51 protein-coding genes and 1 rRNA gene are annotated in these 57,671 nt (G+C 39.3%); 49 read left to right on the top strand and 3 right to left on the bottom strand.

The window, feature by feature from the left end; translation table 11 throughout:
- Positions 1 to 31 precede the first annotated feature (31 nt).
- The 8 genes from rrf (at position 32) to ACMKPP_RS00040 (ending at position 10,646) form a co-directional block, all read left to right on the top strand.
- Positions 32 to 148: ribosomal RNA gene (rrf, locus tag ACMKPP_RS00005) — 5S ribosomal RNA — on the top strand.
- A 769-nt stretch (positions 149 to 917) separates the two neighbouring features.
- Positions 918 to 1,778, top strand: a complete 861-nt coding sequence (locus ACMKPP_RS00010) for a polysaccharide deacetylase family protein (protein WP_418369116.1) — start codon at positions 918 to 920, stop codon at positions 1,776 to 1,778.
- A gap of 8 nt (positions 1,779 to 1,786) precedes the next feature.
- Entirely contained in the window at positions 1,787 to 2,281 is a 495-nt protein-coding gene (locus ACMKPP_RS00015) for a MogA/MoaB family molybdenum cofactor biosynthesis protein (protein ID WP_004698458.1), read from the top strand.
- A 219-nt stretch (positions 2,282 to 2,500) separates the two neighbouring features.
- Positions 2,501 to 2,932, top strand: coding sequence for an RrF2 family transcriptional regulator (locus ACMKPP_RS00020; RefSeq protein WP_215676134.1), 432 nt, complete (start codon positions 2,501 to 2,503; stop codon positions 2,930 to 2,932).
- 85 nt (positions 2,933 to 3,017) lie between these two features.
- A complete protein-coding gene (locus ACMKPP_RS00025) occupies positions 3,018 to 4,406 on the top strand; it encodes a cytochrome ubiquinol oxidase subunit I (protein ID WP_004698499.1) in 1,389 nt (462 codons plus the stop codon).
- The gene (gene cydB, locus ACMKPP_RS00030) at positions 4,397 to 5,416 is read left to right on the top strand and encodes a cytochrome d ubiquinol oxidase subunit II (RefSeq protein ID WP_418369117.1); all 1,020 of its coding nucleotides are present in this window, start codon (positions 4,397 to 4,399) and stop codon (positions 5,414 to 5,416) included. The genes ACMKPP_RS00025 and cydB overlap by 10 nt, the downstream gene beginning before the upstream one ends.
- A gap of 200 nt (positions 5,417 to 5,616) precedes the next feature.
- Positions 5,617 to 9,204, top strand: coding sequence for a thiol reductant ABC exporter subunit CydD (gene cydD / locus ACMKPP_RS00035; RefSeq protein ID WP_418369118.1), 3,588 nt, complete (start codon positions 5,617 to 5,619; stop codon positions 9,202 to 9,204).
- Between the two features lie 272 nt (positions 9,205 to 9,476).
- Entirely contained in the window at positions 9,477 to 10,646 is a 1,170-nt protein-coding gene (locus ACMKPP_RS00040; protein ID WP_004695368.1) for a hypothetical protein, read from the top strand.
- 129 nt (positions 10,647 to 10,775) lie between these two features.
- Here ACMKPP_RS00040 and ACMKPP_RS00045 read toward each other — a convergent pair whose 3' ends face one another.
- Positions 10,776 to 11,360: a DUF805 domain-containing protein gene (locus tag ACMKPP_RS00045; RefSeq protein ID WP_004695370.1), complete on the bottom strand. Its 585-nt coding sequence runs from the start codon at positions 11,358 to 11,360 to the stop codon at positions 10,776 to 10,778.
- Between the two features lie 21 nt (positions 11,361 to 11,381).
- Complete coding sequence (locus ACMKPP_RS00050; RefSeq protein ID WP_418369119.1) at positions 11,382 to 12,215, bottom strand: pyridoxamine kinase; 834 nt, start codon at positions 12,213 to 12,215, stop codon at positions 11,382 to 11,384.
- Positions 12,216 to 12,350: 135 nt separating this feature from the next.
- Here ACMKPP_RS00050 and ACMKPP_RS00055 point away from each other — a divergent pair, with 135 nt between their 5' ends.
- The 21 genes from ACMKPP_RS00055 to ftsH all read left to right on the top strand — a co-directional run bounded on the left by ACMKPP_RS00055 (position 12,351) and on the right by ftsH (position 32,384).
- Positions 12,351 to 13,283 carry an ABC transporter permease gene (locus ACMKPP_RS00055; protein ID WP_418369120.1) on the top strand — a complete coding sequence of 311 codons (933 nt, stop codon included), beginning with the start codon at positions 12,351 to 12,353 and terminating at the stop codon, positions 13,281 to 13,283.
- Positions 13,276 to 14,175 carry an ABC transporter permease gene (locus ACMKPP_RS00060; protein WP_418369121.1) on the top strand — a complete coding sequence of 300 codons (900 nt, stop codon included), beginning with the start codon at positions 13,276 to 13,278 and terminating at the stop codon, positions 14,173 to 14,175. The genes ACMKPP_RS00055 and ACMKPP_RS00060 overlap by 8 nt, the downstream gene beginning before the upstream one ends.
- Positions 14,175 to 15,155, top strand: a complete 981-nt coding sequence (locus ACMKPP_RS00065; protein WP_295815436.1) for an ABC transporter ATP-binding protein — start codon at positions 14,175 to 14,177, stop codon at positions 15,153 to 15,155. Before ACMKPP_RS00060 ends, ACMKPP_RS00065 begins: the two co-directional genes overlap by 1 nt.
- A complete protein-coding gene (locus ACMKPP_RS00070; RefSeq protein WP_308521222.1) occupies positions 15,155 to 16,102 on the top strand; it encodes an ABC transporter ATP-binding protein in 948 nt (315 codons plus the stop codon). Before ACMKPP_RS00065 ends, ACMKPP_RS00070 begins: the two co-directional genes overlap by 1 nt.
- A gap of 12 nt (positions 16,103 to 16,114) precedes the next feature.
- On the top strand, positions 16,115 to 16,933 hold the full coding sequence (locus ACMKPP_RS00075) for a serine hydrolase (protein WP_077708233.1): 819 nt from the start codon (positions 16,115 to 16,117) through the stop codon (positions 16,931 to 16,933).
- The gene (locus ACMKPP_RS00080) at positions 16,930 to 18,531 is read left to right on the top strand and encodes a peptide ABC transporter substrate-binding protein (RefSeq protein ID WP_418369122.1); all 1,602 of its coding nucleotides are present in this window, start codon (positions 16,930 to 16,932) and stop codon (positions 18,529 to 18,531) included. Before ACMKPP_RS00075 ends, ACMKPP_RS00080 begins: the two co-directional genes overlap by 4 nt.
- Before the next feature lie 218 nt (positions 18,532 to 18,749).
- Positions 18,750 to 19,688 (top strand): S66 peptidase family protein, encoded by a 939-nt coding sequence (locus tag ACMKPP_RS00085; protein ID WP_418369123.1) that lies wholly within the window; start codon positions 18,750 to 18,752, stop codon positions 19,686 to 19,688.
- 165 nt (positions 19,689 to 19,853) lie between these two features.
- Entirely contained in the window at positions 19,854 to 20,999 is a 1,146-nt protein-coding gene (locus ACMKPP_RS00090; RefSeq protein WP_418369124.1) for an amidohydrolase, read from the top strand.
- Positions 21,000 to 21,103: 104 nt separating this feature from the next.
- Complete coding sequence (locus ACMKPP_RS00095) at positions 21,104 to 22,660, top strand: ABC-F family ATP-binding cassette domain-containing protein (RefSeq protein WP_418369125.1); 1,557 nt, start codon at positions 21,104 to 21,106, stop codon at positions 22,658 to 22,660.
- Between the two features lie 8 nt (positions 22,661 to 22,668).
- Positions 22,669 to 23,238, top strand: coding sequence for a GTP cyclohydrolase I (gene folE, locus ACMKPP_RS00100; protein WP_004698508.1), 570 nt, complete (start codon positions 22,669 to 22,671; stop codon positions 23,236 to 23,238).
- Entirely contained in the window at positions 23,231 to 24,064 is an 834-nt protein-coding gene (folP, locus tag ACMKPP_RS00105) for a dihydropteroate synthase (RefSeq protein ID WP_418369126.1), read from the top strand. Before folE ends, folP begins: the two co-directional genes overlap by 8 nt.
- On the top strand, positions 24,064 to 24,426 hold the full coding sequence (gene folB, locus ACMKPP_RS00110) for a dihydroneopterin aldolase (RefSeq protein ID WP_316691857.1): 363 nt from the start codon (positions 24,064 to 24,066) through the stop codon (positions 24,424 to 24,426). The genes folP and folB overlap by 1 nt, the downstream gene beginning before the upstream one ends.
- Entirely contained in the window at positions 24,426 to 24,896 is a 471-nt protein-coding gene (gene folK / locus ACMKPP_RS00115; protein WP_012864035.1) for a 2-amino-4-hydroxy-6-hydroxymethyldihydropteridine diphosphokinase, read from the top strand. Before folB ends, folK begins: the two co-directional genes overlap by 1 nt.
- Before the next feature lie 101 nt (positions 24,897 to 24,997).
- Positions 24,998 to 25,813, top strand: a complete 816-nt coding sequence (locus ACMKPP_RS00120) for a hypothetical protein (protein WP_278457764.1) — start codon at positions 24,998 to 25,000, stop codon at positions 25,811 to 25,813.
- A gap of 94 nt (positions 25,814 to 25,907) precedes the next feature.
- Positions 25,908 to 26,855, top strand: coding sequence for an L-lactate dehydrogenase (locus ACMKPP_RS00125; protein ID WP_418369127.1), 948 nt, complete (start codon positions 25,908 to 25,910; stop codon positions 26,853 to 26,855).
- Positions 26,856 to 27,032: 177 nt separating this feature from the next.
- Positions 27,033 to 27,365 (top strand): FtsB family cell division protein, encoded by a 333-nt coding sequence (locus tag ACMKPP_RS00130; RefSeq protein ID WP_156696957.1) that lies wholly within the window; start codon positions 27,033 to 27,035, stop codon positions 27,363 to 27,365.
- Between the two features lie 70 nt (positions 27,366 to 27,435).
- On the top strand, positions 27,436 to 27,837 hold the full coding sequence (locus ACMKPP_RS00135; protein ID WP_418369128.1) for a S1 RNA-binding domain-containing protein: 402 nt from the start codon (positions 27,436 to 27,438) through the stop codon (positions 27,835 to 27,837).
- 97 nt (positions 27,838 to 27,934) lie between these two features.
- Entirely contained in the window at positions 27,935 to 28,831 is an 897-nt protein-coding gene (locus ACMKPP_RS00140) for a Ppx/GppA phosphatase family protein (RefSeq protein WP_418369129.1), read from the top strand.
- Positions 28,800 to 29,798, top strand: coding sequence for a tRNA lysidine(34) synthetase TilS (tilS, locus tag ACMKPP_RS00145; RefSeq protein WP_004695413.1), 999 nt, complete (start codon positions 28,800 to 28,802; stop codon positions 29,796 to 29,798). The genes ACMKPP_RS00140 and tilS overlap by 32 nt, the downstream gene beginning before the upstream one ends.
- 23 nt (positions 29,799 to 29,821) lie before the next feature.
- A complete protein-coding gene (hpt, locus tag ACMKPP_RS00150; protein ID WP_004695416.1) occupies positions 29,822 to 30,367 on the top strand; it encodes a hypoxanthine phosphoribosyltransferase in 546 nt (181 codons plus the stop codon).
- 88 nt (positions 30,368 to 30,455) lie between these two features.
- Positions 30,456 to 32,384, top strand: coding sequence for an ATP-dependent zinc metalloprotease FtsH (ftsH, locus tag ACMKPP_RS00155; RefSeq protein WP_004695418.1), 1,929 nt, complete (start codon positions 30,456 to 30,458; stop codon positions 32,382 to 32,384).
- 53 nt (positions 32,385 to 32,437) lie between these two features.
- Here ftsH and ACMKPP_RS00160 read toward each other — a convergent pair whose 3' ends face one another.
- Complete coding sequence (locus tag ACMKPP_RS00160) at positions 32,438 to 33,781, bottom strand: threonine/serine exporter family protein (RefSeq protein ID WP_004695419.1); 1,344 nt, start codon at positions 33,779 to 33,781, stop codon at positions 32,438 to 32,440.
- Between the two features lie 171 nt (positions 33,782 to 33,952).
- Here ACMKPP_RS00160 and ACMKPP_RS00165 point away from each other — a divergent pair, with 171 nt between their 5' ends.
- The 20 genes from ACMKPP_RS00165 (at position 33,953) to ACMKPP_RS00260 (ending at position 57,629) form a co-directional block, all read left to right on the top strand.
- Positions 33,953 to 34,927, top strand: a complete 975-nt coding sequence (locus tag ACMKPP_RS00165; protein ID WP_004695422.1) for a biotin--[acetyl-CoA-carboxylase] ligase — start codon at positions 33,953 to 33,955, stop codon at positions 34,925 to 34,927.
- 9 nt (positions 34,928 to 34,936) lie between these two features.
- Entirely contained in the window at positions 34,937 to 35,704 is a 768-nt protein-coding gene (locus ACMKPP_RS00170) for a type III pantothenate kinase (RefSeq protein ID WP_123138497.1), read from the top strand.
- Positions 35,705 to 35,798: 94 nt separating this feature from the next.
- Complete coding sequence (gene dusB, locus ACMKPP_RS00175) at positions 35,799 to 36,785, top strand: tRNA dihydrouridine synthase DusB (RefSeq protein WP_270279376.1); 987 nt, start codon at positions 35,799 to 35,801, stop codon at positions 36,783 to 36,785.
- 123 nt (positions 36,786 to 36,908) lie between these two features.
- Positions 36,909 to 37,382, top strand: coding sequence for a transcription elongation factor GreA (greA, locus tag ACMKPP_RS00180; RefSeq protein ID WP_004695428.1), 474 nt, complete (start codon positions 36,909 to 36,911; stop codon positions 37,380 to 37,382).
- Positions 37,383 to 37,411: 29 nt separating this feature from the next.
- Positions 37,412 to 38,929 (top strand): lysine--tRNA ligase, encoded by a 1,518-nt coding sequence (gene lysS, locus ACMKPP_RS00185; protein WP_008715811.1) that lies wholly within the window; start codon positions 37,412 to 37,414, stop codon positions 38,927 to 38,929.
- 590 nt (positions 38,930 to 39,519) lie between these two features.
- Complete coding sequence (locus tag ACMKPP_RS00190; RefSeq protein WP_060919854.1) at positions 39,520 to 40,863, top strand: NCS2 family permease; 1,344 nt, start codon at positions 39,520 to 39,522, stop codon at positions 40,861 to 40,863.
- A gap of 101 nt (positions 40,864 to 40,964) precedes the next feature.
- Positions 40,965 to 42,245 carry a guanine deaminase gene (gene guaD / locus ACMKPP_RS00195; RefSeq protein WP_119562106.1) on the top strand — a complete coding sequence of 427 codons (1,281 nt, stop codon included), beginning with the start codon at positions 40,965 to 40,967 and terminating at the stop codon, positions 42,243 to 42,245.
- Positions 42,246 to 42,487: 242 nt separating this feature from the next.
- A complete protein-coding gene (locus ACMKPP_RS00200; protein WP_119562103.1) occupies positions 42,488 to 43,441 on the top strand; it encodes a cation diffusion facilitator family transporter in 954 nt (317 codons plus the stop codon).
- Between the two features lie 125 nt (positions 43,442 to 43,566).
- A complete protein-coding gene (serS, locus tag ACMKPP_RS00205; protein WP_270279375.1) occupies positions 43,567 to 44,847 on the top strand; it encodes a serine--tRNA ligase in 1,281 nt (426 codons plus the stop codon).
- Positions 44,848 to 44,860: 13 nt separating this feature from the next.
- A complete protein-coding gene (gene fsa / locus ACMKPP_RS00210) occupies positions 44,861 to 45,505 on the top strand; it encodes a fructose-6-phosphate aldolase (RefSeq protein ID WP_060919858.1) in 645 nt (214 codons plus the stop codon).
- Positions 45,506 to 45,564: 59 nt separating this feature from the next.
- Positions 45,565 to 46,527, top strand: coding sequence for a class II fructose-bisphosphatase (glpX, locus tag ACMKPP_RS00215; RefSeq protein ID WP_004695442.1), 963 nt, complete (start codon positions 45,565 to 45,567; stop codon positions 46,525 to 46,527).
- 200 nt (positions 46,528 to 46,727) lie between these two features.
- Positions 46,728 to 47,993, top strand: a complete 1,266-nt coding sequence (gene murA / locus ACMKPP_RS00220; protein ID WP_004695444.1) for a UDP-N-acetylglucosamine 1-carboxyvinyltransferase — start codon at positions 46,728 to 46,730, stop codon at positions 47,991 to 47,993.
- The gene (gene mreB, locus ACMKPP_RS00225; protein WP_119562099.1) at positions 47,974 to 49,359 is read left to right on the top strand and encodes a rod shape-determining protein; all 1,386 of its coding nucleotides are present in this window, start codon (positions 47,974 to 47,976) and stop codon (positions 49,357 to 49,359) included. Before murA ends, mreB begins: the two co-directional genes overlap by 20 nt.
- 227 nt (positions 49,360 to 49,586) lie before the next feature.
- Positions 49,587 to 50,927, top strand: a complete 1,341-nt coding sequence (locus ACMKPP_RS00230) for a phosphodiester glycosidase family protein (protein WP_123138501.1) — start codon at positions 49,587 to 49,589, stop codon at positions 50,925 to 50,927.
- An 88-nt stretch (positions 50,928 to 51,015) separates the two neighbouring features.
- On the top strand, positions 51,016 to 51,300 hold the full coding sequence (locus tag ACMKPP_RS00235) for a biotin/lipoyl-containing protein (protein ID WP_004695449.1): 285 nt from the start codon (positions 51,016 to 51,018) through the stop codon (positions 51,298 to 51,300).
- A 12-nt stretch (positions 51,301 to 51,312) separates the two neighbouring features.
- Positions 51,313 to 53,295, top strand: a complete 1,983-nt coding sequence (locus ACMKPP_RS00240) for a SpoIVB peptidase S55 domain-containing protein (RefSeq protein ID WP_004695451.1) — start codon at positions 51,313 to 51,315, stop codon at positions 53,293 to 53,295.
- Positions 53,296 to 53,325: 30 nt separating this feature from the next.
- Positions 53,326 to 54,087, top strand: coding sequence for an MlaE family ABC transporter permease (locus tag ACMKPP_RS00245; protein ID WP_004695453.1), 762 nt, complete (start codon positions 53,326 to 53,328; stop codon positions 54,085 to 54,087).
- 21 nt (positions 54,088 to 54,108) lie between these two features.
- Positions 54,109 to 54,867, top strand: a complete 759-nt coding sequence (locus tag ACMKPP_RS00250) for an ABC transporter ATP-binding protein (protein ID WP_004695454.1) — start codon at positions 54,109 to 54,111, stop codon at positions 54,865 to 54,867.
- Positions 54,867 to 56,126: an MlaD family protein gene (locus tag ACMKPP_RS00255; protein ID WP_024061015.1), complete on the top strand. Its 1,260-nt coding sequence runs from the start codon at positions 54,867 to 54,869 to the stop codon at positions 56,124 to 56,126. The genes ACMKPP_RS00250 and ACMKPP_RS00255 overlap by 1 nt, the downstream gene beginning before the upstream one ends.
- Positions 56,127 to 56,168: 42 nt before the next feature.
- The gene (locus tag ACMKPP_RS00260) at positions 56,169 to 57,629 is read left to right on the top strand and encodes a TolC family protein (protein WP_038125910.1); all 1,461 of its coding nucleotides are present in this window, start codon (positions 56,169 to 56,171) and stop codon (positions 57,627 to 57,629) included.
- The last annotated feature ends 42 nt before the right edge of the window (positions 57,630 to 57,671 follow it).

The raw sequence follows: 57,671 nt of genomic DNA on the forward strand, positions 1-57,671 counted from the left end.
ATGTGGTTTTCAGAGTACAAACTCTGACAGATTCAGTGGCGATGGCTATGAGGATCCACCTGTTCCCATCTCGAACACAGTAGTTAAGCTCATAAACGCCGAAAGTACTTGGCTGGAGACGGCCTGGGAGGATAGGAAGCCGCTGATTAATTAAAGGCACACCTGAGGGTGTGTCTTTTTTTTGTATGGCTTCCTATCCTCCCAGGGGACCTGGTAAGCAGGGCAGTAGAAGATGGAGGAGTGAAACGACGACAGATTCACTGCATCGCTTAGTTCGGAGCGTAAGATGGATATGTAGCGCAGCTACATAGGTCCTTCCACAGCGACGAACACCCCGTATCCTGGAGCAAAGAACCGTACATAAGAACTCGCTGATTAACGAAATAGAGGGTCAACCCTATAAAGGGTTGGCCCTCTATTTTTGTGCTCTAACGAGCACATTCTAATTCCTTCTAGAGCCGTTTTCAGCCAAGGTTGTAGAAGTATTGTCTATGTGTATTGATCAATAGAGACGGCGTGGGAAAAGTAGGGCAGTAGAAGATGGAGGAACAACGTGACGACAGATTCACTGCATCACTTTCTTCCGAACGTAAGATTTACCAAACTGCGAAGCAGAGAAGGGAAACCCACAGTGAGGAAGCAAGTAGGGCAAGCGAAAAGTAATTAGGATTAAACGACGTATGGGGCCCACACATCACCTTTTTCCGAACGTAAGATTTACCAAACTGCGAAGCGGTAAAGGGAAATCCACAGTGAGGAAGCAAGTAGGGCAAGTTAAAGGTAATAAGAATTAAGCGACGACAGATTCATTGCATCAACAGTTTTTATATTAATCTTGTGAGGGATTTTCTTGATAATAGCCACTTATATGTGGTATTCTCATTATGTATGTAAGTCGATGGGAGTGATTATTTTATATGTATAAATATGGCAAGAGCTGTATTAAAAAGTTGTTATATTGTATTGCAATATGTATTGCAATTTTAGCGGTTTCTATTGGAGTTATGTGGGGACTGTCTTCAAATTATAAGTTATATGGTGTACCGGTACTTAATTATCATCAAATAAATGATGAGAAACACTCTGCTTTAACATTGCATGTGGATCAGTTTAAGGAGCAGATGGAATACCTCCATAATCATGGATATCATACGATATCATTGGATCAATTGTATGAGTATTTGCAAAATGGTACGGAGTTACCAGAGAAGCCTATAGTAATAACATTTGATGATGGTTATGTGGATAATTATGAACATGCACTGCCTATATTAAAAGAATATAATATGAAAGCTACTTTGTTCATGATTAGTGACGCTGCCAATACGCCTGGTTTTGTAAATACTGCACAAATGCACCAAATGGAGTCTGCTGGTTTTGACATTCAAGGGCATACAAATCATCATAAGATACTAACTCATATGGATCCTACGGAATTGCCTGATGCCATTCTCGGTGGTAAAACATCTATGGAAGGTATCTTAGGAGAACCTATTAGTTACTTGGCCTATCCTGGTGGTTTTAATGATATGCTCGTTCAATATGTTACTAAACAGTCTGGGTATAAAATGGCTTTCACTGTCCAACCAGGGACAGTAAAGCCAGGGGATAATTTATATGCTCTAAATCGACTAGCTGTATTCCAAGGAGATACACCGTATTTATCTTTTTGGTTGCGCCTACATTGTGCACCGCTTATTAAGTATACATGGGCATTGCGTGATACATTACGCGACAATGGATGGCCGATATTAGCGTCTATTATGCCTTTATTTTAGGAGGAATTATGTCTTACGAAGTTGTAGCAAGACCATTACGTGTTGCAGTATTAACTGTATCTGATACTCGTACATTAGAAACTGATAAAGGAGGCAACAAAGTTCAAGAATTTTTGGAAGCAGCAAATCATATTGTAGCAGATCGCAAAATTGTAATTGATGATTGTGAGTCTATAATAAATGCTATGACTCCATGGTGTAATGATGAGTCTATTGATGTCATTATATCTACTGGGGGAACTGGTATTGCTATGAGAGATGTTACCATCGAGGCTGTAAATAGCTTATATGAAAAGCATATTCCAGGTTTTGGTGAAATCTTTAGATATTTATCCTATACGGAGGATATTGGAACAAAAGCAATGGCATCTCGTGCAGAAGCTGGTGTTAAGAATAACACTTTGATGTTTTCTATTCCTGGCTCTGTTGGGGCCGTCACCTTAGCGATGAGCAAACTCATCATTCCTGAAATGGGCCATTTGGTGCGAGAAATTACAAAATAATATATATGGAGACTGTTCTTTTGAGAGCAGTCTTTTTATATATGATGACAATCAATATTTGATGGATATAAAAGTAGGTAATTGATCCAAAGAATATGAGCATGAGAAGTAAGTGAATTAATTTATCTTGTTTAAAACAATACCATTGCAGTATTGTTTTATTTCATTTATACTAGATTTAGTAATACGTTTGTCCGAGTGCACGAGAAAGGAGACTTTATGAAGTTAAATCAGGCCACGGATTATGCATTTCGCATGGTCTTGCATATGGCGCTATTACCTTCGGGATCGAAGATAACTGGTGCTGTATTGGCTGAGCATGAGTTGATTCCAGAACGCTTTTTGCTCAAGATTATGCGTAGTCTCATTGCAGCAGGAATTATGAAATCTTTCAGAGGGGTAGATGGTGGGTTTGCCCTGAATCGAAGCCCTCAAGAGATCTCGTTGCTTGATGTAATTAGAGCCGTAGAAGGGGATGCGTATTTACAACGTTGTTTATATGATGTAGGTTCTTGCTCTAAGTCTTGTAAGGGGCATTGTGCTATAAATGAAGCAATGGGCGTGATTCAGCATCAATTGGTCAATCAGTTGGAAGCGGTTAATTTTAAGAATCTTGCCCAACGAGAACAGTTGATTATCGCTGAGGCTTGAGCTTTTTTTATAGTCGCAATGATGCAAGGTTTTTTGTAAAAGCTCGTCAAGTGATGTTAGTATTTTATTCTAAGGAGGAAAACACATGTTTGAAGCTGTAGATTTAGCCCGATTGCAATTCGCGCTAACATCTATCTATCACTGGTTATTTGTGCCGTTCACACTAGGTATGACAGTGATTGTTGCTGCTTTAGAGTGGACCTACGTGTCGACTGGTAAAGAAGTATACAAAAAAATGGCTAAGTTCTGGGGCAAATTGTTCCTAATTAACTTTGCTATGGGTGTGGTGACTGGTATTGTTCAGGAATTCCATTTCGGTATGAACTGGGCAGAATATTCTCGTTTTATGGGGGACATTTTCGGCGCTCCATTGGCTCTTGAAGCATTAATGGCATTTTTCTTGGAATCTACATTCATGGGCGTTTGGATTTTCGGTTGGGATCGCTTACATAAATGTGTTCACGCCCTTGTAGCTACATTTGTAGCATTAGGTACAAATCTATCTGCGTTCTGGATTCTTGTAGCAAACTCTTTTATGCAACATCCTGTAGGTTTTGTATTACGCAATGGCCGTGCAGAGATGGAAAATTTCCTGATCATCGTTCAAAATGGCTATGTACCTGGACAATTTTTCCATATTGTATTGAATGGTTTATTAACAGCTGGCGTAATTATTATGGCAGTCAGTGCATGGCACTTATTACGCAATAATGCGACAGAGTTCTACCGTCGCTCTGCTAAATGGGGCATGGTTATCGCTCTAGTATTCGGTACTTTAGGCGCATTAGCTGGTCATCACCAAGGTCAGTACATCACAAAAGTACAACCTATGAAAATGGCTGCTATGGAAGCGTTGTGGGAAACACAAGATCCAGCACCATTCTCTTTAGTAGCTAACATTGATACTAAGGCACAAAAGAATACAAATGCTCTTGAAATTCCTGGTGGTTTATCCTTCTTGACTCAAAACTCCTTTACGTCTGGTAAGGTAGAAGGTATCAAAGACCTTCAAGCAAAAGCGGAGGCTCAATATGGCCCTGGCAACTATATTCCAGATGTTCCAGCAATCTTCTGGACATTCCGTGTCATGGTAGCATCCGGTTCTCTTATGTTACTTGTTGCCTTTGTAGGTCTTATCCTAAATGCAAAAGATAAACTTGTTGAAAACCGCACATTCTTAAAAATTATGTTCTGGATGTTGCCATTGCCATTTATCGCTCACTCCACTGGTTGGTTTGTAGCGGAAGCAGGTCGTCAACCATGGCTTGTATATGGTTTGCAATTGACTGCAGATGGTGCGTCTAAATCCGTAACGGCTCCAGAAATTATGACTACAATCATCGGCTTTACACTTGTGTATATCGTGGCTGCTATCGCGGCTATTTATCTTGCTGTAGAACACATTAAAAAAGGTCCGGATGGCAACCCATCTCATGATGTAGTTGAAAAAGAGGAGGCGAGATTATGGAATTAATTTTTAATAACCTTGAAGTGGTATGGTTTATCTTGATTACTGTACTATTCGCTGGCTTCTTCTTATTAGAAGGTTTTGACTATGGTACTGGTATTTTGTTACCATTCATTGGTAAAACTGATGTTGAACGTCGACAAATGATCAATGCCTTAGGTCCTGTGTGGGATGGTAATGAGGTCTGGATGATTACTGCCGGAGGTGCATTATTCGCATCCTTCCCTCATGTGTATGCTACATTATTTAGTGGATTCTACTTAGCTCTATTCTTGATGCTTGCAGCTCTTATTATTCGTGGTGTATCCTTTGAATTCCGTTCTAAAAGCCCTAATTTGTTATGGCGTAAAACATTCGACTACTGCATCTTCTTTGGTTCCTTGATTCCTGCATTATTGTGGGGTGTTACAGTAGGTAACTTGATTCAAGGTACTCCAATTGATGCAAGTATGACATATGTTGGAACATTCTTTGATTTATTAAGCCCTTACACCATACTTTGTGGTATTGCGTTCATTTTAGTATTTACATACCATGGTGGCCTATTTACTTCTATTAAAACAGCTGGTGCTGTTTCTGAGCGCGCTCGTGCGGCATCCTTGGTAGTAGGTGTTCCTACAGCTATCGGTGCATTGGCATTGGTAGGTGCAACTTACGTGTATACAGATTTGTTTAATTCTGTATTAGCTATAGTTTGCTTTGCATTAGCTATCGTATCCTTCCTCATTTCTTGGGGTGCAGCACGCACTCGAAATACAAAATGGGGTTTCTTATTCAGTTGTTTATCTGTTATTTCTGTAACAGCTGCATACTTTGCAGGTTTGTTCCCTCGCATCATGGTTTCTTCTTTGAATCCTGAGTGGAGCTTGACTATTACTAATGCAGCTAACTCTACTTATACGTTGACTTTGATGACTTGTGTAGCCTTCGTATTTGTGCCAATTATTTTGGTTTACCAATCTTGGGTATATTGGACATTCCGTCATCGTGTAACAGAAAAAGATTTACACTATTAATAGTATAGCTTTACAACTTATGTAAGTTGTAAAAATTAGGTCTTAATGTGAGGCGTGCCGTAGCGGCACGCCTCTTTTTTATGGTAAGATGAATATAATATTGATAAATTTAGATTCACTTGGACTCTTGTAGGCTTAGTAATAGGGATTTAAATTTGTTTGAGTTTATATATTTAAATAGATTTACCGTAGAGGATAGTATGATACAGCGTACCGCATTTAAAGCGCTGCTAGAACATAAAGGACAGCTTGTGCTACTCGGCTTAACCTGTTTAGTAGAAAGTCTGTCCATTGTTGGGCAAGCCTGGTTCTTTGGAACCTTAATAAATAATCTTATATTTTTGGAGCATACACTAGCTGACGAAACGAACACCATTATTTATTTGTTTATTGCTATTATTGTGAGATTGGTGGCTCATTATGTTCAAGAGGCGGTAGCAAATCATTTGGGAAGTGCTGTAAAAGCATCCTTTAGAGAACGCTCTTTGGCGCATATGTTTAAGCTCGGTGTACAGCATAAGGAACGTCATGGCGATGTCATCCATATGCTTACCGATGGTTTAGAACAAGTAGATGCTTACATAGCACGTTACATTCCGCAGATTTTATATGCTATTATGATTCCTCTTATTATGGGGATTGCCATTGTAAATACATTGCCAATAATTGGTATTATTTTGATTGTTACGGTGCCTTTAATTCCATTTTTTATGATCTTGATTGGAAAGCAAGCTGATCGATTAAATAAGGAACAATGGGAACGTATGAGCTTCCTATCGGGGCATTTTTTAGATGTACTACAAGGGATTACTACGCTAAAGCTCTTTGGCTGTGCAAAGGATCAAATCAAGGTTATTGGTCGATTATCTCAAGAGTTTAAAGATTCCACTTTACGCGTGTTGCGCGTAGCCTTTTTATCTGCATTAGTACTTGAATTAGTGAGTACAATTAGTACTGCTCTGATTGCGGTATATTTAGGTCTAACCTTATTAGATGGTGAAGTCACATTCTTTTCAGCCTTCTTTATTTTGTTGTTAGCGCCGGAGTTCTATACTCCATTTAGACAATTGGGGGCAGCTTTCCACACAGGGATGGCAGGAAAAACATCTATTCTGAAGTATGAAAAATTCATGCAGCGTCCACCTTCTTTACCAGTAGGTGGTGAGTCTAAACTTGATAAGCCTATACAGGAAATTGCAATTAAAGATTTAACTTTCACCTATAAAAATAGTGAGAATGGGGTACACCACATTACGCTGCAGGCTGAACGTAATGCACCTATTATGCTCGTTGGTGAAAGCGGAGCTGGTAAATCTACTATGGCCCATATTATTGGAGGGTTTTTACAGGCTCCGAAAGGAACAGTTACTATCGATGGCATTGATATATGTGATTTAGATATCAACTGGTGGCGTCAGCAAATTATCTATGTATCTCAACATCCACATATTATGAAAGGGTCCTTGCGAGAGGTCTTATCCTTTGGTATGGATGTAAGTGATGCAGAGATTCTTGATGCTTGCAAAGAAGTTCAGCTATTAGATGTTATTAATCGAGAACAAGATGGGCTTGATGCGGTTATTGGTGAAGGTGGGTTAGGTCTTAGTGGCGGCGAGCGGCAACGTATTGCTTTAGCTCGTGCATTCCTCCGGAAGGGTCAAGTATTGATTCTTGATGAAGTGACAGCACATCTAGACGTAAAAACAGAAGCCATTATAAGTACAGCTATTCAGCGTTTGATGGAAAATAAGGTTGTCATCATTATTGGGCATCGATTACAAACTATGCATTGGGCATCTAAGCTATATGTCTTGAAAAATGGATTAATTCTTCAAGAAGGTTCTTATCATGACCTACTTGAAGAAGAGGGGTATTTTAAAGACCTTGTTACATCTGGCTTAGGTCAATTTTCAGCAACTCTTGAAGAACCATTGGATATTGGGAAACAATTTGATTCAGAGAATACATTGGTCATAGATAAACCTATCAATGGCACAGAGCATTTTGTTAAATCTGTTAAATATACTGAGGCCTTTAAAGATAATGCAAAAGGTTCTAATATGAGCTTACAAGGTTGGAAGTTGTTGTTTTCTGTATTGAGTCCCGCTAAGTGGTCATTAGTATTGGCCTTGCTATTTACGTTCTTAACAGTGTTCATGAATGTTGGGCTTTTAACAGTATCCTCTTGGCTATTGGCATCTGCCGCATTACAACCAGGGCTCACTTATTTAAGTCTTGCAATCGTAGGGGTTCGGTTCTTCGGTGTTAGTCGTGCTGTATGTCGTTATTTTGAGCGCTATACATCTCATCGCATGGCATTCCAAGGACTCTATGGCTTGCGCTTGTGGTTTTATGCTCATTTGGAACCATTGGCACCTGCTATACTCAAACGGTTTGGGGCGGGTGATATGTTGGGACGCATCATGGGGGATATAGAGGTATTACAATTCTTCTACTTGCGCACTTTGATTCCACCCGTAGCAGCCGTTTTCCTGACTATATTGATTGCATATGGAGTTTCTACAATTGACAATAGTTTGATTATACCTATTCTTTTGTCGGCCTTTGTATTAGGTGTAATAGTACCTTTGGTTGTTTATTTGTATAATAAAGAATCTTTACGTACGATTGGGCCCCAACAAGGCGATTATAAAGCGCTTTTAAGTGATACTATGGATAGTCTGGAAGATGTGATTAGTTATGGCAATGAAGACATGGTATATAAGCGTATTCAGCATATGATGCGCAATGTAGATGCTCAAAAAGGTACTATTGAGCGGGGCATGAATATGGGTAATACACTATTCATAGGCGGCGTTCAGTTAACTGTAGTTATTGTAGCTATTATGGCTTCTAATGTGTTAACAGGCGCTTGGGCTAGTGTTATGGTAGCGGTGGCTGCCATTGGTACACAGGCTTGGTTTGAAGCGTTACAACCTATGATTGCTGCTGTTCATCATGGTGCAGAAAGTAAAGTTGCCACAAGTCGTCTCATGGCTCTCAGTAATGAACCGATATCTATTGTAGAACCTATATCACCAAAATCATTTAATCCTAATGATGATATTATTTTTACAGATGTATCCTTTGGTTATGATGAATTTCGCCATATTTATGAGAATCTCAGACTACATATTCAACAAGGGAAATCCATTGCTATCGTAGGTGCTAGTGGGTCTGGAAAGACGACATTGTTTAATATGCTTGAGAGGTTATATGATTATGGTGGATCCATTCGTATAGGCTCGGTGGAGTTGAAGGATATTTCAATTGATACTTGGCGTAATGCATTGGGGACTATAACTCAAGATACGTATATTTTTAATGCTTCCTTTAAGGATAATATACGCCTTGCAAGGCCAGAAGCTTCTATGGAGGATTTAGAGCTAGCCATTAATCGTGCATCATTGCGATCGGTAGTTGAAAAATTACCAGAAGGTATGAGTACGATTGTAGGGAGTGGAGGGCAAGGTTTGAGTGGTGGTGAACGTCAAAGAGTTGCATTAGCTAGATTGTTCTTGCGCAATCCTAAAATCGTTTTATTAGATGAACCTTTAGAGGGCTTAGATCAAGTCACAAGAAAAGCCTTACATCGTGACTTGATGCATTATGTAGAGGGTAGGACATGTTTATATATTACGCATCAATTGGAAGGTTTAGAACAAATGGACCGGATTTTATTTATGGATAAAGGGCAAATTGTTGAAGATGGAACGTATGAAGAGCTAATGGCGCTTAAAGGTCATTTCTATGAATACTGTTATTTATCTATGGCAAGTATTCAATAAAACTAAATATCATTTAAAGTATCTATTATTAATGCTTAATTATAGATTTGGACAATGTTTAATATTACGTTGCAATTTAAGATCTATTATGAATATTAAATTATAATACGACTAATGTTTAACTACATTAATAAGGCCCCTTTTACTATGCAAAAAGGGGCTTTAATTATATTTATATTTAATAGTATATGTAGTATACTTTTATCGATAAATCATGCAATATATGGTATAATTTTTGTGTTAAGAACTATTATTTCACCCTTGGAGGGGTTATGACTAAAATCTTCACCAAATTACGAGCTTTGGTGGATGAAGCATTATCTGATCGAGATGCGGTGGTGGATAAGGCGCCCGTATTAGAAAAAGCACCTTTAGAACAAGATTTGTTTGACCATCGCTTATTATATATAGAAGAAGATATGGTTAATCGCATGTTGCGTGCCGCTCTTCGTAATCATTGGTTCTTTTATGCTGTAACATTTGAATTTGAACCAAACAATCAAATATTCCTATCCATTATTACAAAATGGGGGAATGTGATTAATGTGGAATTCACCTTAGAGGATTTATGGTTCGATGATTATTCATCATCCTTTGCCATTCGTTTAGATACAAATAATATAGATACAGGTGGGTTTATTTTGAACTCTATTTTACACTTGTTGGGAAACTGGTGTCTAAGTCTCTTCGGTATTTTCTTTAACCCTATTGCATTAGGTGAAAAAGGATCTACTGTACGCTTTGAGAAGAAAGGTATCATTCAGTTTGACTTATTACCTAATACACAAGTGAAGAAATTCATACCCATGCCTGAGCGCCATATTGGTAGTAATGGACCTGTTCTCTTGGGTAACCCGCGTACCAGTCAATCTGTGTTACAGTTGGATTACTATGCATTCCATGATCCTGTAGATACTTTTACAGTACCTGATGTGCCAACTCGTACTAGCTGGCTTCGTTCTATCGATATTGCAGCAGTTCTTTTATTGCCAATAGGTGTATGGATTACATTTATTATCTTGCATCACTACTTACCAACAGAAACATTGGAATTTTCATTCTCTACATACTTTTTAATTTCCTTAGGGATTTTTATCATTTCCTTCTTGGTTATGAATATTCCTCGGTATTTGTACATGTATTTTGATTCTCGCAAACAGTGGCAAAGTGCATTTGTACATAACAATATTAAAATTCAAATGCGTAAACTACACCGACGCATCTTCATGCAACAAGCTACATTGACAGCTGATTGTGATGAGTATACTGCTAATGAAAGCCAAGAGCGAATTAAACACCTTTTGTTGCAAATTCGAGATAAACGATTCCTTGCAAATCGACTTAAAATTGCAGATGATGATAGAGCGCGTAAACAAAAGGTTAAGTTTATTATTGCATATATAGGTTGTACTTTGATTGAGTTGATGTTGTTAATGAACTAATGTTGTAAAAACAGAAGACATAATAAAAACGTATCTCTTTGATATGTACTCTTTTTACTGGTTGTCCAGTAAAGAAGGTATATATTACTTATAGAGATACGTTTTTTATTGTAGGGTGTTAATTTTTAATTATCGCTTTTTGCGTCGCTTACGAACTGTTTTTCGACCTTCTTGTTTTTTATTAGATATAGGAGTCTGTATTGGTTCATAAACTGTCCGATTTACAGTCATAAATGGAGGGTTGCCATATTGATTAGGCTCAGGTTGTCCTGGCAATACCCAGAATAGGAAGCCGATGAGCCATATAAAAAGCTCTAGCATGTAATTGAATGGAGATACGGCAGAGTAGGTATTGATGAAAATCATGATTACCGACCAGAGGATTCCTGCCCATGCATTGAAGCCGATGTCGTGAATACGACGGCCAAATAAGACACAAGATAAAGGAAAGAGGGTTGCCAATAAGAGCCAAATAATGACCCTAGTCAACCAATATGCTGGTAGTGATACAACAAAATCCAAGAATATGTTATCGATGTAGTGGACAATATGAAATAAAATCATTAAAGCGATGAAGCATATGATAAATTGTAGTCGATTTAACCGTCCCGTTAAGTTAAAAATTGATAAACCCATGCGACGTCCTTGGAATGCAATGAGCAAACCGATGGTACATATGAGCAGTGTTCGTAATACAACATAAAGTAAATCCATAAGTTCCCCTTTATTTATAGCTTATAGTTGAGTTAATTCTGGCAAAACTAACTCAAATGCGACTCCATGTTTTAGTGATTGTACTGTATCTAACGTTGCTTGAATCGCGTTGGTAGTAAAATTCATTGCCAGTTCTGCCGCATCATAAGGAGAATATCCCTTCATTACCGCACCAGATAATACAGCAGTAAAAATATCTCCTGTACCTGTAGCTTTTACAGGAACCAGAGGTATAGAGTATGTTTTTAAAAAGTTTGTAGGTCCATCATAGACCGCAATAACAGCATGTGTTTTCGATGGGACGCTGGTCATGATAACCATTTCAGGGCCCATGTGATGCAATTGTTTACATCGCTCACGTAATTCATCTTCGCTAATAGGGTCTGTCGAGAATGGAATATCTAATAAGAAGCAAGCCTCAGTATAATTTGGTTTTACGATGTGGGCCTTTGACACGAGTTGGCGCATAGCAACAACCATATCTGGAGTGTAGATAGAATAAAGGCGACCATCGTCAGCCATTGCAGGATCAACGATAACCATTTGGCCATTATTGGCAAATCGATTGATAGCTTCTTCGACGAGGTGAATTTGTTCTGGTGATGCCAAGAATCCACTTACAATAGCGTGAAAGTCAATTTCGTTTTTATCCCAACAGTTCATAAAGTCTCTCATATGAGCAGATAAATCTACGAATTCATAGTGTGGATACTCTAAGTGATTGCTTAGTACCGCTGTTGCCAAAGGAACCGCCTGACAGCGCATGGCACTGATGATTGGAATCATAACGGTAAGAGCACAGCGTCCGATAGAGCTCATGTCTTGAATTGTTAAAACTCTAGGTACTGCTGTCATAGACACCTCCAAATAAATATATATTTTATTGTACGTTATGTAAGGCTTTCTGTAAATGTAATGATGTTAATCATGAAATTAACTTCATAGTGTAGTATAATAAAACGAATAGACTTTTTATGGAGGAAAGTGACAATGACAAGGTATGTATTTCGACGCCTAGGTGGCGCAATCATAATCTTATGGGTCATCATTACTGTAACGTTTGCACTAATGCATGCGATACCTGGTGGGCCTTTTACAACAGAAAAGAAATTACCGCCTCAGGTGAAAGCAAGTATCGAGGCAAAGTATCATCTCGATGATCCTGTGTGGAAACAATATGGAGACTATTTAGGTGGCGTCATTACAGGTGACTTGGGCCCATCATTTAAGTATGAAGGCCGTAGTGTAAACGATATTATTAGCGATGCATTTCCAATTTCCGCGCAGCTCGGTTTATTATCTTTAATAGTCGCTGTAGTTGGTGGTATTACAGCTGGTGCTATCAGCGCTATGAGACCTAATAGTATTGTGGACTATGCGGTGACTATATTATCTACAATCGGTATATCTGTGCCTACATTTATTATCGGTGCTGTCCTTGTGTACATAGTAGGCTTTGAACTGGGCTGGTTCCCGGTAGCTTTATGGCGTGGCCCATCTTATATGGTGTTGCCTGTGTTAACATTAGCAGCACAACCGATGGCCTTTATTGCTCGTTTAACGCGTAGTGGTTTACTTGATGTGTATCAACAAGAATACATTCGTACAGCTCGTGCAAAAGGTCTAGGTTCTTGGACGATTTTGACTCGTCATGCACTAGGTAATGCGATTTTGCCAGTTATTACGTACTTAGGCCCATTGGCAGCTAGCTTGTTAACGGGTAGCTTTATCGTTGAAACAATTTTTGCGATTCCTGGGTTAGGTCAGTATTTTGTAACATCAATTTATAACCGTGATTATACAGTTATTCTTGGTATTACAATTTTCTATAGTGCTCTTGTAGTATTTCTTAATATTTTGGTGGATATGATCTATCCATTAATCGATCCACGCGTTACAACAGAGGAGGGTTCGAATGAATAAGGAAGACTTTTTACCTATTGAACGGGCCCCTCAAGAAGAGATTACTAGTTTTATAAAGCGTCCTAGTAAATGGGAGAAATTTAAGGTAAATCGTTTGGCCGTAGTCGGGGCGAGCATCATCTTAGTGATGATTGTACTTGCTATCTTAGGGCCACTTATTTCACCTTATACATATGCGGATCAATCTTTAATCGATGCGAACCAAAGTCCAAGCTTTAGTCATTGGTTTGGTACGGATACATTGGGCCGTGATATTTATACGCGTGTTATGTATGGTGCGCGTATTTCCTTAACCATTGGTTTTGTGGCAGCTTTCATCAACCTTGTAATCGGCGTTGCCTATGGCGGTATTGCAGGTTATATGGGTGGTAAAGTAGACCGTATCATGATGGGCATTGTAGATGTTTTGTACGGCATTCCACTTTTACTATATGTTATCTTGTTGATGGTTGTACTTGGACCCGGTCTTATATCTATTTTCGTAGCATTAGGTATTGCGTACTGGCTTAATATGGCTCGTATCGTACGTAGCCAAATTTTGAAAGTTAAAAACGAAGAATACATCATCGCAGCAGAAGCCATGGGTATTCCGAAGCATCGCATTTTATTGCGTCATATTTTGCCAAACTGTGTAGGACCTATCATTATTACTTTAACATTGGCTATTCCAGAGGCAATTTTTACAGAAGCATTCCTTAGTTTTATCGGCTTAGGTGTAAATGCACCTATGGCGAGCTGGGGCGTATTAGCTTCTGAAGGGATTAGTAGCATGCGCTCCTATCCATTCCAATTGATTTTCCCAGCTGTTGCTATTAGTGTTACCATGCTTGGTTTCGCTTTCCTTGGCGATGGCTTACGCAATGTATTAGACCCTAAGGAAGGAGATAGATAATGAATAACGCTATTGTTGATGTGCGTAATGTATCCATTACCATCAATACCTTCCAAGGTCCGTTGCGAGTTATTCGCAATCAAGACATTTCGTTACAGCGTGGTGAGATATTAGGTATTGTAGGTGAATCTGGATGTGGTAAATCCGTTTTAGTTAACTCTTTAATGGGCTTATTGCCATATGGTAAAACTAAAATTAAAGCGGATACATTTATGATTGATGGTCACGATTGTCTTGGATTTACTGAAGATGATTGGAATGAACTTCGTGGTACAACGGTTGCCATGGTGTTCCAAGATCCTATGACCTCTTTGAATCCTATCATGACGATTGGGGAGCAAATGTATGAGGTTATCCATCGTACAAATGCGTATGGTGAAGGTTACGATGAAAGGGCCATTGCCATCGATTTGTTGAAGAAGATGGGCCTATCTACACCGGAACGACGTTTGTCTCAATATCCTCATGAGTTGAGTGGCGGTATGCGTCAACGCGTATGTATCGCTATGGCGGTGGCCGGTCGTCCTAAGATTTTGATTTGTGATGAGCCCACAACAGCTCTTGATATTACTACAGAGGCACAAATTTTGCGCCTTATGCAAACGTTAGCCGTAGAGGCTGGCATTGGTATCATCTTTATTTCTCACAACTTACGTGTTATCGCTCAAATTTGCGATCGTGTTATGGTTATGTACGCAGGTAAATGTGTTGAGTCTGCTACGGTAGATGGTATCTTTAGCGAACCTCGTCATCCATATACATTGGGGCTATTACTAGCATTGCCACAAGGTAAATGGCATGGTGAATTGAAGGCCGTTGAAGGTCAACCTCCTGATTTATTTGACTTACCACGTGGATGCGCTTTTAATCCTCGTTGTAAGTGGGCTATGCGAATTTGTGGTAATCGGGTTCCGATGGTTACAAATGTTGGTGAAAGTCATCAGTTTACATGTTGGTTAGCTAAGTTGGAGGGACTTTAATGAGTTACGTATGGGAGACTGACAATCTCGTTAAAGAGTTCACCCTGTCAGGCGGCTTATTTAAGCCAAAACAAACGGTACACGCTGTACAAGGCGTGAGCCTATATCAATCACCAGGGGAAACCCTTGGTATCGTAGGTGAATCTGGATGTGGTAAATCTACATTTGGTTATACCTTGATGGGATTACATCAAGCTACATCTGGTTCTATTTATATGAATGGTCAATATATCAATCCTTATGTAGATAGAAAGGCTGTACATCCAGTGATGCAAATGGTATTCCAAAATCCTTATGCATCCCTTAATCCACGACTTACAGTTAATGCGATTTTAGAGGAGCCTTTAGAATTGGACCCGAAGTACACACCTCGGGATCGAGTTATTCGCGTAAAAGAGGTGCTTGACCAAGTTGGCTTAAATATGTCTTTTGGTGAGCGTTATGCTCATGAATTATCTGGTGGTCAACGTCAACGTATCGGCATTGCACGGGCTCTTATTATGCAGCCTCAATGTATCATCTGTGATGAGCCGATTTCTGCGTTAGATGTGTCGATTCAAGTACAAATTATGACATTACTTGAACGTTTACAAGAACAGCATGGTATTTCGTACCTCTTTATTTCTCATGATTTAAACATGGTGCGTTACATTAGTCATCGCATGGTTGTTATGTATTTAGGTGCTGTTATGGAAGAAGGTCCTGCATTGGACTTATATGAATTTCCACAACATCCGTATACCCGTGCATTGACGGCCTTAAATGGTCCAGTTATGCCACATGCACCAATTGGGGCACCTCTTAAAGGGGATCCACCAAATCCACTAGAACCGCCAAAAGGCTGTTTGTTTAGTGGTCGATGCCCAGAAGCGGAAGGGCGTTGTTTTACAGAACGTCCACCACTTCGAGACTGGGCTGATCGCCGCATTGCATGCTGGCACATATAATGGGAGAATAGTATGGAAAAACTAATTGTTGGCAAGTCCCTGGAACATCAACTAGATACAGTCATTAAAGAATTGGCCCCAGCAGGAAATATATCTTATGCAGTGTTACAATTTGATGATGAAGAGGAACCAATACTCATCGCAGCTAGAGGTGAAAATACTGTACATTCTGGTGCGAGTTTAATTAAGGTACTTATCATGGAATATGTCTTTCATTTAGCTCGTACTGAGCAATTGGACATTAATGATACCGTTCCTTTATCTAGAACTCCACGCGTTGAAGGTGGCGGTGCACTACAAGAGTTAGTAGGTAAACATAGTTTTACCTATCTTGAGTTGTGCCGTCTCATGATGGTTCTTAGTGATAATATTGCGACAAATCTACTCATCACAGTGCTTGGAATGGAAAATATCAATGCTCGAGCGGAAAAGCTTGGCCTGGATGAGATGGAGCTTAATCGCATGATGATGGACCTTAACGCCTTGGTTGAAGGGCGTGATAATTATATTACAGCCATGTCACTAGCTCGTCTGTATAAACATATTTTTGAATATCGTGATAGAGATGCTTATGGCCGAGAAATGTGGAATATTTTAGGTCGCCAACAATTCCGTGATATCTTACCATTTTACTGGGGAGAAGGCATACGCTTTCACCATAAAACAGGATCCCTTGATCGCGTAGAGCATGATGGGGGTGTAATAGAAACATTTAGAGGTCATTTTTGCTTTATTCTTTTAATGAGCGATATCGATAATGGCCGAGGTAAAGAATTAGGCGCTCAAGTTGGGCGCATCATGAAAGAATTTGTAGAGGAAGCATTGCCATGATGGATAAACGAAACTTGTTAAAATTCATGGTCCTCGCTCTAGGGGTGAGCGTACTCTTATTTGTATTTGGGTACCCTCGTGGTGTTCAACCAATCGATGAACACACAATCCGCTATGTTATTGAGCAGGAACCATCCACATTGGATCCCGCAAAGTCTACTACCTCTCCGGAGGCTACGGTTCAACTTCAATTATTCGATGGTCTAGTTCGTTTGAATGATGAAAGTGAACCAGAAGCAGCACTTGCTAAAAATTGGGAAATCTCCGATGATGGCCGTGAGTATACCTTCCACTTACGACCTAATTTGAAATGGTCTAATGGAGAGCCTTTGACGGCTTATGACTTTGAATATGCTTGGAAACGCGTATTAGACCCTGAAGTCCATGCGGACAATGCATACATGCTATATGTATTGAAAAATGGCGAAGCCTTTAATACTGGCAAAGCCACGGCTGAAGAGGTTGGTGTTAAGGCTACTGATGAGGATACATTGGTAGTTACCTTAGAAAATCCAACAGCTTATTTCTTGAAACTATTAGCGTCTCATAGCTATTATCCAGTGAGCAAAAAAGCAGTAGAGGCTCATGAAAATTGGGCAGCTAATGCGGAAACTATAGTATCCAATGGTCCATACCGCTTGCTTTCTTGGAAGCATAATGGGGAAATGGATTTCATCAAGAATCCAAATTATTGGGACGCAGAATCTGTGAAAACAGAGAAAATGAATTGGCCTATTAGTGAGTCTCAAAGTACGCGTCTCACCTTAGTTGAAGGTGGCGAAGCTGATATGACTGTTGAGCCTCCTGTAGCGGATCAAAAACGTTTAGAAGAAGCAGGCCTATTACATATTGGCCCTATGCTTGGTAACTACTATTACGTATTCAATGTGAAAGCAGAACCTTTCACAGATCCAAATGTGCGTAAAGCCTTTTCTATGGTTATCAACCGTGCTAACATTGTTAATAATATTGTTAGAGGCGGTAAAGAACCAGCTTATGCGTTTGTACCATATGGTATGCTCGAAAGCAATGGCCGTGAAGACTTCCGTGAAGCTGGTAGTTATCTCGTATACGAAGATGTAGAGCAAGCCAAGGAAATCCTTAAAGAGGCTGGCTATGGTAAGAATCGTCCATTGCCACAAATTACGATTTTGTATAATACAAGTGAATTACATAAAGCTATTGCAGAAGCGATTCAAGATGCTTGGATAAATGCATTTGGTGCAGATGTACGCTTACAAAATCAAGAGACAAAGGTATTCTTAGCAGACCGTGAAGCTGGTAAGTACCAAGTTGCGCGCGCTTCTTGGGTTGCTGATTATAGCGATCCACAAAACTTCTTAGAGGTATTCTCTGCTGAAGATAATGATGGACAGTACCATAGTGATGAGTATAATGAGTTGATTGCTCGCATTCGTACAACTCCAAATGGGGCTGCTCGTGATGCGTTGATGCATGAAGCAGAAAAAATGATTTTTGATGAATCTCTTGTTATGCCGTTGTACTTTACAACACAACCATATGTAACAAACGGAACAATTCAAAATTATTTCTGGACCACATTGGGCCTTGTTGACTTTAAAAAAGCATACAAATAAGATACACTTAAGACGTACACCTGATGTACGTCTTTTGTTGTATTCTATGAATATGTTTTATAGATTTGTTTCTACAAATAAGTATATAAATTTTGAATTACGCCATAAACTTTACATTATGCTACATACTTTTTATACATATGTTTTATAAATTACGTTACAAATATGGTATGTTAATATTGATGCATTAGAAGTTAACTGGTATTTTTTGAGGATATATGGACTGGATTGAACCAAAACGTTTGGCACCGGGAATGACCATAGGTATTATGGCACCTGCTAGTGCTGGCGATGAAGATTTACATAGAATAGAAGAAATTTGTAAGGCTAAAGGCTATAAGGTGCTTGTGGGTGAAAGTGCAAGCCGAAAGGGGCTATATGGAGGCACACCTGAGGAGCAAGCCGCAGAGTTTCAATACATGATGACTACAGCCCCTTGTGATGCGGTGCTCGCTTTACGGGGTGGTTATGGCACGATGCGCTATTTAGAACGACTGGATTATAAAGTGATTCGCAAGTATCGTAAGGCTTTTGTTGGATACAGTGATTGTACGGCGCTCCATATGGCTATCAATCGATACAGTCGCCTTATTACGTATCATGGGCCTATGGGGGTAGATTTTAAAGCAGAACGTAAGACAGATATTGATGCATTATTTAATGTTTTAGAAGGTAAATTAAAAGTGATAGAACCTTTGCCAGAACCTCCTAGAGGTGCGATTGGTACCGAGCTAGGAGAAGGGATTTTGCGTGGTGGTAATATGACGATATTATCCGTTCTGTCAGGAACACCTTATTTTTTAGAGGATGAATCTTGGGAGGATACCTTACTATTTATTGAAGATGTAGGGGAGGCTCCTTATAAGTTGGATCGTATGTTACAACAATTTCGCCTCAGTGGTTTGTTGAGCCGCATTAAAGGCTTAGTGATTGGCACCTTTACAGATTGTGAAGGAGATGAAGATGAACGAGATTATGACTTAGGTTATGAAGCATTGCGCTACATGGAGGAAAATAGAAATCCAGAAATGCCAGATCCCTTTGTATGCTATGTGCCAACGGGACATGGTTCACCACATCAAACCTTACCGCTAGGAGCGACGATTAGCTTTAGATATATTTCTAATACCATCATCGTTCATCCTTATACGAAATAGATAAGAGCTTTTAGGTGAACGATTTTAGTTAACAGACAAACAGATAAACAGATATTAGATAAAAATAGTAGTTACCGAGATATTAGGTAATAAAATATTAGGGAATAAGATATTAGGGAATAAGATATTAGATAATAAAGATATTAGATAACAATAAGGGGAGTTATGACACTACAAGAACGAGAGGCTCGTGCCTGTGCCATCATAGATAATATGGCACCGGAATTACGTGCTATTTCCTTATATTTACACGATAATCCAGAATTGGGCTTGAATGAGCATAAAGCAGTAAAGGTAATTCACCAATTCTTAGAAAAACAGAATTTTATATCTCAAGTAGGTCTCGCCGACATGCGTGAGTTACAAACCGCGTTGAGAGCCGACTATAGAGGTAATGCTAAATATAAAATCGCATTCTTAGGAGAATATGACGCCTTACCTGAGCTCGGTCATGGTTGTGGTCATAATCTTATTGCCATGATGAGCTTAGGTGCTGCTGTTGCTTTCAGTCAAAGTGCGCCACAGGATTGGGGGACGACTTTCTTTGGTTGTCCTGCAGAGGAAACTATTGGTGGTAAGGTATATATGGCAGAGACTGGTTTATTTAAGGGCTATGAGGCGGCGCTTATTATTCATCCTGGCGGTGAAAATGAGGTGGGGGGCACATCCTTAGCGACACATCCCCTAGAGGTTACCTTCCATGGGCGTTCCTGTCATATAGCATCACTCACTGACTCTGGTATCAATGCCTTAGATTGTGCTGTAGATCTTTATCAAAGGGTTAAAGAGTTAAAGAAAACCTTCCCTAAAGGTGCTATTGTAGGTGCTATATTTACCGAAGCTGGTACGGCACCAAATGTAGTAACTCCTAAGGCTACGATTCGCATGACTGTACGAGGGCGTACGGTGGATGATTTAGAAGGTATTATTTTGCCGGCTATCAAAAAGGCGGCTCAAGATATCGGTTTATCCTATGGAGCTCAAGTTGAGATGCACCACTATGAACCGCTCTTCAAGGATATGCGTCAAGATAAAAAGCTATTAGATCTCTTTAAGGATGTGATGACTGAGTTTGGTGAAATACCTCGTATATTGCCTGATGATGAGGCTGATGGTAGTACTGACGTAGGTAATGTGTCCTATGAAGTGCCTACGGCGCAGCCTACGTTGCAAATTGGTTTGGGATTAGAAGCACATACGCCAGAATTCACTTGTGCAGCAGGTTCTGACTATGGATTGGCACAAGCTATTAAAGGAGCTAAAATTATGGCTGTTGTAGCCTTGCGATATGCCTTGCTACGTGATGCCTAAGTTTTGACATATAGAGGTCAAAAAGGTACAATAGATATAATATTTAAGTAAGTATGAAACAAGCCGTCTTCTACAAGACGGCTTTTATTCCGGTGGAGATAGATATGAGTGTTTTAACCGTTTCAAATGTAACCCATGGTTTTGGAGCGCGACAAATTTTAGATGATGCATCATTCCGCTTGCTAAAAGGTGAACATGTAGGCCTCATTGGTGCTAATGGTGAAGGTAAATCCACATTTCTTAATATCATTACAGGTAAATTGCCGCCTGATGAAGGCAAAATTGAATGGTCCAATCAGGTAACGGTTGGTTATTTGGATCAACATGCTGTTCTTGAAAAGGGCATGACCATCCGCGATGTGTTACAGCGCGCTTTTGACGATTTATTCGTGATGGAGCAAAACATTAATGATGCGTACAATCGCATGGGCGATGTATCCGAAGATGAAATGAATAAGCTTCTCGAGCAAGTTGGGGAGTGGCAAGAGATTCTAGAGCAACGTGGGTTCTATGAAATTGATGCAGTTATTGAGCGTACGGCTGCAGGCTTGGGCCTTGTGGATATCGGTTTGGACCGAGATGTAACAGAGCTTAGTGGTGGTCAACGTACAAAGGTTTTGCTCACAAAGCTTTTACTAGAGAAGCCGACTATTCTATTGTTGGATGAACCTACAAACTATCTTGATGTAGAGCATATTCAATGGTTGCAAAACTATTTGCAAAATTACGAAAATGCATTCATCTTGATTTCTCATGATATGGAGTTTTTAAATTCCGTAGTTAATGTTATTTACCATATCGAACAAGCGGTGCTTACGCGTTATACTGGTGATTATCATCAGTTCCAAGCTGCTTACGAGGTGAGAAAAGCGCAAGCTGCTAAGGCGTATGAACGTCAACAGCAAGAGATTGAGCGTATGGAAGACTTTATTCAACGCAACAAAGCTCGCGTTGCAACGCGCGGTATGGCGAACTCTCGCGCTAAACGCTTAGAGAAGATGGAAATCTTGGAAAAACCAAAAGAGTATATTAAACCTAGCTTTGGTTTTAAAGAAGGCCGTACACCAAGTCGCTTTATCGTAGAGGCTTTCGGATTGCAATTAGGTTATGATGAACCATTAACTAGACCAGTAGACTTTCAAATTGAAAGAAATAAAAAGATTGCTATTCGCGGTGTCAATGGTCTAGGTAAAACTACGTTGTTAAAAACTATTTTAGGTTTATTGAAGCCTGTTAGTGGTGAGTTGGTAAAAGGTGAGTTCTTACAAGTAGGTTATTTTGCCCAAGAGGATACACCATCCAATTCTGAAACAGCGTTAGACTATATTTGGAATGACTATCCTGCTATGACGAATGCAGAGGTGCGTGCAGCGTTAGCTCGTTGTGGCCTTACTAATGAACATATTACGTCTCAAATGCGCGTATTATCTGGTGGTGAGAATGCAAAGGTTCGCCTATGTAAGCTCATGCAGAATAAGTACAATGTGTTGGTGTTAGACGAACCGACCAACCATTTAGACATATATGCGAAGGAAGAACTGAGCCGAGCATTGCGTGATTTTAAAGGTACGATTGTACTGGTTAGTCATGAGCCCGAATTTTATCAAGGTTGGGTTACGGATATTTGGAATATTGAGGATTGGACGACAAAGATTGTTTAGGAGGACCGATGAATCAACGTGCAAAGGACGGGATAAAGCAATTCTTAGAGGCTTTATCTGTTGATACAGAGGCACCAGAATTAGAGAAGACACCAAGTCGTGTAACAGAATTATATAGTGAATTATTCAGCGGTGTAGGATTAGACACGAAAGCTGCATGGGGAGAGACTTTTAGTACAGACTATAAAGGTCTCGTAGCAGTTACAGGGATTCCGTTTTACTCCATGTGTGAGCATCATTTATTGCCTTTTTTTGGCACCGTAGATATCGTGTACCAACCTAAGGATGGATGTGTGGCAGGGCTTAGTAAGTTTCAGGATATCGTGAATATCCTCAGCCGTAGACCGCAATTACAAGAGCGGTTAGCATCTGAATTAGCTGATGCGATTATGAATGATTTATTTGCTCATGGCGTATTTGTACGCATTACATCGACTCAGTTGTGTATGCTCATCAAAGGTACCATGCAGCAAGATTCAAAGGTTATTACATTAGAAAGCCGAGGCGTATTAGCCGAAAAGGGCACATTAAGAGATGAAGCGTTGGCAATGTTAGGCGGAGGACAGGTAAATGTTTAAACGTAGAAATTATACATGGAATGATGGCAAAAGTTTATCTTTGTGCGATCGAACCCTTATTATGGGGATACTGAATGGTACACCTGACTCCTTCTCTGATGGAGGTCAATTCAACACACCAGAAACAGCAGCAGCGCATGTAAAGCAAATGATTGAAGATGGTGCAGATATTATCGATTTAGGCGTTGAATCTACACGCCCTGGTTCTACACCTTTGACCGCAGACGAGGAAATAGAACGCTTATCTCTATTAATAGAGCCTGTCTTACAGGCCTCTACAGTGCCTGTATCTATTGACACATATCATGCTAAAACTGCAGAATATGCTTTCTCTAAAGGGGCACATATTTTAAATGATGTATGGGGATTACATTATGATCCTGATATGGCAGCGGTAGCGGCTAAATATAATGTACCTGTTATTATCATGCATAATAGCAATGATACAAATTATGGTGATATCATTGAAGATATGAAAGCATTCTTCTTCTGTGCCATCGATAAAGCCTTAAAGGAGGGAATAACTCCTCAACAAATCTGGCTTGATCCAGGTATTGGTTTTGGAAAAACCGAAGAGCAAAATATTGAAGTTATGCAGCGTTTAGGTGAGCTAACAGCTCATGAATATCCTGTTTTGCTTGCTCCGAGCCGCAAGCGTTTCATCGGATCTATGTTAGGTGGATTGCCACCGGAAGAACGCGATGAAGGTACCGTTGCTGCTTGTATTACAGGTGTATTCCAAGGCATCGATATGGTTCGTGTTCACAATGTGAAAATGCATAAACGCGCTTTAACTGTAGCGGATGGCCTATTACGAGGTGAATAATGGATAAAATCGTTTTAAAAAATATGGCGTTCTATGGGTACCATGGCAACTTGGCATCCGAACAAGAGCAAGGCCAACGATTTTTTGTAGACGTAGAAATAATAACCGATCTAACAAAGGCTGGTCAAAGTGATCAATTAGAGGACTCAATCAATTATGTAGAGGTATACGAGATTGTAGAGTCTATCATGACGGGTGAGAAACATAATCTTCTAGAGCGCTTGGGGGCGCTTATCGCCGATTCCTTGTATCAACATTATCAAGGTATTGTAGGTCTCTCTGTAACGGTGCGTAAACCATCTGTACCGATTTCAGGTATTTTGGATTATGTTGAGGTTATCACTACAAGAGGACAAATTTGATGTATACCTATTACATCAGTGTAGGCTCGAATATAGGGGACAAGAGTGACTACATCAATTCTGCTTTTCAATCCTTACAACAACATGGGGCAATTTCTAAGCTAGTCACTTCTTCTCTTATTGAAACTGAGCCGTGGGGATATACGGAACAAGATACCTTTGTTAATGGCGTATGGTCTTGTGAAAGCACTCTAGAACCACATCAAATGCTCAGCCTTATTCAGCAATTAGAGCAGGCGGCTGGACGAAAACGATTGATTCATTGGGGCCCTCGCACATTAGATTTGGATATTATTTTAGTGTACGATACAGAGGGGAAAATGATTTCTCTGTGTGATGAAAGTCTTGTGATACCGCATCCTCATTTTTGGAATCGTAATTTTGTACTAGAACCGCTATCTCAGCTGTTACCAACTTTCACATATAAAGGGGTTAAGGTTGCCGACCGATTATCTCAATTGGATGTATAAGCTAGAATCGTATATAAGCTAATGTTAGATACATTGTAAACACGATACATATTGTACGCATACTTTTACGTTTTATGATTGGGGAGTCATGGAGAGCGTAGATGAATATAAAACGTATTGGATTATTTGTACTGGCACTTATTATAATGGGGATATCCTACTGGCTTGCAGTAGGGGCAAATTATGATAGCAAAACAGTACGTATTGATCCGGAAGCGCATACACTGGTTAATTCTAGTGATGCCATTATTTCAAAACGAATATTAGCGATGAAGACCAGTGGCTCACAAGTGTACTTCTTAGGTTATGAAGGACTAGGGATTTATAATTTATCTGATAATACACTTCGCTTGATGCCCATAACCTTTAGAGGGCAACATATAGAACCTCCTAAATCGGATGATTACCAACGAGGCTTACGGAATGTAACAACGGTAAAAGCATTGTCTGACTTCAGTAATGATGAGCAAGACGAATTTAAAAGTTTGTTGGACTCTACCGATGGAGGGGCCCATTATTATGGTGACTTTTACCATTCTGGTTATGAGTCGTCTCTCATTGATTTGAAGGACCAGTATTTTATTACGAATACAGTACGTGCATTAAAACGTGTTAATCATACATTATATGTGTATGATGGATCAGGTTTTATTATTATAGATTTAGATAATCGTCGTATCCAAGGTTTTTTTAATAATCGCATTAGTGGTGAAGGTTCTAAGGGTGTGCCTGATAGTTTACGTGGGCATTATGGTTCTGATTTTACTATGATATATGCTTTATCCAAATTAGATCCTAAGGATTTGGATATCTTATGGTCCATGCGTAAACAATATTTAGAAAAATCTCCTCAAGCGATGGAGGGAAAAGATTTGTTCCCACTCAATTTGGATGAGATGAATTTAAATGAGTTATGATTCTATTAAGGTAAATCATATACGGATATACGTGATTTAAATAATTGGCATTTGAGGATATGTTATCGTTTTATGCTAAGGTATGGAGGCTCTTATGAAGTTACGCAAGGTAGGTATTATTGGTACTGGACATGTAGGCTCTCATGTAGCATTTTCTTTAGCCTTACAAGGTGAGGTTGATGAATTATATATGATGGATATTGACGAGAAAAAAGCTCAAGCGCAAGCTATGGATATTAATGATGCCGTTAGCTATATTCCACATCAAGTAACTGCTACATCAGGTCCTATTGAAGAATGTGGAGATTGTGATATTCTCGTTTTTAGTGCGGGACCTTTGCCGAATTTGTATCAAGATCGTCTCGAGAGTCTTGGTGAAACCGTAGCTGTACTTAAAGATGTTATTCCACGTATCAAGCAATCTTGCTTCAAAGGCTTTATCATTTCGATTTCTAATCCCGCTGATGTGGTAGCTACCTATTTATGTAAACATCTTGAGTGGAATCCTAAACGCATCATTTCAACGGGAACAGCTCTAGACTCAGCTAGATTGCAAAAAGAATTAGCGCATATCTTTACTATTAGTAATCGCTCTATTACAGCCTACTGCTTAGGTGAACATGGAGGTAGTACTATGGTGCCATGGTCCCATATTTGTGTACAAGGGAAACCACTTTTAGAGTTACATCGAGAGCTACCCCATAGATTTCCTGAACTTGACCATGCAAAAACACTAGATGATGTTAAAATTGGTGGCTATCATGTACTAGCAGGTAAGGGGTCTACGGAATTTGGGATTGCTAGTGCTACCACAGAATTAATCCGCGCTGTATTTCATGACGAAAAGAAGGTATTGCCTTGCTCCTGTTATTTAGATGGACAATATGGAGAAGAAGGAATATTTGCATCTACTCCTGCTGTTATTGGTAAAGATGGTATCGAAGATGTTTTTGAACTGCAACTAACCAATGAAGAGCTAGCCTTATTTAAAACTTCTTGTGCTGTCATTCGTGAACATGTTGTAAAGGCTGAGTCTATGTAAGTGGATGTTTACTTTCGTGTATAAAAAGCTAAAATTGCGTATGGAGTTTTAAATTTATACGGATTTATGTTATTGTTCTTAATGAGACATATCTGTAATTTTCTTTAGTCCCAAGCTCTGTTATGTGGTATAATCTAAAAATGACAGTATACAGATGATGAATATTTGGGGGACATTATGACTCAGGACATTATGGATGTACAACGCCCAAAAAGGCCGCGCAAACGGGTTCGTCCTAATCGCAAAGCACAGGATCAGCGTATTATCCTCATGTGGATCAAGCGAATTGGCATAGGGATTATGGTGCTGTTACTGTTAGGGCAGGCTTATCGCTTGGTGGCTGTATATCAAGAAAAACAACATATAGAGCAACAATTGCAAGAGTTACAGCAGCGAAATGAAGAGTTAGAACAGGAAAAGGCCAGGTTACAAGATCCAAAGACCATAGAAGGGGTTGCTCGTGAGGAGCTAGGATTGGTAAAACCTGGTGAAGTACCATATGTAAAATAGGTTATACTTTATTATTTTTTGCTTCGCATTAGTTTGTAGTTTAAGGTTTCCGCATTAATTAGGAGGTTGCATGGCAATCGAAGTTGGTAACATTATTGATGGTACCGTATCAGGTATTACAAAATTCGGCGTATTTGTTGATTTAGGAGAAAAACAAACGGGGTTAGTTCATATTTCTGAAGTAGCTCATGGGTATGTCGAAGATATTAATACCCTTTTAAAGGTTGAGGATCCGGTAAAGGTTAAGGTTTTATCCATTGATGGTAATAAAATTGGCCTTTCCATTCGTCAAACACAATCTAAAGAGGGTATGGACGAAGAAAAACGTCCTCATCGTGTTCAATCGAAACAAAGTATAGAGTCTTTCGAAGCGAAGATGAAATCATTCTTGCGCGATAGTAATGAACGATTACACGACTTAAAACGCAATACCGAAGGAAAACGCGGAGGCCGAGGTGGTCGTCGAGATTAATAGTGAGAGATGGCATTCCGCCATCTCTTTACTTATGTATAGAATATTAACGCTATAATAGTATTAGGAGAATGCTATGTATATGTAAGGAGCGATTATGAAGTTAGCAATTATCGATATTGGCTCTAATTCAGTACGTTTATTATTGGCTACCTATGAGAATAACGAGTGGCGTTATGAGCCTAAGCAGTTGTGGACTACCCGTTTAGGTCAACGAAATACAGATGGTACCTTGCGAGCTGAATCCATGGAAGCATCCTATCAGGCCTTTACGGATATAAAAAAAATAGCAAATGAATACGGTGCTGAGTATTGCTTTGGTTTTGCTACGAGCGCTGTTCGCGAAGCGACAAATGGACTTGCATTCATGGAACGTATTAGTGAGTATTGTCCTATGAAATGGCGAATTTTATCTGGTGATGAAGAGGCTATGTATGGCTTTTATGGCGCTTTAGGAAATCAATTAGAGGATGGACGTCATTACACGACCATCGATATTGGTGGAGGTAGTACAGAGCTTGCATTAGGTAACAAAAATGGAGTGTACTGGAGTCGTTCTTATCCTGTGGGAGCAGTACGCCTTCAATCTATATCTGATGAAGGGCCTCAACGAGTGTGGGAGGAAACCCGTTTCCTTTGGGATCCGATGATGATTGAAGGTGAATTTGGTGAATTTATTGGTATTGGTGGCACCCTAACAACTTTGGCTGCTATTGATTTAGGCTTAGAACACTATGATGGTACAAAGGTGCAAGGTCATAAATTGAGCCGTGAAACTGTAGAAGGTATCATTATGAAACTGCGCTATATGAGTCGTGATGAGAGATTACAAGTGAAAGGTTTACCGGCAGGTCGTGCCGACATTATTGTTGCTGGGGCAGAGATTTTAACGTCCTTTATGGATTCCTATGAGGTCCCTCATGTATTTGTGAGCGACCAAGATGGTATGGAGGCGATGGCCCGTGAATGTGAAAGCACTCATTCGAACCGTTAATCACACTTTAAAATTACATGATATATTTCCTGAGAATTGTCGTATCTTGGTAGCTTGTTCTGGTGGTCCTGATTCGATGGCTTTATTGCATTTATTGCAAGATATTGCTACACATCGCCATACAGTATATGAGCTTGGAGTTGCTATCGTAGATCATTGTATTCGTCTTGAAAGTAAGGATGAGGTCCTATGGTTACGAAATCAAGCGGACGTGCTAGGACTGCCATTTTATACGGCTGTCTTTGACGTGCCTAAATTGAGTCAAGCTCAAAAGCTATCAGAGGAAACTATAGGCCGCCAAGTTCGGTATCAATGGCTAACCGGTATAGCACAGTCTGAGGGGTATGACTATATTGCAGTAGCTCATCATAAAGATGACCAAGCAGAATCAATTTTAGCACATCTTATTAGAGGGACTGGACTTAATGGTTTGACAGGCATGGCCGTTGTTAGTAATGATTATATTGTTCCAGTAGTAAGACCTCTGTTAGATGTCACAAAAGAAGAATTACTTCTATATTTAAAAGAGAAAGATATTTCTTACTGTATAGATAGTACAAATGAGGATGTGCGATATCAAAGAAATAGAATTCGTCATCGCATTATACCTGAGTTAAAAGCCATTAATCCTATCGTTATCGATGCTATAGTAAGGCTAGGGGCTTCTGTACGCGAAGACATTTCTCTTATTTCTAATTTAACGGATATGGCGTTTGATGAGTTAGTAACTATCTCTGATGAGGGCGCGTTTATATCTCGTAGGGGGTTACGTAAGAAGCCGTTGGCTATCCAACGTCGATTGTGGCAAAGACTGGTGAGCATCTTTGATCCTGAAATCAAGCTTACCACTGCTCATCAAGAGCAATTACTCGACATTGTTAACACTGGGGAAAAGAAAACTTTCAATATAAAAAGTATAAAAGTAAGTGCTCAATGTGATACAATAAAAGTATATTGCAAACATTAATATGAATTGCGGAGGTCATATAGATGCATCAAGATGCAAAAGATATTTTATATACAGAGGAACAATTAAAGGCACGTGTGGCTGAATTAGGTCATCAAATCAGTGCTGACTATAAAGGGGAATCCGTAGTTCTCGTAGGGGTATTGAAAGGTGCTATCGTTTTTTTTACAGATTTAGCTCGTTCTATCGATGAGAATGTGGATGTAAGCTTCGATTTTATTTCTTGCTCTAGCTATGGCAGCGGTACAACAAGTACAGGGGTAGTTCGAATTTTAAAAGATTTGGATCGCTCTGTAGAAGGAAAGCATGTACTCGTTGTAGAAGATATTGTAGATACGGGTACAACATTACATTACTTGCTAGAAAATTTACATGCCCGTGGAGCTAAAAGTGTACGCCTTGCAGCGTTATTGAATAAGCCTGAACGCCGTAAAATGGATGTAGAAGTAGACTATGTAGGCTTTGTCATTCCTGACTACTTTGTTATCGGCTATGGTTTAGACTATGCAGAAAAATATCGACACTTACCTTATATAGGTATTTTAAAGGAAGAAATGTATCAAGATTAAAAATATGATATAATATATGAGTGCATCTCTCAACGAGATGTACTCAATTCGTTTATGCCACTAAACTATTATTGAAAGGGGTAATATTTTGGGTCGATTTACTAAAAATATCGTCCTTTATTTACTTATCATTGCCGCTTTCGTTATCGCCATTGACGCTTTCTCTGGTCAAAGTGCGAATAAATCTGAACTCAGTTATACAGGATTTATTCAACAAGTACAACAGAAAAAGGTTGAGTCCGTAACGATTACCAATGATCATGGTATTAAAGGTAAACTAAAAAATGGAACAGAATTCAATTCTTATGCGCCAACTGATGAAACATTAATCAAAACTTTACAAGATAATGGTGTAGAAATTACTGCAGCTCCACCTGAGCAACCTGCTTGGTGGATGAGCTTGTTAGGTTCTGCTATTCCGATTATCATCTTGGTAGTATTATTCTTCTTCATCATGCAACAAACGCAAGGTGGCGGTGGCCGAGTGATGAACTTTGGTAAAAGCCGTGCTAAATTGATGGGTGAAGGCAATGTAAAGGTTAGCTTCAAAGATGTAGCTGGCGCTGAAGAAGCAAAACAAGAATTAGAAGAAGTAGTAGAGTTCTTAAAGGATCCAGGCAAATTTACAACTATCGGTGCTAAAATTCCGAAAGGTGTATTATTGGCAGGACCTCCAGGTACAGGCAAAACATTACTTGCTAAAGCTGTTGCTGGTGAAGCAGGGGTACCATTCTTTACGATTTCTGGTTCTGACTTTGTAGAGATGTTCGTTGGTGTTGGTGCTTCTCGTGTGCGTGATCTTTTCACACAAGCGAAAAAGAACGCCCCATGTATCATCTTTATAGACGAAATTGATGCGGTTGGTCGCCAACGTGGTGCCGGCCTTGGTGGTGGTCACGATGAACGTGAACAAACATTAAACCAATTGCTCGTTGAAATGGATGGCTTTGGTGCCAACGAAGGTATTATTACTATCGCTGCAACAAACCGCCCAGATATTCTAGATCCTGCACTTTTACGTCCAGGTCGTTTTGACCGTCAAGTTATTGTAGGTCGTCCAGACCTACGCGGCCGTGAAGCAATTTTGAAAGTTCATGCTCGTAATAAGCCTTTGGCTGATGATGTAGACTTGAAAATAATTGCGAAGAAAACTCCAGGCTTTACTGGTGCAGACTTGAGCAATTTGTTAAATGAAGCAGCTCTTTTGGCGGCTCGTCTTAACAAAAAAGTAATTACTATGGCTGAAGTTGAAGAAGCCAGTGAAAAAGTTAGTATGGGACCTGAACGCCGCAGTCATATTGTGAGCGATAAGGATCGTAAATTGACAGCATACCATGAATCTGGTCATGCTATCGTGGCACATCTATTGCCTCATGCAGATCCTGTTCATAAAGTAACGATTATTCCTCGTGGTGCAGCTGGTGGCTACACTATGATGCTTCCTACTGAGGAACAAAACTACAAAACAAAATCTCAATTATTAGCAGATATTCGAGTTGCTCTTGGTGGTCGAATTGCAGAAGCCTTGATTTTAGATGAAATCAGTACAGGCGCTTCTGGGGACCTTCAAAGTGTAACTAATACTGCTCGCGCTATGGTAACGCGTTGGGGGATGAGCGATGAGCTTGGTCCTATCGTGTTTGGTGAACAACAAGAACAAATCTTCTTAGGAAAAAACCTAGGCCATGAGCGCAACTATAGTGAAGAAATCGCTGCGAAAATCGACTCTGAAATTCATCGTATCGTAGAAGAAGCTTATAAAGATGTAACAAAACTTCTTAGCGATAATGAAAAATTCTTACATGACATGGCAAATGCTTTGTTAGAAGAGGAAACAATCGATGCGAAAGCGGTAGATAATCTTTACAAATATGGTACAACAAAAGAACCTGAAGCTGAGGAGCCTAAAGTAGCTTCTGAAGTAGAAGGTAGCGTAGTACCAGAGAGTGTTGATGCTAAAGAAATAACTAGTACTGTAGCAGATCCTAGTGAAGCATCATCTAATGAAATTAAATAATGGATTTTGTCCAAATGAAAAAGAGCTAGCCTTTTTAGAAGGCTAGCTCTTTTTTACTGTCCATCGTTTATATGACGTGTGGCAAGAAGTTCTGTCATGCGTTGTTCTTTTAGTTTTTGCAAATATTTTTGTGCCAAAACATTTGGTATAGCTACACCGATTGCTATAGCTATAGTTGTAAATGTGCCAGTTACACCATTTTGTATCATAAGGATTAGACTAGCATCATTTAATGCATTGATGTGTAACATGTCGAAGAGAAATCGGTAGTACAGTATACCGGGCATTAATGCGATGGCAGACGGCACGATAATGATAGTGCTAGATGTTTTTAACCAAGTAGAAACTTTTACAAAAATAATACTCATAATGGCAGCACCAATAAAGGTAGCACCTGGTGTAGAAAATCCTAATTCTACGGATAGTATATTGCGAATACATACACATAGTACGCCACCAATACCAATGGATACTAATAGTCTGACAGGAGCATTAAAAAGTACCGCAAAAGCAGCTGCAGCTGTAAAAGAACCGATAACTTGCTCAATGGAAATAACATGAGGTTTAATATCAACAAAATTAAATGCTGGTGCAGGGCTAAAGTAGAGTGCCATGGCCATACCTAAAGTCATGCTACCCACGATGAGTAATGTTCTAATAGCGCGTGTCATACCCGATAAAATATGATTATTAATGATATCGATGACACAATTGATTAATGGTACCCCAGGAATCATGAACAAGGTACAGCAAACGAGTACATATAGTAAGGATTCATTATTTACATGACTATAAAAAGCGTAAGCCGATATCATGGCACCAAATCCGCCTAATGCGATTCCTACATATTCATTAAGCCCTAATCTGCCTGATAGGGTGCGCGTAAAATAACCAATACTAGAACATATGATGGTAACGATGAATGCGATAATATCGCCACTGTAAAGGTATGCAAGACCTGCCGAACCTAGTGCACAAGCTAGTCCTTTTATCCAGTTTGGATACGTTGGTATAGTTGTATCCAGTTTGGCAATTAGTCGTTCATAGGTCGTTAGTGAGTAATGTCGCTCAAAGGCGCGCCATGTGAGCTTTGATACGGCATTGATCATAGCCATATTCGGAATATGAACTGGTGTTTTTCTGAAGACTGTTATGGATCGTTCTTTGTGTAATAGATTGACCATAATAGTGGTATATGAAATATGGATATTTAAGTAATCATGAGGAATTCCCATAAATGTTGCGGCTTTTAGCATTTCCTCAATGATTCGATTTGTATTTGCCCCACATTCCATTAGTAACTTCCCTATATTGAGTAGTACATCCAGTTTTCGATGAATATGGATAAAAGGGTTCTCTAAAACTTGATTTTTCTCTTCTAATGTAAACTGTTTCATATATCTCTCCGAAGGATAATAGATAGCATTATTGTTATCTATTTTTTTATGTATACCTTTATACTATATACATTATAACATTAATTATTTTAAATAATCCTTGCATTTTACAAGGTACACTTGTACAATCGAATTGTAAACCTAGGTTGACAAAGAAAGGGGCTCTAAACTATGCGTGATGAAGTGCTAGAATTCTTGAGACAAAACCAAGGTAGTTTCGTATCGGGACAAGATATGTCCGAAGCCTGCCATGTTTCGCGCACAGCTATTTGGAAACATATCAAGGCGTTACGTCAAAAAGGCTACAAAATTGAATCTTATACCAAGAGAGGGTATCGATTATTGGAAGAACCTGATTTGTTGAGCCCCTTGGCAATGAAACAAATCTTAAAAACAGATGTATTTGGTAAACGATATGTTTATATGGATACCACGGAGTCTACGAACTTAGAAGCTCGTCGTTTAGCTCAACAAGGTGCAGAAGAAGGTACGGTTGTGGTTACTGAGGAACAGGCTGCTGGTCGTGGGCGTTTATCTCGCGGTTGGTATTCTCCATTTGGCAAAGGCTTGTGGTTTAGCTTGATTTTACGGCCTGATTTTCCACCTGTAGAGGCTCCAAAGTGTACTTTGATGGCTGCTGTAGCTTTGACGAAGGCATTTCATAAGATGGGGCTCACCGATGCGGGGATAAAGTGGCCTAATGATATTCTTGTGAATGGTCGTAAGCTAGTAGGTATTTTGACAGAAATGTCTGGTTCTATGGAAGAAATTTCTCATATTGTAATGGGCATTGGGGTCAACGTAAAAACAAAACAAGAAGAATTACCAGAAGAGTTGAAATTAATTGCTACATCCCTTGCGATGGAAGATATTGATATTGAGCGCACAGAAGCATTTAGACTTATATTAGAAGAATTAGAACATCAATATTATGAAGTGCTCGATAGCGGCTTTGAAGAAACCCTTAATGAATGGAGGCAATTATCTGTTACGCTCGGTGAAGAAATTGAAGTGCGTGCTCCTGGCAATACCTATGAAGGGGTAGCTACAGATATTGATGAAGATGGTAATTTATTAGTAAGAATCTCAGATGGGACAATTAAACGTATTGTGGCAGGGGACGTATCAATTCGTCCACGTAAATAGGAGGCATTAATGTTATTAGTAATTGATGTGGGAAACACCAATATTGTTCTCGGTGTATACGACAAGACAGAACTTGTGGGTCACTGGCGTATTTCCACAGATCGGGTCCGTACCACCGATGAATATGGCATGCTGATGATGAACTTATTCTTTCACGACCGTAAGGTTGATGTAAAAGATATTAATGCTATCATTATTTCCTCGGTTGTACCACCATTAATGCCTACATTAGAGCGCGTGTGTTTGCGCTACTTTAATGTAAATCCTCTTATTGTAGGTCCAGGTACTAAAACTGGCATCGCTATTAAGTATGATAATCCTCGTGAAGTAGGGGCTGACCGTATTGTAAATGCTGTAGCAGCACATGAGCTTTATAAGGGCGATTTAATTATCATCGATTTTGGTACGGCTACTACCTATTGTGCGGTACAAGGTAATGGTGATTATATGGGCGGGGTTATTAGTCCAGGGGTAACCATTTCTGCAGAAGCTCTATTTCAACGGGCAGCCAAATTGCCTCGTATCGATGTGAGAGACCCAGGGCAAGTCATTTGCCGAAATACGGTGTCTTCTATGCAATCTGGTATGTTCTACGGTTATGTAGGGCAAGTAGAAGGACTCGTGTCTCGTATGAAAGCAGAAATGGGAAATCATGTAACTGTAGTGGCTACAGGTGGTTTGGCACAACTTATTAGCAGTGCTACAGACTGCATTGACCATGTAGAACCTATGCTTACATTAGAAGGCTTACGCCTTATTTACGAAAGAAATAAATAATGCTACTATAATATAGTTACGTATATGTAACGAAGTAGTGTACATTCAGGTACAGCTTATGCTGTACCTTTTTTATTAGGGGATATAGAATTATATGAATAATAAACAGTGGCAAATTGGGTCCGTTAAAATTGACGGACAAGCCATATTAGCGCCTATGGCAGGGGTTAGCGATATTGCGTATCGACTACTGGCCAAAGAACAAGGTGCCGCCTTGGTATGTACCGAAATGGTCAGTGCTATGGGTATTAAATATAAGAATGAGCGTACTCATGAATTATTGCGTATTGAAGATGCAGAACGTCCTGTATCCATGCAAATTTTTGGTTCTAATCCAGAAGCAATCGCTTTGGGGGCTAAGGTTGTGGCCGATGCAGGCGCCGATATTGTAGATATAAATATGGGTTGTCCTGTAAAAAAGGTAGTTACCTCTGGCGATGGTTCGGCACTTATGAAAAATCCTGATCTAGCGGCTCGTGTTTCAGAAGCCGCTGTTGAGGCTGTTGATGTACCGGTTACTGTAAAAATGCGTATTGGTTGGGATAGTGACTCTATCAATGTTGTGGATTTTGCAAAACGCATTGAGTCTACAGGTGTGGCTGCTATTGCCGTACATGGGCGTACAAAGGAGCAAATGTATAGTGGACATGCGGACTGGTCTTATATTAAGGCTGTGAAAGAAGCTGTATCTGTACCCGTACTTGGCAATGGAGATATAGTGAAACCTGAAGATGCTAAGCAAATGCTTGATGAAACCGGTTGTGATGCTGTAATGGTAGGCCGTGGTGCACAGGGGAATCCTTGGATCTTTGGTCGTATTCATCATTATTTAGCCACTGGTGAAGTATTGCCAGCTCCGACCGATATAGAGCGTCTAGATATGTTATTAAAGCATTTTGACTTGTTATGCCAATACAAGGGTGAAAGTATGGCCGTTAAGGAGATACGCACTCATGCGGGCTGGTATATGAAGGGACTTCCGGAATCTGCATATTGGCGCAATCGAGTGAATACAATTCATACTGTAACGAGCTTTCACAATGAGCTAGAATCATATCGCAAAATACTGTCCGAAGGGTAGTCAGATTGACAAATAAATAGTATTTTTATATAATGATTGAGATAATTTAGAAACAAGAGATAAGGTGTCATCTTACTATGACACTTTTTCTTATTATTTATATGTAGAAAGAGTGGGGTACCCATGGCAGACGTAAAAGAAACATTACTCACCGCCGAAGGTTTAAAGAAGTTAGAAGAAGAATTAGCGTACTATAAATCTGTACGCCGTATTGAAGTATCTGAACGTATTAAAACTGCTATTGAATATGGCGATATCAGTGAAAACTCTGAATATGATGATGCAAAAAATGAACAAGCTTTTATTGAAGGTCATATTGTAGAGTTAGAGAATAAGATTAACACTGCGAAGATTATCGATGAATCTGTAAAAGGTGACGTTGTATCTGTAGGTAGTAAAGTTACTGTACTTGACACTATGTACAACGATGAATTGGAATATGTTATCGTTGGTTCCTCTGAAGCGGATCCATTTAACAATCGTATCTCTAATGAATCTCCTGTAGGTAAAGCTATTTTGGGTAAACGTAAGGGCGATGAAGTAGAGGTTTCCACACCAGATGGTCCTGTAACATTCAAAGTGTTAGCAATCCAATAATTTACAATTACCGACAAAGAGGCGATAACATGAGTGAAGAAATTAAAAATATACAAGAAGAGCTGAATGAGCAAATGCAAATTCGCCGCGATAAATTAGCCGAATATGAAGCTGATGGTATTTACCCATTTGGCCAACGTTTTGTCGTAAAAGATTACGCAAAAGATATTAAAGAAGATTTCTTCTTGAAATATGATGGCCAGCCTGTAGTTATTGCAGGTCGTTTGATGACAATCCGTTCCCATGGTAAAACGGCATTTGCGAATATTCGTGATAAATCTGGTGATATTCAAGTATACTTCCGTAAAGATGTATTGGGCGAAGATGCTTATAAATACGTTAAAATGCTTGATATTGGTGATATCATCGGCGTAGAAGGTCACGTATTTAAAACGCATACCGGTGAAGTTACCATTAAAGTTAACAAATTAACATTGTTATCTAAGTCTTTACGTCCATTACCAGAAAAATGGCATGGATTAAAGGATACAGAACTTCGTTACCGTCAACGCTATGTTGATTTAATTGTAAATCCTGAAGTGCGTGATACATTTGTAAAACGCTCTCAAATCGTTGCTAAGATTCGCGAATACATGATGCGTGATGGCTTCATGGAAGTGGAAACACCGATGATGCATGCTATCCCTGGTGGGGCTGCTGCACGTCCATTTATCACTCACCATAATGCGCTTGATATCGATATTTACATGCGTATTGCACCAGAATTGTATCTCAAACGTTTAATCGTTGGTGGTATGGACCGCGTATTCGAAATGAACCGTTGCTTCCGTAACGAAGGTATCGATAATCGTCATAATCCAGAATTTACTACTATCGAATCCTACCAAGCCTATGGCGATGTAGAGGATGCGATTCGCTTAACAGAAAATCTTGTGTCCTACTGTGCTCAAGAAGTACTTGGTACACAAGAAATTACATACCAAGGTACAGAAATTAATTTGACTCCTCCTTGGAATCGTATCACAATGGCTGAAGGTGTAAAAAAATACACTGGTGAAGATTTTGATGCAGTCACAACTATAGAAGAAGCTCGTGCTATTGCTGATCGCTTAAATGTAGAATACACAGAAAATGATGGTATTGGTAAAATCTTAAATCTTTGCTTTGAAGATTATGTAGAAGAAAACTTGATTCAGCCAACTATCGTATATGGTCATCCTAAAGAGATTTCTCCACTTGCTAAAGCAAGTCGTGAAAATCCATTGGCTACAGAACGTTTTGAAGCTTTTATCTATGGTCGTGAATTGGCAAATGGCTTCTCCGAGTTAAATGATCCAATCGACCAAAAACAACGTTTCTTGGATCAATTAAAAGAACGTGAAGCGGGCGATGATGAAGCTCACCGCATGGATGAAGACTTCGTTACAGCTCTTGAATACGGTTTACCTCCAACAGCAGGTTTAGGTGTTGGTATCGACCGTCTTGTTATGTTCTTAACAGACTCTGCATCCATTCGAGATGTATTATTGTTCCCGTTGATGAAACCAGAAGCTCCTAAGCATTTTGAAGCTGAAGAAGCAGAATAATAATCGACACTATTAAGGCTCCCTATTCTTTGAGTAGGGAGCTTTTTATATATTTATGAAATAGTTAGTATCATATAAATATCATTTTAAACCTGTTACTACGATACTGCCTTTAAATATGTATTGAAACATGAATGCTATATGTAATTTTATACGATGGATTAATGGAGTGGTTAATATATTGAGCTCCTGTATCAGTCTATAAGTATATAACAAAATTAACGATATAAAGTCTATAGAAAATAATTTCTAGGATAATAAAATAGTTTATGATTATTCATCAATTGTTATTGACAGTGTATAAAAATAATTTTATACTAAGTGTGAGATGTGGTATTTACATAATATATATGATATAAATTCATGCATATAAAGTTTTTCTTATTTATCTTTGCTTTATCGAATCTGAATGTGATGATATAGATTAACTGTATAGAACTACTACATACCTTGTATAACCTTGACGGGATGGGTCAAGTCTCTCTAGCGTGAACCGAGATTTACGGCTACAAGAGCTTATTTATGATGCTCTTGTAGCCGTTTTTTATTTAACTAAATTTATATTTCTAAAAGTTTAGGAGGTAAGTGCGATGAGTTCAATGGATTATGAAAGAGGTAATCAAGCCAATGGTTGTCTTGATCGGTTTTTCAAGTTAACCAAACATGGAACATCAGTAAAGACTGAGATTTTTGCGGGTATTACAATGTTTATTGCATCAGTATACATTCTGGCAGTAATACCCAATCTATTATCTGTATCAGGAATGCCTCATGGTAGTGCTGTAGCGGCTGTAATTTTAACAACTGCCTTTGCGACAATGCTAATAGGTTTTGTTGCTAATGTTCCGGTTATCGTAGCACCTGGACTTGGCCTAAGTGCATTTTTCTCGTATACCATTTGCGGTGCTATGGGCCTTAGTTGGCAAACTGCATTAGGTGCCGTTTTTATTTCCGGTACAGTTTTTGTTATTTTAACAGTTACTAAAGTTCTTAATAAAATAGTAGATGGTATTCCACAAGTGCTGAAAACCTCTATTGGCGTAGGTATTGGTTTATTCGTTGCCTTCATTGGCTTTAAAAATGCTCATATAATTATTTCTGATAATGCTACATTTGTAACCCTTGGGAATATGAAAGATCCTGCAGTACTATTAACATTGTTAGGCTTGTTTATTACAAGTATTTTATTAGCTAAGCAGATTAAGGGTGGATTGTTAATTGGTATGGCCTTCACTACGATTTTGGCTATGGTGTTAGGTTTGACTAAGGTTCCTATATCTAGTTCGGATATCTTTAACTTGGTACCACCATTTCCAGTAGACACATTTGGTCAACTTGATGTAATGAGTGCTATTGGGTATGGCTTTTTCTCCATTATCTTCTCCATTACTATTGTGGATATGTTCGATAATATCGGTACATTGATTGGTGTAACGAGAAAAGCAAACTTAGTAAATGAAGAAGGGAAATTTGAAGGTTTGAATCGTGCCTTGCTATGTACGTCTATTGGTGCCGCAGCAGGTGCCGTTGTAGGTACCTCTACAGTTACTTCTTATATTGAAAGTGCGGCAGCCGTTGCTGATGGTGGTCGCACAGGTCTTACGGCAGTAGTAACTGGCCTTTTATACTTGGTATCTTTATTCTTTGCACCATTGTTCTTATTGGTACCGGTACAAGCGACTGCACCTGTACTGATTACTATTGGCGTATTTATGATGAGTGAGGTAACGCATATTGATTTTACTGATTTCACGGAAGCATTGCCTGCATTCTTAACAATTCTTCTTATGCCATTAACATTTAGTATTGCTCAAGGTTTATCCTTTGGTTTTATTTCTTATACATTAATTAAATTGGCCACAGGTCGTCATCATGAAATTCATCCTATTATGTACATCATGACTGTGGCGTTCATCATTCACTTTGCTATTTAAATAGCATATACTATGAATCATATAGCATAGTCTATTAAATGAAAATCTAGCGTAGTATATGGGCGCAGTACTTTAGGGCTCTAATCACGCGAGGAGGTTATATGAATTCAACGATTATTTTAAAAGGAAATATATTATATACACCGAATCCATCAGCACTTGTATCTATTCAACAGGGTTATGTTATTGCTGTAGATGGGGTGGTTGTTCATTGTGGTGAAAGTATTCCTACAGTTTATACAGAGTATGATGTTGTTGATTACGGTGATAATCTCATTATTCCTGGTTTTGTGGATACCCATGCGCATGCACCACAATATTGTAATCGTGGACTTGGTATGGATAAGGAACTGTTACCATGGCTTGAAACTTATACATTTCCTGAAGAGGCAAAATTTATTGATCCTGACTATGCTCGTCTAGTATATGGTGCCTTTGTTCACGATTTATGGCGCAATGGTACGACGAGAAGTATTTTGTTTGGCACAATCCATAAAGACAGCACATTGGTGTTGATGGAGCTTTTACAAAAAGCAGGATTGTCAGCTTATGTGGGCAAGGTAAACATGGACCGTAATAGTCCGGAATTTTTGATTGAAGAAACGAATCAATCCTTAGCTGATACTAAAGTATGGTTAGATGCGTCAGCTCAATTTGGACCTTTAGTTAAACCTATTATTACACCGCGCTTTGTACCATCTTGTACGAGTGAACTCATGACAGGACTTGCTAAATTAGCGAAAGAATACGATGTTCCTGTTCAATCTCATTTGTCGGAAAATCACGGTGAAATTGATTGGGTCGCATCATTACATCCTGAGTCGTCAAACTATACAGATGTGTACTATGAACATCATTTGATGGGTACCGTGCCAACTGTAATGGCCCATTGCATTCATTTGAGTGACGTAGAAATGGATCGCATGGCTGAAACGCAGACCATGGTATCTCATTGTCCATATTCGAATGTAAATCTTTCTAGCGGAATTGCACCGATTCGTAAGCTGATTGAGCGGAATATACCAATCGGTTTAGGCTCCGATATTTCTGGTGGACATATTGTATCGATGGCAAAGGTCCTTACTGAAGCTATTGGTTTATCCAAAATGAAATGGGTTGAAGTAGACAAAAACTATGCACCTCTCACCCTAAGTGAAGCCTTCTATATGGCTACCAAGGGTGGTGGACAATTTTTTGGCCACGTTGGAAGCTTTGAAAAAGGCTATGAATTAGATGCCCTTATTATCGATGATACGTCCCTATTCGACCCAAATGAACGTTCTTTGGAAGAGCGTTTAGAGCGCTGGCTATATGTAGGGGATGATCGCCATATTATTGAACGCTATGTGGCTGGTCGCGTAGTTCCGAGTCCAAAAGGGTAAAGTTTATATTTTACAGAAAAGAATACTGATGTATTTAAAGCAGCTAGTTTGTATGTCCTTCAAACTAGCTGCTTTTCGCTGCATTTTTCAGAACCTGACCGAGGTGTTAGATAAACTTTTGATTATGATTTATGGTAGGTTTTATAGCTTTCCTGTTTATATTACTGAACAGGGCGATTTTGCTCATCAATTCACTTGGTGTATAATAAAAAAATGTACAAATTAAGAAAGTGGGGGTCTTAATGGATATATTAGGAGCAAGACGCTCTATTGAACAAAAGCTATTAATGCAATCTGTTGCTTTGATGGCGCTAGTTGCGGTGAGCGGCACTGTGATGGGGATTGTAACGGGATCTAGTGCAGTGTTGTTAGATGGGGTATTCTCCTTCGTTGATGTTGTTATTAAGATTATGATGCTTATGACAGCTAAGTTAGTTGCTAGAGAAACGAGTAAGCGATTCCAATTCGGTTTTTGGCAATTTGAACCTCTGGTGCTCGCCGTGGAGGGCTTTTTTATTCTTCTCATAGTAATTTATGCCTTATCTAGTGGGATTACAGATCTTTTGTCTGGTGGACGCCACGTAGACTTCGGACCAGCTATTTTCTATGCTATATTCTTTACTATTGCAGATACTGCTTACTATCTTTATGTACGTCGTATTAATAAAAGTTTACAGTCTAACTTGATTAAATTTGATAATGTAAGCTGGTATGTCGATGCTTTGTTAGAAGCGGCTATCTTGATTAGTTTCGTTGTAGCTACTATGCTAGAAAGTACTGAATATGCTAGATGGGCTACCTATATTGACCCTATTGTATTAATTATTTTAGCGGTACAGATGATACCCTCTGCATTTCGTATCATTGTGCCATCCATGAAACAAATATTGGGATGGGCACCAACTTCATTGCATAATGAAGTGCAAGAAATTATGGATCGATTTATGGAAAAGTATAATTTTAAAGATTATGTGACGAGCGTGCAAGTATACGGCAATACTCGAATCATTGAAATTGATATTTTAGTTCCTAAAAGTTTTCCATATCAAACTATTGCTGAAATTGATGCTATTCGCAATGAAATTGACCAAGAAATCGGCGGTAACCCAACGGAAAAATGGGTGACCATTTCTTTTACAGGCACGCGTAAATGGATGGCAAAAGATTATTTGCTAGATGAAGAAGAGGATGAATAATATAAAATATTGGTGAGAAGTCTAGTATATAGCACATAATTTAATGATAAATACACCAATATATGGTATACTTAAACGTATTGAATATATTGTGCGTAACATAGTTGGAAAATGAGGTTTATAGTATGTTAGATTTAAAATTTGTCCGTGAAAATATTGATTTAGTGCAACAAAATTTAGATAATCGTCATACAAAAGGCGATCTGAAAACCTTTGTATCCGCTTATGATGAACGTCGTCAATTGATCGGCCAAGTAGAAGAATTAAAAGCGCTTCGCAATTCTGTAACAGAAGAAATTAGCAAATTAAAACGCAACAAAGAAAATGCTGATGAAAAAATCAAAGAAATGAAAAAAGTAGGCGATGAGATTGCTGAGCTTGATAACCGTATTCGCGAAGTAGAAACAAAATTGCGCGATGCGGCATTGATGTTGCCAAATATGTGTGATGCATCTGTTCCTATAGGTGCTGATGAAGATGAAAATGTGGAGCAACGTAAATGGGGAGAACCACGTCAATTTGATTTTGATATTCAAGCTCATTGGGATTTAGGTGAAAGCCTTGATATTCTTGATTTCAACCGTGCAGGCAAAATGAGCGGAGCTCGCTTTACTGTGTATAAGGGGTTAGGTGCTCGTTTGGAACGCGCGCTTATCAACTTCATGGTGGATCTTCATGTAGACAAACATGGCTATACTGAAATGATGACGCCATATATGGTAACTCGTGAAACTTTGACGGGCACTGGGCAATTGCCTAAATTTGCTGAAGATATGTATCATGTAGAGGGGACGGAATATTTCTTGATTCCAACTGCTGAGGTTACATTGACTAATTATCACGGTGGCGAAATTTTGAGTGAAGAGGAATTGCCTAAATACTATACTGCATTCACCGCATGTTTCCGTGCTGAAGCGGGTTCCGCGGGGCGTGATACTCGTGGCCTTATTCGACAACATCAATTTAACAAAGTTGAAATGGTTAAATTAGCTAAACCAGAAGATTCTTTCAAAGAATTAGAAACATTAACAGATAATGCAGAAGAAGTATTGCGCTTATTAGAATTACCGTTCCGTGTTATCACTCTGTGCACAGGTGATATGGGCTTTGGTTCTGCTAAAACCTATGATGTAGAGGTGTGGATGCCTGCACAAGGCAAGTATAGAGAAATTTCCTCTTGCTCTAATATGACTGATTTCCAAGCTCGTCGTGCTAATATTAAATTCCGTCGTGGACCTAAGGGTAAACCGGAATTCGTTCATACATTAAATGGATCTGGCCTTGCAGTAGGGCGTACAGTAGCCGCTATCTTGGAAAACTATCAACAAGCCGATGGGTCCGTTGTAATTCCAAAAGTTCTCGTGCCATACATGGGTGGCGTTGAAGTGATTTCACCGGCTAAATAAGAGGGGGCATTTTATGAGATTCTTTATTGATACAGCAGAATTTGATGAGATTAAAGAGGCCTATGACTTTGGTTTTATTGATGGCGTAACTACAAACCCATCGCTTATCGTGAAAGCTAAACGCGATTTGAAACAAGTTATTTCTGAAATTGCAAACCTTGTTGATGGACCTGTTAGCGCAGAGGTTATTTCCTCTGATGCTGAAGGCATGGTGGCGGAAGCACATGACCTTGTGAAATTAGGCTCTAACGTGGTTATTAAAGTTCCTATGACTCCAGAAGGCCTTAAAGCTGTTGCTGTTTTGAGCAAAGAAGGCATTAAAACGAATGTGACTTTGATTTTTTCTGCAAACCAAGCCTTATTAGCTGCTCGTGCAGGTGCAAGTTATGTGAGTCCATTTGTGGGACGCATTGATGATATCAGCATGGATGGCCTTACATTAATCCAAGATATTGCAGATATTTTCGCTATTCATGAAATTGAAACTGAAATCATTGCTGCTAGTGTGAGAACACCGCTGCATATTATTCAATGTGCTAAAGCAGGTGCTCATATTGCAACTGTTCCATTTAAAGTACTCATGCAAGCTATGAAACATCCGTTGACTGATGCAGGACTTGCAAAATTTATGGAAGATTGGAAACAAGCTAATCAATAAGTTAGAGACTCTAGGTAAGAGTCATATCAATACATAGAGGACTTATAAGGAGGCCCATTATGGATCGTACATTATCTTTGGAATTTGCTCGTGTCGTTGAAGCCGCAGCTTTGCGTAGCGGTCGTTTGCTTGGCCGTGGGCAAAAGGATGCAGCCGATGGTCTTGCTGTAGATGCTATGCGTCAAGCGTTTGATTCTGTTCGCATTTCTGGTACTGTGGTTATCGGAGAAGGCGAAATTGATGAAGCTCCTATGCTTTATATTGGAGAACACGTAGGTGCTGGCGGACCAGAAGTAGATATCGCCGTTGATCCTATTGAAGGGACAAACTTGATTGCTAAAGGTCAAAATGGTGCTATTGCAGTTATGGCGATTGCAGAAAAAGGTGGCTTGTTACATGCACCGGATATGTATATGGAGAAACTTTGTGTTGGTCCTCGAGGTGCAGGTGCTATTGATATTACGAAATCTTTGACCGAAAATATCAAAAATGTAGCGGCTAAAATGGAACGTAATGTAGATGAAATCACGTTGGTTATGCTTGATCGTGAGCGTCATCAAGGCTTGATGAAAGAGGCTCGTGAAGTAGGGGCTCGTATTATGCTCATTTCTGATGGTGATGTTAATCCAGCTATGGAATGTTGTATCGAAGGTTCTGGGGTGCACATGGTTGTAGGTACTGGTGGTGCACCTGAAGGTGTATTAGCGGCTGCAGCCTTAAAATGTGTAGGCGGCGATATGCAAGCTCGTTTAAAACCAGAAACGGAAGAAGAAATTCGTCGTTGCCATGAAATGGGCATTGCCGATGTAAACCAAGTGCTCACATTAAATGATTTAGTTCGTACTGATGATGTTATCTTTGCGGCTACTGCTATTACACGTGGTAACTTATTAAATCCAATTCAATATTTCCCAGGTGGTGCGCGTACACATACTATTGTGATGCGGTCTAAAACTGGTACGGTTCGTTTCCTTGATACAGTACATATGGATCATAAACTTAAAACATTAAAAGCTAAATAAGAATAAAGCCCTGAAATATATTCAAAAATTGGATATAAATTTTTGAGATATATTCAGGGCTTTTTTTCTTTGTATTTTCTCTCATTCTCTTGATGAGATATATCGAAAAATAGTATAATAACATTTAGTATATGACGTTATAAATACAAGGTCTTGTAGCTTATACAAGATGAACGATATAAAGTGTAGGAGGAATTCTGTTGGAAAAGTTAATCATTCAAGGTGGCAATCGATTGGAAGGACGTGTACGTGTTAGTAGTGCTAAAAATGCAGTACTCCCTATTATTGCCGGTACTTTGCTAGCATCAACGCCTAGTAAATTGCTTGAAATTCCAAATTTAGAAGATGTAGGCACGATTTGCCAAGTTATCGAGTCTTTGGGGGTTAAAATCACTCGTAATAATGCAGATGGTGAAATTGTTTTCGATGCTTCTACATTGACTGCTACGGAAGCTCCTTATGAACTTGTGCGTAAAATGCGTGCATCCTTCCTTGTCATGGGTCCACTTTTGGCTCGTAAAGGGGAGGCTAAAATTTCAATGCCTGGTGGATGTGCTATCGGTGCACGTCCTATTGATCTTCATTTAAAAGCATTTGAAGCATTAGGTGCAAAAATTGAAATTACTGAAGATTATGTATATGCTCATGCTCCGGAAGGACTTAAAGGGACTCAAATTTATTTGGATTTCCCAAGTGTGGGGGCTACAGAGAATGTAATTATGGCTGCTTCTATGGCGGAAGGTAAAACCGTTATCGAAAATGCTGCAGAAGAGCCTGAAATTGTTGATTTAGCTACATTCTTAAATGCTATGGGGGCTAATATTCGCGGAGCTGGTACAAATGTGATTCGTATTGAAGGTGTACCTCAATTACACGGTGCTATTCATACAGTTATTCCTGACCGCATTGAAGCTGGTACATATTTAATCGCCGCTGCTATGGCAGGTGGTGATGTATTCGTAGAAAATGCATTGCCAGAACATCTAAAACCAGTAGTGGCTAAATTAAAGGAAGCTGGTGTAACAGTAGAGGAAGAAATCGACGGCATTCGCGTTATCAGTAGTGGTAAAGGCATTAAAGCTGTCGATATTAAAACATTGCCATACCCTGGATTCCCAACAGATATGCAAGCTCAATTTATGGCTCTTACTACGATTGCGGAAGGCACTAGTACAGTAACAGAAACTGTATTTGAAAATCGTTTTATGCATGTTGCTGAACTTCGTAAAATGGGGGCGCATATTGACATCGATAATCGTCAAGCTATTGTCGAAGGTATGCCAAGCTTACACGGGGCTATAGTGAATGCTACTGACCTGCGTGCTGGAGCGGCGCTGGTATGCGCTGCATTGACTGCGGAAGGTAGAACAGAAGTCGGTCGTTTACATCATATTGACCGAGGTTATGATGATTTTGTAGGTAAATTGCAAAGGTTAGGTGCTGATATTGTTCGGGTTGACGAATAAGAGTACACAGCCAAAACAAAATAAAAAGAAAAGAAGCCGGCGCTCTAAAGGGCCGGCTTTATACAACGAGCAACAGAGCTTAGGTGCTGCAAAGGTTGAGAATTCGAAAGCAAGTACTACACGCAAACCATTGAGAAGGACAAAACGTAAGTCCACTAAGCTTTCAAATGGCGTGGCAAAGCAAGCTAATCATTTAGCCTCCAATATGCGCGAGACCATGATTAAAGTTACAAAAATGCGCCGTGCTGAACGACGTAGTCGTGAGACTGTAGCGATTGCTAAAACAACGCCAGCCATGACATTAAAACGTTTAGTTCGACCTGAGCAAGTTGGAGATTTTATGAGTCGTTTGAATCGATCCTTAAACTTCGATTTGGGAATTGATTTAGGGACTGCAAATATCCTCATTTTTGCGAAGGGTAAAGGCTTGGTATTAGATGAACCTGCGTATATTGCACGGGATAATAAAACCGGTGATATTCTTGCTTTAGGTGAGGCTGCACGTTCTATGGTAGGCCGCACTCCAAAAGGGATTTCCGTCATCCGTCCAGTTCAAGCGGGCGTTATTGCAGATTATGATATGACAGAATTCATGTTGAAGTACTTTATTCGCTCCGTTGTACCTGCTTCTAGATTGATGAAGACGCGTATTATCGTATGTGTGCCATCAGGCATTACACCTGTAGAGAAACGCGCCATTTTAGAGGCTTTACTCAGAACCGGTGCAAAAAAGACGGTCCTTATTGAAGAGCCATTGGCTGCTGCTATGGGGACTGGTCTCAATGATGCTAAGCACGTAGGGGCGATGGTTGTCGATGTTGGCGGTGGCACTACGGATATTGCCGTTCTTTGTGATACGGGTGTGGTTGTAAGTGAATCACTTCGCATCGGTGGAGATTCTTTTAACGAATCTATTATTCGTTATATCCGCCGTAAGAAGCGCCTCGTTATTGGTCCGCTAACGGCAGAGAAAATTAAAATTTCTGTAGGGACTGTGGATCGTCGTGCAAAGGAGCGTACGATTGAGGTACGAGGACGAGATGCAAGTTCTGGATTACCAAAGATGGTTGCGGTGAATTCTTTAGAGATTCAACGTGCTCTAGAAGCACAAGTGATGAATGTTTTGGAAGGCGTTAAGTCCATTTTAGAAAAAACTCCACCGGAACTTGTGGCCGCTATCAATGATCATGGTATCATTCTTACTGGTGGTGGCGCGCTCATCGATGGATTAGACCGTGTTATTACACGTTCTATTGGAATCGCGGCATACCTTGTAGAATCTCCAAGATATGCAGTAATTAAAGGTGTTGCAAAGGCTTTAGATGAAATGTCACAGCTTCGTGATACATTAGATGAGTTACAATAATATAGTTACAATAATATACCATGATGAAGTGAGCTTAAATTGACGAGGTTATGGTCTACAGTTATTCTATTTTATGTATGGAGTATCTTTAGATTGTAACCTCGTTTTTCGTTTATTTTTTGAATTTTTCATCTTTATGCTGTATACTATAGTAAAAGTATATTGCGTAAAATTGATGTAATGATATAAGGCCATTATTATGGTTTGTAGCTATAGAGGAATTAAAGATGAAACGATATCTGTATATGACTTTTGCTGTTTTAGGTCTACTGGGTAGTACCGTTCCTCATGCTGAGGCCGGTAATTTAACAGGGGTGCGCGTATCTAATCATGAAGGTACAAGCCGAATTGTTTTAGATGTATCTGAAATGCCTGTATCTTGGACTCAATCCTATAATGAAGAAACACATGCTCTTACATTGAACTTAGGGGGTACTACAAATGGTTTAACTGGCCCCATATCACAAAATGATAAAAAAACGGGAGTTCTTAAAGGCATTGGCTTACAACAGGTTAATGGGGCTTTACGAGTAACATTAACAGCGAATAAGGATGTACAACATCATGAGTTTGCATTAGAAAAGCCTTCGCGTATAGTAGTGGATTTATTTTCTGGCTATGCGCAACAGACTACAAAAGATGTAAATAAATCTGTAACGTATAGCAAAATTAATAACACCGTAGCTGAAGGGAAAATTCAAGCCTTTGCATTGACCGTAGATAATGATTCACCTATGGTGGTGGCGCATGTTCCAGAAGGTAAACCATTATCTTCTGTTACTCAAGCTCATACAGCTATCATTGGAGCAAAGGTAAAAGGGGGCAGTTTTGAACGACCTTACTCAGTGGCGAGTGATGGAGCCATTGATTTAGAGCGTATTTCTAATCGTGGTACGTTACGATATACGCCTAATAGAGGATACTTTATAGAAGAGAAAAAACCTTTACTTCAAGCTAAAACAAAGAATGAGAGTTTTGTAATCACCTCCGTTGATACGGTTCGTAAAGAGAATGCCTTGACTCTTTATACGTCAACTTATGGTCCTTCTACAAAGACCAATGAATATGGTTATGAAGTGACTATAGCTAATGGCAAGGTTATTAGTAAACAAAAGGGAAATTCTAAAATTGGGGAAAACCAATACGTATTGTCTGGTCATGGCGAATCTGGAAATGCTTTACGTAAATTAAAAGTTGGAACACCTATTACGATTCAAAATAGAGAAGAACTTGCTCAAGTTAGTACTACTGGAGGAGCTAGTTTAGAAGTGGGCACTATGGTGATGAAAGGCGGTCGCTATGTAGGCGCTGATGAATCTAATAACAAAGGTCGTAGCTTCATTGGAACCACAAAGGAACATGATTTAGTTGTGCTAACAGTTGATAAATCCGAACTTCAATCTGTAGGTGTGACTCAAAAAGAAGGAGCTCAGTTATTGTCTAAATTAGGTGTTGTTGATGGCGCTGAATTATCAAATCAAGGTAGCATTGATATAGTTATCAATGATGATTATGTACACAAATCTTCTGCACCTATGAGTTATGAGGATATAGTAATCATAAAATAGATTCGCTGCATACAATTTTGTTTGAAATATTACTAATAATTTAGTATACTATAAATACATAACTAATTTTGTAAAAGGAGGGATCGTTATGAAAAGAGTAGTGTTAGCTTTAGCTGCATTAGGCATTTTAAGTGTTAGCTCTGTAATGGCGGCCCCTGTATCATACCAAAGTGTATTAACAGGTAAAGTTGCTTCTACAGTTTCTGTTGGTACTTCTGTAACAGAAGGCCAAACATTGGTGACTGTAGAGACATTGGCTGGTCCTATGGCTGCTGCTAAATCTACTGTAACTGGTACTGTAACGGCGGTTAATGTTACAGTGGGTTCAGACGTTTCTCGTGATCAAATCGTTGTCACTGTAGAAAGTAAATAAAGGAGAGAAGGAATGAAGTTTTCTCATTCTTGGCGTCGGTATAGAAAAGCGATACTGGCGCTTTTCTTCTGTACTTCACTTACAACTGCACAGGCTATTGATTTTATGCCTGTCAATGATGTAACAACAGGTATGGAAGGTATTGCAAAAACTGTAATCGTAGGGGATACTATTTCCACCTTTGATGTAAAGGTACTGGGTGTCATGAAGGATAAGGGACCATCTGGTCATCTTATTTTAGCCAAGTTTTCCGGACCCGTTATGGATCAAACTGGTGGCATTGCGCATGGTATGAGTGGTAGCCCTGTATATATAAATGGTAAACTCGTTGGGGCTGTTGCTTATGGCTGGGGGTTTGCGGATGGTACGATAGGTATGATTACTCCTATTGAGGATATGGTCAAACTATGGAATATACCATATGAGAAAAACTTATCTAAACCTTGGGATGATACACAATTGATTCCTTTAGGTACTCCACTTATGGCATATGGCTTCGATGCGGCATCAATGGAATACTTTAAATCGAAGTTACCACAATATAAATATGAAACATATGACACCGCAAGTGCTAGTGGTGATGAAATTGCAAAACCTTTAGAAGCTGGTGGCTCAGTAGCGGCTTTGCTAGTTGATGGTGACCTTAAATTGGGCGCTATTGGTACTGTTACTCATGTAGATGGTGAAAAGGTTGTTGCCTTTGGTCATCCATTCTTAAAACATGGTTCTTCTAACTATTTTATGCACAATGCAAGTATCTTTACCGTTGTAAAAAGCTATAATGCTGCCTTTAAGCTTGGCTCTATGGGTAAAGAGATTGGCTCTGTTACCGAAGATAGAGGTGCCGGTATTGCAGGTGTATCAGGCGTGATTTCGCCAGGTATTCCATTGCGATTCCATTTAAAGGATATTGATATGGGCCGTGATAGAACTAGTTCCGTCAAGGTTATTGAAGATGGTGAAATGACACCAACTTTAGCAGCTACAGCCTTATACAATATGTTGAATAAAACATTGGATCGCAGTGGCTCTGGTACGGCTACAATTTCTTATACTATTACGCCAAAAGGGAAAGAACATAAGCCATTAACGCGGACAAATATGTTCTACAGCTCTGATTCTATTAGTGAAAAAGCAGTTGATGAATTTTATAATGTCATTGATGTTCTTATGAACAATCGATTCATCAACTATGAAATTTCGGATATTTCGGTTGAAACAAACGTAACGCAAGATAAGAAAACAGCAAAGCTTATCGATGCTTCTGCTTCGTCTACTGTAGTTTCTCCTGGGGATACTATCGTAGTAGATGTAACATTAGAGCCGTTCCGCGGTGAAAAGGTTATTAAACAAATTTTCTTTAAGGTACCTGAAGATCAAGCTATTGGTAAGTATACCTTAGAGGTGCGTGGCGGTGGCGAGATTCCATTGCCATACGTATTGGAAAAACAGAAATATAATTTAACAGATGAAATTTTACGTCGTTTGAAGGTTCATAAAGATTTTGATGAGCTTTATGATGAAATTCAAAAGACAGATACAAATAATCAAATTGTTGTAGAGTTTTTGGAAGATGGTATCAGCTTAGTTGATGAAGATGGCTCTCAATCTGTTAAAAAGGCTAAGCTTAAAGATGTGGAATCAAAACCTATGCCAGGGGATGTAAAGAAAAAAACAGGTCAAGAAGATTTGAGTTCTAGTAAGGATGATGAAAAGAAACCTGAAAAGACTGCTGTTGATACTGAGTACATTGTGCAAGGTGATGGTCAATTTACGATTCATGTAATGAAGCCTGCTGATCGGGATAAAGAATTAGCAAAACGTGTCAAAGAAGCGAAACATCAGATTAAGATGGAACGCAAGTTAGAATTGGAAGATCAATCTAAAAAAGATAAAACGGATAAAGCTGAGTCTAAAAAGGATTCTAAAAAAGAGTCGAAAGAAACTAATAAAAAAGACGAGGCTAATGCTGGTGGAACAAATACAGCTGAATAAGTTGAAACTGTAAGGGAAAGGGATAGACTGTTGAGTTGGCTAGAATCGATAGGTCGAGTCGTCATAAACGGCTTATCGCAGATGGGTAGTGCTACATTATTAGTGTGGCAAACAATAAAACAATTAAAAATGATTAATCTGTGGCATGTATTTCAACAGATGGCTCACTTAGGGGTAGACTCCTTGCCTATTATTAGCTTAACTCTACTCTTTGCTGGTGCCGTTATGACCTTACAGATTACAGATGTACTCATTACCTATGGTGCTCAAAGTACAGTAGGTGGTCTTATGGCTGTAGCTATGGGCCGTGAATTGGGTCCTATCTTAGTTGGTGTAGTATTAGCCGGCCGTGTTGGCGCAGCTATCACGGCTGAAATTGGTACAATGAAGGTAACAGAACAAATTGATGCCCTACGTGTTATGGCTGTTGATCCTGTTGGTTACCTCGTGGTACCACGTGTAGTAGCGTGTATGATTATGGTGCCAATTTTGGCATTTTATGGTGTTGTTATCGGTATTGCCGGTGGTTACTTTGTAGCCACTGTTATCAAGGGTTTGGCGCCTAGTACATATTTAGATTCTATTCAAATGTTTTCTACCATTTCAGATTTCACCTTAGGACTTATAAAGTCTAGTGTGTTTGGTGCTGTCATTGCATTGGTAGGTGCTTATAAGGGCATGGAAACTAAAATGGGCGCAGAAGCTGTTGGTTTTTCCACTACTAGTTCTGTAGTAACTAGTATTATTCTAGTATTTGTATTAAATTACTTTTTATCTACATTGTTATTTTAGTGGATATTTTTAGAGGGATTTATGATTGAACTACGCAATGTTGTAGTTGCCTACGAGTCACGTGTGATTTTAGACTCTGTTAATCTCACTATTAATGATGGGGAGACGTTAGTTATATTAGGCGGCAGTGGTAGTGGTAAAAGTACATTACTTCGCTTATTAATAGGTTTACAACGTCCTACATCAGGGCAGATTATCGTAGATGGCACAGATATAACTACATTATCTGAAGATGAATTTAATACGGTACGAAGAAAAATGGGGATGGTATTCCAATATTCAGCTTTGTTTGATTCTATGTCGGTAGGTGAGAACGTAGCTTTTGGTTTGCGTCAACATACGAAGTTAAAGGATGACGAAATCAAACGCATTGTGGCAGAAAGACTTGATTGGGTTGGTTTAAAGGGATATGAGTCCTATATGCCTAATGAGTTATCTGGTGGTATGAAAAAGCGGGTTAGCTTAGCTCGTGCTATAGCACTAGATCCGAGTTTAATTCTTTATGATGAACCTTCATCAGGGTTAGATCCTATTACATCAGGTACGATTAGTATGCTAATTAAGGGGATGCAGAATCGGCTTGGTTGTACTTCTATCGTGGTAACACATGATATGCAGTCAGCATTTTATGTTGCTGACCGCATAGCTTTACTCGATCAGGGGCATTTTGTAGAAATTTCTGATACAATAGAATTTAAGAATTCTACAAATAAGAAGGTACAACAATTTATTCATGGTGAAGCAGAGCCGATTAACGAATCTGCGATGGGAGATATATAATGAAGTGGACGACGGAGGCCAAGGTAGGGGCTTTTACAATAATAGGTATAGTTCTATTTATTGCAGGCATACTATTTGTAGGCCGTATCGATATTTGGGCTAAACCGCAAATGACAATTACAGGTGATTTCACTCAAGTAAATGGCCTAAAAAATGGGAATCAGGTTAAATTTTCCGGCGTGGCCATTGGGACTGTTTCTGATATTGAAATTACACCGCGTGGCGTTGTGGTTAAGATGAAACTTGATGAAAAAACGCAGATTCCAAGTGACTCAATCTTTTCCTTGGGGTCAGATGGTTTTTTAGGTGATAAATTTATTCAAATTTCACCAGGACAGTCTAAAGTATATTTACAAGATGGTGACTCCGTTAAAGGTGAAGGCGTTGATGCTGTGGATAAGGCCATGCAGAGTGCACAAAAATTAATGGATGGTACTGAGAAGATGCTACAGTCTATTAATAGTATTATTGGTGATCCTGCAACTCAAAGTGCACTTAAATATTCTTTGCAATCTACAGCTGTGATGGCTGATAATGCGGTAGCTATTACACAAAATATGGCGGATGTAACGGCTCAGCTAAATCAAGCAGCACAGCAATTTAATGCTGATGGTAATGCAGGCAATGATATGCGTGCTATTTTAACTAATTTAAAACAAACTACTGATCGTGTAGATAATATGGCTCGTACCATGGAATCAACTGTAACAGATCCTAAAGCACAAGAAAATATTAAGGAGACTTTACATAATACGGCACAGATTTCAGCTCGCATCAATAAACTGATGGGCGGAAAGGCGTACCAAACGGATGTAAATGGAAATAGTGTAGAGGTTGGTATGACTGAAAAAAAGTCATCTACCAAGATTGAACCATCTGTAGATTTGTTGTATAACACAACGGATAATGAATTCCGTGTCAATGGTAGAGTACGTGCCTTTAACAATAAAGGAATGGCTGAAATTGGCCTTTCTAATATGGGTGATGATACTACTTTTGATCTGAATGCAGGTCGATTTATCAGTTCTAAATGGTTGGTGCGTGGTGGTATTTTTGAAAGTGAATTGGGTCTTGGGGTGGATTATAACCTCCGTGGTCCAGTGTCCTTATCAGCCGCGCTATATGACCTTAATCATCGTAAATATCGTATTCGTAGTGATATACGTTTGCATAAAGATACCTATGGCGTTATTCAAATGACCAGACCGTTCAGTTCTACGAATGGAGGTACCTATTTCGGTATTAAACAAGTATTCTAATGACTAACACATTTACTCTATATGAGTATGGAGGTACATATTATGAATAAAAAGGTTCTTTCCTTAGGTGTAATGCTTTCTTTAGTTACTACTGGTGCATTCGCCGCTGATGTAGTAACTACATCCGTTAACAACGGAGACCAATTAAGCAAATATCAAAAAGAAGCTATTCAATTAACACAAAAGCAATTAGCAGAAAAATCTGTTTTAGACAGTAAAACCTATGAACGTACATTAGCTTTAAACGAAGCCCGTACGGTTGATTTAGCATTAGCTAATAATCGTACAGCTAAGCAAACTAAATGGGGTTATGAAGCTGCTAAATCTGCAGTAAGCCAAGTAGCAGCTGGTAAGAATCCAAGTGTTAGTTATGGTTGGAGTGCTCAAAAAACGGGCGGTGACACAGGTAGTGGCAAATCTGGTAGTCATAACTTCTCCATTAGTGCGCCTGTATTCAATCCACAACTCGATGCAAGCATTGATTCTGCACGTTATACTCGTGAAGGTACTGGTGCTAGCTATGAAGAGGCTTTACAACAATCAAAATATGATGCTCTTAACGGTTATTATACATTGATTATGAGCCGTAATATGGTAGATGTAGCACAACAAGCTGTTAAAGATTATCAAGGTCATGTAACCAATGTAGAGGCACAGTATAATGTTGGTTTAGTGGCGAGCTCCGATGTATTGGCCGCTAAAACAAATCTTGATGATTCTCAAACATCTCTTGTAAAAGCGCAAAATGCTGCAAATTTAGCAGAGGCGAACTTAAATCAAGTTATTGCATACCCTGCACAAACGGCTATTACTACAGCAGAGCATGATTTACAATATAAACCATATAATGTAACCTTGGAGCAAGCGAAAGCATATGCTATGCTTCATCGTTCCGCTCTTGTTAAATCAGCTCTTGATGTAAAATCTGCGGAAGAAGCTGTAAAATCTGCTAAGGCGGGTTATTTGCCTACGGTTGCTGTAAAAGCTGGTCGTGGCTATGGTGATCCAGATGGTTACTTTGGTACAAGTACAAAGTCCTGGAGTGTTGGTGCTAGTGCTACTTGGAACTTATGGGATGGTGGTGCAACACAAAATGCTATTAAAAAAGCAAATGCACAACTTGAACAAGCAAAAGAAGCTAATTTGGCAACTGTTGATGCTGTATTGTTAGCCGTACAAAAAGCATACTTGAATTTACGAGCTGCTGAACAAACAATCCAAAGTACACAAACTGCAGTCGCACAAGGTCAAGAAAGTTTCCGTATTGCTACGCTTCGTTACCGTGCAGGTGTTGGTACGAACCTTGATGTACTTGATGCAGAAACTAAGTTGACAACAGCTCGTAATAACTATGTAGAAGCTCTTTATAATTACAATATTAGCATTGCGGCTCTTGAACAATTAACAGGCGTTCCATTGTCTACACCTGTAGGTCAAGGTGCTGAAGTTATCGCTAATAGTGGTGCTGTTGAACAATTGTCAAAACTAGGCGGCAATCAATAATATGATCTTTAAAAAGACGACTTCGGTCGTCTTTTTTTCTTG

The sequence above is a fragment of the Veillonella parvula genome, from assembly GCF_048309325.1.
Classification (GTDB): Bacteria; Bacillota; Negativicutes; order Veillonellales; family Veillonellaceae; genus Veillonella; species Veillonella parvula_T.

Bases quoted from the DNA above. Each gene is read 5' to 3' on its own strand.
- greA (WP_004695428.1), top strand. From the start codon at position 36,909: ATGGCAGACGTAAAAGAAACATTACTCACCGCCGAAGGTTTAAAGAAG.
- ACMKPP_RS00240 (WP_004695451.1), top strand. From the start codon at position 51,313: ATGAAGTTTTCTCATTCTTGGCGTCGGTATAGAAAAGCGATACTGGCG.
- cydD (WP_418369118.1), top strand. From the start codon at position 5,617: ATGATACAGCGTACCGCATTTAAAGCGCTGCTAGAACATAAAGGACAG.
- hpt (WP_004695416.1), top strand. From the start codon at position 29,822: ATGCATCAAGATGCAAAAGATATTTTATATACAGAGGAACAATTAAAG.
- folE (WP_004698508.1), top strand. From the start codon at position 22,669: ATGAATCAACGTGCAAAGGACGGGATAAAGCAATTCTTAGAGGCTTTA.
- ACMKPP_RS00250 (WP_004695454.1), top strand. From the start codon at position 54,109: ATGATTGAACTACGCAATGTTGTAGTTGCCTACGAGTCACGTGTGATT.
- ACMKPP_RS00200 (WP_119562103.1), top strand. From the start codon at position 42,488: ATGGATATATTAGGAGCAAGACGCTCTATTGAACAAAAGCTATTAATG.
- ACMKPP_RS00125 (WP_418369127.1), top strand. From the start codon at position 25,908: ATGAAGTTACGCAAGGTAGGTATTATTGGTACTGGACATGTAGGCTCT.
- ACMKPP_RS00235 (WP_004695449.1), top strand. From the start codon at position 51,016: ATGAAAAGAGTAGTGTTAGCTTTAGCTGCATTAGGCATTTTAAGTGTT.
- ACMKPP_RS00165 (WP_004695422.1), top strand. From the start codon at position 33,953: ATGCGTGATGAAGTGCTAGAATTCTTGAGACAAAACCAAGGTAGTTTC.
- ACMKPP_RS00130 (WP_156696957.1), top strand. From the start codon at position 27,033: ATGACTCAGGACATTATGGATGTACAACGCCCAAAAAGGCCGCGCAAA.
- ACMKPP_RS00025 (WP_004698499.1), top strand. From the start codon at position 3,018: ATGTTTGAAGCTGTAGATTTAGCCCGATTGCAATTCGCGCTAACATCT.
- lysS (WP_008715811.1), top strand. From the start codon at position 37,412: ATGAGTGAAGAAATTAAAAATATACAAGAAGAGCTGAATGAGCAAATG.
- ACMKPP_RS00260 (WP_038125910.1), top strand. From the start codon at position 56,169: ATGAATAAAAAGGTTCTTTCCTTAGGTGTAATGCTTTCTTTAGTTACT.
- ACMKPP_RS00045 (WP_004695370.1), bottom strand. From the start codon at position 11,360: ATGGATTTACTTTATGTTGTATTACGAACACTGCTCATATGTACCATC.
- ACMKPP_RS00230 (WP_123138501.1), top strand. From the start codon at position 49,587: ATGAAACGATATCTGTATATGACTTTTGCTGTTTTAGGTCTACTGGGT.
- guaD (WP_119562106.1), top strand. From the start codon at position 40,965: ATGAATTCAACGATTATTTTAAAAGGAAATATATTATATACACCGAAT.
- dusB (WP_270279376.1), top strand. From the start codon at position 35,799: ATGAATAATAAACAGTGGCAAATTGGGTCCGTTAAAATTGACGGACAA.
- ACMKPP_RS00065 (WP_295815436.1), top strand. From the start codon at position 14,175: ATGAATAACGCTATTGTTGATGTGCGTAATGTATCCATTACCATCAAT.
- ACMKPP_RS00015 (WP_004698458.1), top strand. From the start codon at position 1,787: ATGTCTTACGAAGTTGTAGCAAGACCATTACGTGTTGCAGTATTAACT.
- ACMKPP_RS00190 (WP_060919854.1), top strand. From the start codon at position 39,520: ATGAGTTCAATGGATTATGAAAGAGGTAATCAAGCCAATGGTTGTCTT.
- ACMKPP_RS00060 (WP_418369121.1), top strand. From the start codon at position 13,276: ATGAATAAGGAAGACTTTTTACCTATTGAACGGGCCCCTCAAGAAGAG.
- ACMKPP_RS00050 (WP_418369119.1), bottom strand. From the start codon at position 12,215: ATGACAGCAGTACCTAGAGTTTTAACAATTCAAGACATGAGCTCTATC.
- ACMKPP_RS00170 (WP_123138497.1), top strand. From the start codon at position 34,937: ATGTTATTAGTAATTGATGTGGGAAACACCAATATTGTTCTCGGTGTA.
- ACMKPP_RS00055 (WP_418369120.1), top strand. From the start codon at position 12,351: ATGACAAGGTATGTATTTCGACGCCTAGGTGGCGCAATCATAATCTTA.
- folP (WP_418369126.1), top strand. From the start codon at position 23,231: ATGTTTAAACGTAGAAATTATACATGGAATGATGGCAAAAGTTTATCT.
- ACMKPP_RS00020 (WP_215676134.1), top strand. From the start codon at position 2,501: ATGAAGTTAAATCAGGCCACGGATTATGCATTTCGCATGGTCTTGCAT.
- ACMKPP_RS00085 (WP_418369123.1), top strand. From the start codon at position 18,750: ATGGACTGGATTGAACCAAAACGTTTGGCACCGGGAATGACCATAGGT.
- glpX (WP_004695442.1), top strand. From the start codon at position 45,565: ATGGATCGTACATTATCTTTGGAATTTGCTCGTGTCGTTGAAGCCGCA.
- ACMKPP_RS00010 (WP_418369116.1), top strand. From the start codon at position 918: ATGTATAAATATGGCAAGAGCTGTATTAAAAAGTTGTTATATTGTATT.
- serS (WP_270279375.1), top strand. From the start codon at position 43,567: ATGTTAGATTTAAAATTTGTCCGTGAAAATATTGATTTAGTGCAACAA.
- folK (WP_012864035.1), top strand. From the start codon at position 24,426: ATGTATACCTATTACATCAGTGTAGGCTCGAATATAGGGGACAAGAGT.
- ACMKPP_RS00080 (WP_418369122.1), top strand. From the start codon at position 16,930: ATGATGGATAAACGAAACTTGTTAAAATTCATGGTCCTCGCTCTAGGG.
- ACMKPP_RS00095 (WP_418369125.1), top strand. From the start codon at position 21,104: ATGAGTGTTTTAACCGTTTCAAATGTAACCCATGGTTTTGGAGCGCGA.
- ACMKPP_RS00070 (WP_308521222.1), top strand. From the start codon at position 15,155: ATGAGTTACGTATGGGAGACTGACAATCTCGTTAAAGAGTTCACCCTG.
- ACMKPP_RS00090 (WP_418369124.1), top strand. From the start codon at position 19,854: ATGACACTACAAGAACGAGAGGCTCGTGCCTGTGCCATCATAGATAAT.
- ACMKPP_RS00040 (WP_004695368.1), top strand. From the start codon at position 9,477: ATGACTAAAATCTTCACCAAATTACGAGCTTTGGTGGATGAAGCATTA.
- cydB (WP_418369117.1), top strand. From the start codon at position 4,397: ATGGAATTAATTTTTAATAACCTTGAAGTGGTATGGTTTATCTTGATT.
- ACMKPP_RS00075 (WP_077708233.1), top strand. From the start codon at position 16,115: ATGGAAAAACTAATTGTTGGCAAGTCCCTGGAACATCAACTAGATACA.
- ACMKPP_RS00140 (WP_418369129.1), top strand. From the start codon at position 27,935: ATGAAGTTAGCAATTATCGATATTGGCTCTAATTCAGTACGTTTATTA.
- ACMKPP_RS00255 (WP_024061015.1), top strand. From the start codon at position 54,867: ATGAAGTGGACGACGGAGGCCAAGGTAGGGGCTTTTACAATAATAGGT.
- ACMKPP_RS00160 (WP_004695419.1), bottom strand. From the start codon at position 33,781: ATGAAACAGTTTACATTAGAAGAGAAAAATCAAGTTTTAGAGAACCCT.
- folB (WP_316691857.1), top strand. From the start codon at position 24,064: ATGGATAAAATCGTTTTAAAAAATATGGCGTTCTATGGGTACCATGGC.
- fsa (WP_060919858.1), top strand. From the start codon at position 44,861: ATGAGATTCTTTATTGATACAGCAGAATTTGATGAGATTAAAGAGGCC.
- ACMKPP_RS00120 (WP_278457764.1), top strand. From the start codon at position 24,998: ATGAATATAAAACGTATTGGATTATTTGTACTGGCACTTATTATAATG.
- ACMKPP_RS00135 (WP_418369128.1), top strand. From the start codon at position 27,436: ATGGCAATCGAAGTTGGTAACATTATTGATGGTACCGTATCAGGTATT.